Origin of the sequence: Ruminiclostridium cellobioparum subsp. termitidis CT1112 (genome assembly GCF_000350485.1) — a bacterium.
GTDB classification, from domain to species: domain Bacteria; phylum Bacillota; class Clostridia; order Acetivibrionales; family DSM-1351; genus Ruminiclostridium; species Ruminiclostridium termitidis.
Genome location: NZ_AORV01000045.1, coordinates 1 through 57671, shown reverse-complemented (window position 1 = coordinate 57671; position 57671 = coordinate 1). Strand labels below are relative to the sequence as shown.

Here is a 57671-nt window from a genome sequence, read left to right as displayed (position 1 = left end):
CCAAATCGATTCTTGAACTTTTGAGGGATATAAATAAAAGGTTGGGAATCACAATAGTGATAATAACTCATGAGATGAGTGTTATAGAGCAGATCTGTACGCATGTGGCCATAATCGACGAAAGCGGCATTGCTGAAACAGGAGCGGTTTCGGAAGTGTTTTCACATCCAAAGACTGCCGCTGCTCAAAGACTTGTATTTCCGGATGGAAAAAGGATTAGCCAGCTTATAGGAAGGCGCTGCTGCAGAATTGTATTTGAAGGCAGTTCCTCCTTTGACCCGGTTATATCAAGGATGATCCTTGAATGTAAGGCCCAGGTGAATATATTGTTTGCCGATATGAAGGATATTGACGGGAAGGCATTCGGACAGCTGGTATTACAGCTGCCCCGGGAGGACGAAGTATCCGACAGGATAATCCGTTACCTGCAATCTCAGGATTTATCAGTTGAGGAGGTAAACGGATATGTGGGATAGTTCAACAGTCACAATGATTTTAATGGGTCTTCTGGAAACCCTGTACATGACATTGTTTTCCACTTTGCTTGCTTACGTGCTCGGGCTCCCTCTGGGAGTATTGCTGGTGACCAGTGATAAAGACGGAATAATGCCGCTGCCGAAACTGAATAAGGTCCTGAATTTCATAGTAAATATTTTACGTTCGGTGCCTTTTCTCATTTTACTTATAGCCGTTATACCTTTTACCCGGTTCATCATCGGGACAACGATTGGTTCAACAGCTACCGTGGTTCCGCTTGTAATAGCGGCAGCGCCGTTTATAGCCAGATTGGTTGAGTCCTCCATCAAGGAGGTTGACAAGGGGGTTATAGAAGCGGCCGTTTCAATGGGCTGCAGTCCTTTTCAGATAATATACAAGGTAATGATACCCGAAGCGGTACCATCTCTGATAGTAGGGGCGGCAATAGCCACAACCACCATACTGGGTTACAGTGCCATGGCAGGTATAGTCGGGGGAGGCGGTCTGGGTGATATAGCCATCCGGTTCGGCTACTACAGATATCAGAAGGACATTATGATAGTCACTGTTGCACTGCTTGTAGTTGTTGTACAGGTGGCACAGGAAGTTGGGATGCTGATCGCCAGGAAGCGCGACAAGCGGAAGTGATAAACAAAGCAATAAACAAAATTGCATTGGCATAAAAAATAAAACATAAAAATTAGGGGGACAACAAAATGAAGAGAAGATTATTGGCTCTGGTTTTAACATTAAGTTTTATAGCAGCCGGAGTTTTATCAGGCTGCGGTTCACAAACCAAAAAGCTGGTCGTGGGAGCGTCAGTTGCTCCGCATGCAGAAATCCTTAAGCAGGTGGTGGATGTACTGAAAGAAAAGGGGATAGAGCTTGAAATCAAGGAATTTACAGACTATGTACAGCCAAATCTGGCTTTGCAGGACAAGAGTCTTGATGCAAACTACTTCCAGCACCTGCCATATCTTGAGGACTTCAACTCAAAGAACAAGACAGATTTGGTATCGGCAGGCAATATCCACTACGAACCCTTCGGTTTGTATCCGGGGAAAATCAAATCTCTTGATGCCATACCGGACGGAGCAACAATTGCCGTGCCCAATGACACAACAAATGAAGCAAGGGCGCTTCTGCTGCTGGAAACAGCAGGTTTAATCAAGGTAAAACCGGATGCGGGCCTGAATGCAACTGTAAAGGATATAACAGAAAACCCTAAGAACATCCAGATAAAGGAACTTGAAGCTGCTCAGATCTCAAGAGCATTGCCTGATGTAGATCTGGCGGTTATCAACGGAAACTATGCCATAGAAGCTGGCTTCAATGTGGCAACGGATGCTCTGGCAAAGGAAAATGCGGATTCCGTTGCGGCCCAGACTTTTGCCAATATAATAGCCGTACGCAAGGGCGATGAGAACAGGGAAGACATCAAGGCTTTGATAGAAGCTCTGCACAGTGACAAGGTACAGAAGTTTATTGAAGAAAAATACAAGGGTTCGGTTGTCGCAATATTTTAATTGACCCGATAATATCTGAAAAGAGCTTGCTAATTGTGTTTTTAAGTTAGCTTGCTCTTTTTTTGTTTGCTGAAACTTAAAGTCAATTCTGGTATTTATATTGCCAAAGACCATGAGGGTTGTTAATATAGAACTATTATAGGATTTTATTACATATTATTAACAGGTGAGCCTATCATGGGCATATTGAAATAAGAAAGGTAGAAAATTGCAGTTAAAAAAATTATTTTTGTGGTATCTTCTATGGTACTTATTTACATCCGGAGTATTTTTCATATGTTTCCTGTTGGGAATAAATTTGACCAACGTGTATTTTATTATTGGATTTTTATTGTTATTAATATGTGCAATATTAGATAGAACTTTAAATGGTGCTCAAAATACACGTGCCAATTTTTATCTGGACAAATTCACAAAAAGCTCCAATACTGAAATAACTAATATATTGGTTATTTTATCCGGGGCATTTATTTTACCGGCGGTACTGGCGTTTTTGCTTTGAAGTGAAATTGTTTAGATGAGAAGCCGTATTGCCTTTTCCATTAGTTTGGCTAACTCATCCGGAGTTTTTTCAGCACCTTCATTTAACCATAAAGTGAGTATTCTTCCAAAGCCTCCAATACTGAAAGTCAAAGCAATGCGGGCCAATTCAATATCATAGCCAACTGAGGGTCCTCTTAACTCCAGATGGAGCGGAAGGAGAAATGCATCCATTTCTTTTATAAAAAGCTCCATGATATGATGTTGATTGACTAAAAAAAGGAAGTCCAAATGTCCCTGCATGGTGGAAAAAAAAATATTCGCTATGTTGGGAAATGACAAGTCTCTGGCCGAACGTAAATTTTTCTCATACTCTTTACAGATACGCCTGAAATAATCGAGTAAAATTTCATCTTTTTTCTCATAATTCCGGTAAAAAGTACGGCGGGATAATTGCGCGGTATCTGTAATGTTTTGAATGGATATTTCTTCATATGGTTTTGCCCGCATCAATTGAAAAAGAGATTCTTCCATCCATTTTTGCGATTGCTGTGCTTTAGTATTCCCCTTATTTTTACAACCCATTTTCAGCTTCCTTTCATCGTCACAATTTTACCGATATGTAGCGATTGAGCCATATATCTTGACGCTGTTATACCATCTTATTATACTTAAAAATGAAATGGACGCAAGTGTGACGATTTTAAAAGAGGTTGCTTTATGAAAAATTTATCTATGGAAGTTATTTCTCTTGCATTACCCATCATTTTTATGCTCCATGATTTTGAAGAGATCATAATGGTGGATGTCTGGCAAAAAAAATACAGGAAGTTACTGGGGATTTCGACATCAAAGCCGTTTGCACATTGGGTATCAACGGATTCAGGAGCTGTTGCCGTTTTAATCGAATTTTTGATTCTGTTGGCAGTATCACTTATTTCTATTTTTTTTCAAAAATATCTGGTTTGGTATGGCGTATTCTTTGTCTTCATTATCCATTTTATTATTCATTATATTTTAAGTTTCCGTTTCCATCACTACACACCCGGCGTTACGACAGCCGCTGTTTTTATGCCGTTATGTCTGTTCATTCTATATGACTGTACAAGGCAATTGCCGTATGGAATTGGTACACTGGCTATTACTTGCTTTATAAGCTTGATTATATTTATTTTGTTTTTTAAATGGCTGACAAAAATGATTCAGACTTTTGGAAAGTGGCTGTCTTTATATGCTAGCAAAGAGAAATGAGTATTGTTTAAGTATGACCTATTATTTTATGAGTGGGGTGAAGCTATGCCGTATATAAAGCTGCATCAAATAAAACAATTTGATTTTCAAATAAACCGCATCTTGACGTATGGAGATTGTGCCTGTAATTTTGAGGAAGTTAAAAATGCAGCCTCCAATATTACAGATTTGGATACATGGCATAAGACGTGGTATGCGCTTGGAGAGCAGGCCGAAAGTGAAAATCGCATATTGCATGCCGCATATTACTATCGATTGGCCGAATTTTTTCTGGGTGACTGCGCCCAAAAACAGGAAATGTATCTGAGAAGCATTAAAAATTTTCATAAGGTTATCGGCACTGATAGAGCGGTGGATATGGAATATGTACCATATCAGGGCGCTGGAATGAAAACGTTCATATTCAAATCCCATAACGCGAAAGGCAATCTGATTGTATTTGGCGGATATGATTCCTTTATAGAGGAATTTTACCTGGCAGTCAAGGAGTGGGCAAATTACGGCTATAATGTTTATCTATTTGAAGGTCCGGGGCAAGGTGAAACCCTTAAAAAAGGACTTGCCTTTGAGCCGGAGTGGGAGAAGCCTGTGGGCGCGGTTATGGATTATTTTAAGCTGGGGGATATAGGTGTGATCGGCATTTCATGGGGAGGATATCTGGCTTTACGTGCCGCCGCTTTTGATAAGCGGATTACAAGGGCAGCGGCTTACGACGTTCTCTACGATGGCTTCGATTGTATGACAAACCCTATTGGAAAAAGGACAAAATCAATTCTTGATTTTTTGTTCAAAATAAGGGCAAAGCCTGTTATTAACCTTGTAATCCGCTCATTGATGAAAAAGGAATTGATCATCAATTGGGCGGTATCTCATGGGCAATATATCACCGGAACAGATAATCCCTATGATTTTTACTGCCACCTGATGCGTCATTCATTAAAAGGAATTATGGAAAACATTCAGTGTGATGTATTACTGCTTGCAGGAGAACGCGACCACTATGTACCGGCTTCTCATTATGAAATCCTAATGCAGGGACTAACAAAGGCAAAAACTTTGTCCGGCAGGGTTTTCACGGCAGCCGAAGGTGGTGCGGAGCATTGTCAGGTCGGCAATCACCGTCTGGCTTCGGACTATATTATGGATTGGTTGAATAGTTTTCAGGTTCAATAATGACATAAAAATATCCTCCCAGGCAGCAATTATTCCAGTTACTGCCGGGGAGGATCGGTATTACTTTTGGCTGTCCTTCATTGCCTTTTCCGCATAGGTATTATTAACAACTTTATCATAAGGTGTTTTTTGCTTCAATTGTCCTGCCTCATCCATAACGGTCTGCAGCAGTTCAAAGGAGGATTCCTTCATAACCGGGTCTTTGGACCAGGCATCTATATCCTTATATCTCTTTGCCACTGTCTCCAATATTGCGGTATCGGTATCGGGGAACGAGGGCTTTATTGTTTCGGCTATCTCTTTCGGTGAATGGGAATCAACCCACTGCTGTCCCCTGTATATGGCTTCGGTGAATTTTTGAACCGTATCCCTGTTTTTTTCTATGTAGCTCTTTTTGGCAAAGTATGCAGTATAGGGGATTTCACCGCTTTCCTGGCCCACTGAAGCCAGAATATAGCCCCTTCCTTCTTTTTCAAGCATGGAGGCTGTGGGCTCAAAAAGTGTTACATAATCGCCCTTGCCGCCTGTGAAGGCTCCTGCCATCAATGCAAACTGTATGCTGGTATCGACCTCCACATCTTTTCCCGGGACAAGCCCGTTTTTGTTGAGAACATATTCCACCGTCATTTCGGGTACGCCGCCCTTACGGCCGCCGATTACATTCTTACCCTTCAGATTGCTCCATTTAAAGCTGGCATCGGGATTTCTTCCTACCAGGAAGGAACCGTCCCTTTTTGTTAATTGTGCAAAGACCACAGCGTAATCTTCCTTGCCTTCGTTATAGACGTATATGCTTGCTTCGGGGCCTGCCAGGCCGATTTGGCACTGGCCCGACAAAATTGCGGTCATGACCTTGTCGGCTCCCTGACCGTTCTGTAATTCAACATCGAGACCGACATCATTGAAAAACCCTTTGGTGATTGCGATGTATTGAGGTGCATAAAATACCGAATGAGTCACTTCACTTAATACTATTTTTGTCTTCTGTTTGTCTGCTCCGCATGAGCACAGTACAAGTGCCGCGCATAGAAGCACTGCCGTAATGAGACAAAACCTTTTCAAACTGACCTCCAATCTGCATGCCTTTGCGGCATGCTTCCACCGGGTGATATTACTTTATATATGGCTCTTTATAAAAAGCTGCTGAAGGAGAACTACGGCTTTATACATTATTCCTGCCGCAATACAGAGTATTATTACACTGGCCATGACCAGATCCAACTGGAAAACCTGCCCGCCATAAACGATAAGGTAGCCCAGGCCCGATTTTGACACCAGAAATTCACCCACAATAACGCCCACCCACGAGAGGCCTACGTTGATCTTCAGGGAGCTGATTATGACGGGCAGATTTGCCGGTAAAACAACTTTTGTAAAAATTTGAAGCCTTCCGGCACCAAAAGTTTTAACAAGCTTTATCTGCTCTTCATCGGTTGCCAGGAAGCCGTTAAGCACCTCAAGGATGGATACTATTAATGATATTGCCAGGGCTATTACAATGATTGAGGTGGTTCCTGCACCAAACCACACAATAAATATGGGACCCAGCGCTATTTTAGGCAGACTGTTCAAAATGACCAGATAGGGTTCCAGCACCTTTGACAGAAACTCTGACCACCACAGGATAATGGCTATGGCGGTTCCCAGCAGAGTGCCTGAAATAAAGCCTACGATTGTTTCAAAACAGGTAACGCCTATATGCTGGAAAAGTTGTCCTTCATTGTACAATCTTATGATTGTATTAACAATCCTGGATGGCTGGCTTGTTATAAAGGGATCGATTATTTTCAGACGGGCGCAGATTTCCCACTGGGCTATAAAAACAATCAGGAGCATTATTTGTGTAAGGCTGATTAAAATTTTTTTTCTTTTGCGGGCTTTTAAGTATTGGATTCTTTCCTTCGAAGGATTAGTTTCAATATGTTTAGACATGTACATCCAGCTCCTTCCATATGGTATTGAAATAATGCCTGAATTCAGGAGCTTCCCTGCTGCAAAAAGGAGTCCTTTTTTCACAGGTCAGTTTTATATCGTGTATGCTCTTGATAGTTGCCGGTCTGCTGGACAGAACAATTACCCGGTCGGCCATACTGATGCTTTCGGCAATGTCGTGGGTAACAAGAATGGCGGTTTTGTTTTCCTTTTTGATGATTGAATAAATATCGTCTGCAACTGCAAGTCTTGTCTGATAATCCAGAGCCGAAAAAGCTTCGTCCAGGAGAAGAATTTCAGGTTTGAGAGCCAGAGTTCTTATGAGGGCCGCCCTCTGTCTCATACCTCCTGAGAGCTGTGAAGGATACTTGTTTCTGAATTCATACAGACCATAGGTTTTCAACAGGTTGTTAACGTACTCAATATTGACATTTGTTTTTATTTTTCGTATTTCAAGGCCCAGCATAACATTCTGAAAAATTGTCCTCCATTCAAAGAGATAATCCTTCTGCAGCATATAGCCGACTTTCTCGCAGGTACCTGATATTTCTTTTCCATTTATGGCGATACTGCCGGAGGATGGCTTCAAAAGCCCTGCAATGATGGATAACAAGGTGGATTTTCCGCATCCGCTTGGCCCCACAATACAAATGAACTCACCCTTTACTATCTGAAGATTGACATTGGTGATGGCAGGTATTTCGCCATTGGGTGACTGGTAGTTCATAGCGATATTATTAATTTCAACTATGTAAGACAACGTATAACATCTCCTGCCACGAATTGAACGCTAAATTATTTCTAATATATTATATAAATTGAGGGCGGATTTGGTTAAAGCTTTTGGATTTGTTTTTTGAGGATATTAGGATATAAAGAGAGGACTTGATTTTGCTTTACCTGTGTAATTTTTTATATCAAATGGTAACTTCCGTACTAACTTAATGAAATAAGGCTGCACCCAAAACAATTGCGGTAAATTGTATTGCCTCATCTAAAGCGGTTTTGCCGTCGCTCAAACTCGACATCCTGTCTCGATTTGAAGCTCAAAACAACGTCCTGTTGCTTTGCCGGCAAAACCACTTTACCTTCGGCGACAATTTACCGCAATTGTTTTTAACCGTGCATCTTATTTCATGAAGTTGTACTCGCGTACCATTTGATTCTGATTAAATTTATCTGTAAAGCAAAACAATATCAATATGTTTCCGCTTTTTTCTCCAGGGCTCTGTTGCGGTAGTATAAAACTATATCAGCTGAAACCATCAGGAGATTGATAATATACAATACCATTACTATATCTCTGCTGTACAATATTTTATGGACTATACCCGAAAGATACCCAAAAATAACTATGTAAAGGAACAGTACGCTCTTACCCTTTGTACTTTTGGAGGTATAGGATTTAAAAATTTGTGTGGGCCATGCGGCACCGAAACTCAGCAGCATAAGTGCTTCAAATATACTCATGTCATTTCCCTCCCGGCATAAAATCAACTGCAAAGTGCCGTAACTGTCATACATCATAATATGAAAAGCACAGCTTGCAGCCTTAATAATTATACACCTTCAGGAGACAAATACACCAATTTACGGACAAAATCTTTTAAAAAATTTTTCGGAGGTCATGCCATGAGGACGGTTTTTGCGCTTGAGGCCGAATAAGACATCTTCCTTGTCCTTATTAATGAGGTTGACACCCTCCAGGCAGGACAGGGAGGCTTTAAAGCCCAATTCCTTGATTATTTCCTTGGATTCGCTGCTTATTGCTCCATAAGGGTATGTAAAAGTATTTGGTGTAATACCGCAAGCGTCCTTCAATTTGTTCTGCAGCTTCATAATATCGTCAGTGAGCATATTCCTGTAACTTTCCAGGGATTCGCCCTTTTTTCTTTTGGCGCCGTTTCTTTTATTGATGGAGTGGAGACTGTAGGAATGATTTTGAATTTCAAAAAGACCGGAATCATGCATGGCTTTTATCTGATCCCAGGATACATGGGCATAGGAAGGGTCGTTTGTAGGATAAGGCGCCTTTGAAAAGGCTTCGGTATAGGAACCTATAACCGATATAACTGCCTTCATATTATATCTTTGCAGCACTGGTTGACCATATAAATAATTATTCAGATTTCCGTCGTCAAAGGTGATTATGACCGGCTTAAGGGGAATATCACCATTGTTGTATACATAATTAATAAGGTCTGTCATGGTAATGGAATTATAGTTGTGCTCACTCAGATATCTGATGTCGTCTTCAAATTCGGTCGGTGTGATTACATACTTGCCCAGGTGGGAATTCTTTAATATGCTGTGGTACATTACAATTGGTACGGCAATACCATCTTCTGTTATTTGGCCGCCTTCAACGTCGGTAAAGGCATCGGTTACCGAAGACAAAACCAGGATGGAACAAATGGCCAGAGTGAAAGATACAGCAATAATAAGTGAAATATATCCGGCCAGCCTGTTATTCGAAAAAAGCTTCATCAATAACACCTCATAGTATCATATTATTAAAAATCATAGCCGCTGTTCTGTTCCATGATGTCGTAAACCCTGTAATAATCACGGGTCTCTTCGTCCTTTACAACAGCAGATCGGTTTTTCTGAAGCAGATTTACAATCTCATAAACGTTGATCCATAATTCGTTTACACATTCCTTCTGGGATTCGTCAAAAATTATCTGCATGCCGAAATGGAGATGGGGAGTAGTTATATTATTCACATTTTCCCTTGTGCTGTAACCGGTCATACCCAGATAACCGATGACTTCTCCTGCTTTGACCACTTTTCCTTCATACAGGTCCGAATGGAAGGGCTTATCCTTTCTCAAATGAGCGTAATAATAATATCTCTTCTGGTCAAAGCTTCTGATACCGATCCTCCAGCCGCCGTACATGTTCCAGCCCATAGCTTCCACAATGCCCGATTCCACAGCCATAACGGGAGTTCCGATGGACCCCATGAGATCATTTCCCAGATGCTTTCTGGCATAGCCAAAGCTGCGGCCGGTTCCGAAATCGTCATAATGACTGAAACTATAACCCCTGGCAATGGGTGAAAAAACTTTAAGACCGTATTTTTTTTCCCATTTCAAATCGCCATTGTTGTCCTGGTCTTTGACCTGGATTTCATATTCGCCTACAAAATTTCCAAGGATTGCATCATAGGCTTCATAGTAGTAATTATAATATTTCATATTTTCGGTCAGCTGCTGAATTGTCTGTCCCTTATTAAGTTTTGCAACCAGCTCATCCATGTCTTTCGACTTGTATTTTTTGAAATCTCCTCCGTACCTGGTTCCCAAATATGCAAGCAGCTCCACCCAGTTGAGCTGTATCTCCTTGTTATGGGATTTCACATCAAGGGTCAGAGCCTTTTCCATGGCCTCATAACAGGCCTTGAATTCCACCCATTTAATGAATTTTTTCTCACCTGTGGAATCCACTGCTACCACAGAGAAAACCTTACTGCTGTCGTTATAGATTACCAGAGTGGAGGTAGCAAGGAGTGCTATTATCAGTACAAAGGCGATTAAAATTTTATATATATTTCTATTTGGGAACTTATCCAATTTAGGGCCACCTTTCCAATATAAATATAAATTAAATTTACTACTATAAACTTTATGCTGTTTCATCAAAACATATCCTTGTTGGAGCTAAAAAGTCGTCTGTAATATTTTTCAATAAATTAGTGATTTACTTTATTAAAGTTATGAAGTAAAATACCATATGAGAGTAATTTACCATGGTAAATTATCTGCAGCGTATAGAGAAAACAGACCATGCAGCAGCATGGCGCAAATTAAAAACTACTTATCGGAAATTTCCCCGGGACAAAACATGTTTTAGATGGTATAGACTATCATCAGTGGGGTCCGGTCAGATTGTGAAGGGATGGATTATTTTGAAAAAGAGATCATTAACTAAAGTTTTGGCATGTATAATAGCAGCAGTGTTTATATTTGCAGGCTGCGGAGTAAACAACGGAGCAGCGTCTGAATCTGTGTCAGCCTCATCATCAACTGCCCAATCGTCGGCAGCGGCTGCCGGAACATCAGAAGCAGGTACTGCAGCTGAAGCAACTCCAGCCTCCGATTCTTCATGGGACAAGGTCAGGGAAAAAGGCGAATTTGTTCTGGGATTGGATGAAAGCTTCCCGCCCATGGGCTACAGAGATGAGAAGAACAATATTGTGGGTTATGATGTTGACCTGGCTCAGGAGGTTGCAAACAGACTGGGTGTTAAATTAAAGCTCCAGCCCATCAACTGGGACACCAAGGAGCAGGAACTTAATACGGGTAATATAGACTGCATTTGGAATGGCTTTACTATAACAAAGGAGAGAGAGGGAAATGTACTTTTCTCCGAGCCGTATATGAATAATCAGCAGATCCTCGTTGTTTTGGAAGACTCAAAATACAAAACCCTTGCCGATCTGAAAGACAAATCTGTTGCCTTGCAGGCAGCTTCCAGTGCTGCTGATGCTTTAAACGGCAAAGCGGACTTTAAGTCAACACTCAGGGAAGTGGTTGAATTAAAGGATAATAACCTTTGTTTGATGGATTTGAAAACAGGCAATGTGGATGCCGTTGCAATGGACGAAGTTGTTGCAAGGTATTATATTAAAATGAAGAGTGAAAAATACAGGGTCCTGGATGAAGGCCTTTCCTATGAACAATACGGAATAGGCTTCAGAAAGGCTGATGTACAGCTAATGACAAAAGTAAACGATACATTGAAGGAAATTGCCAGGGATGGAAAGATGGCTGAAATATCAAACAAATGGTTTGGCAAGGATATTTCAATAATCAAATAAATACGGTGGTACGGATACTGTTAACATATCAATCCAGGGCTGATACCGACAGGTATCAGCCTTAATTGGCAATTTTTTTAAAACAAATATTAAGTAGATTATAATAAAATTATTCTATATAATTACTTACATGTATTGAGTTTTACGGGAGGAGATTTTCTGTGGATCTTTTATTGCTGTTGGGCAAGGGAATGGTGGTAACCATTCAATTATTTTTACTCACTCTGATTTTTGCACTTCCGCTGGGTCTTGTGGTATCCTTCGGGAGGCGGTCAAAAAGCTTTATTATAAATGGCTTGACAGGAATTTACATCTCAATAATGAGAGGGACCCCGTTAATACTTCAGCTGGTTGCGGTATATTTTGGCCCCTATTATATTTTTGGAGGAAAAATAGACCGGTTTACCGCCGCTATTATCGCTTTTTCCCTAAATTATGCAGCTTACTTTGCGGAAATATACAGGGGCGGGATAGAATCCATTCCCAGAGGCCAATACGAAGCGGGGGAAGTTTTAGGTTTCACAAAAGCCCAGGTGTTTTTCAAGATAATATTGCCTCAGGTTATAAAGAGAATACTCCCTGCCATAAGCAATGAAGTTATCACTCTTGTAAAGGATACGGCTTTGGTGACCACCATCGGAGTAGCTGAAATGTTCAGAGCGGCAAATAATGAGATGAGCAGAATAGCCTCAATTCAGCCTTTGTTTGTTGCCGGTGTGTTTTATTATATAATGAATCTTGTTGTCGCGCAGGTTTTCAAATTTACCGAGAAAAAATTAAGCTACTACAGATAAATTAACGCGTTGCTGGCCGGTTGATTTTAATTTGACAAGTAAAAAAAATTACTTGTTATACTGGTACTTCCGTACTAACTTTAAGCAATGGATAGCACACAAAGCGCTTGCTTGAAATAGTACGGTTCACAACAAGTATTTTCGTGCCGTCGCAGCGACTCGGCCATCCGGGCCTCGTGTGCTGCTCAAAGTGACATCGTGTCACTTTACCGGCTAAAATACTTGTTTTTCACCTACAAATTTCAGCAAGCACTTTTACCGTGCTCTCCATTGCTTGAAGTTGTACTCGCGTACCAGTATAATCAAGATGTTAATATCAAAACTAAAAGTAAATCTATCGGCACAACGGGTTAATTTAACAGTATTCGCTTAAACCGAAAGGATGGTTGAACAGACAATGAAAATGATTGAAGCTTCAAATATATATAAGAGTTTTGGCGGAAAAGCAGTGCTGTCGGGCATCTCCATGGAGGTAAACAAGGGAGAGGTAGTGGCAGTAATAGGACCTTCAGGTTCGGGCAAGAGCACGCTTCTCAGGTGTATCAATCTTTTGGAGAGGATAGACAGGGGACAGATAGCTGTTGAAGACGAGATAATGGTCAGGACCAACAGCCAGGGGAAAGCTGACTATGCCGACAAGCAGAAACTGCGGGCAATAAGGCTGAAAATAGGTCTGGTATTCCAGAATTTTAACCTTTTTCCCCATTTCAATGTCCTGAAGAATATAACACAAGCCCCTGTCAGTGTGGCGGGTGCCGGCAAAGAGGAAGCGAGGCAGACAGCCATGCAGCTTTTAGAGAAAATGGGCCTGGAGGACAAGGCAGACGCATATCCTTTCGAGCTGTCGGGAGGGCAGAGCCAGCGTGTTGCCATAGCAAGAGCTCTCGCTTTAAAGCCGGATGTCCTGTTTTTTGATGAACCCACCTCGGCACTTGACCCGGAACTTACACTGGAGGTTATGAAAGTTATCAGAAAGCTCGCAGAAGAGCATATGACCATGGTGGTGGTTACGCATGAGATGGGATTTGCCCGGGAAGTGGCCGACCGGGTTATATTTATGGATAATGGAGTTATTGTGGAGGAAGGAACACCTGAAGAACTGTTCACAAATCCAAAAAACGAGAGAACCAGAATGTTCATCAAAGGTTTTAACTGACTTTAATCAGTCATGGTAAATTTATAAATTCAGCTGTATAAATATTAAAAAAATAAACGGCATATCCTCCGGCGCGGTGACGCAAACCGGCCATATATAAGGGCTGCGGATGATATGCTTTTTTGCTGCATTAATAATGCATAAAATGTATAAAAAGTGTAATATATTTTGTGCTTTGTAATTATTGACATTATTTTTAGAATGTGATACTTTATTTCTTGGTTTACCATGAGTAAACAAAAAGTTTACTTTACCCAAACTGAAATAAGGTTTGTAATATTAAACCAAAAGTTTACAAATATAAAAGAGGTATCAAATGAATATTGGTGAGAAGATTAAACAGCTGCGTATCAAAAATGGGCTGACACAGGAAGAACTGGCCAACCGGTGTGAACTTTCAAAGGGGTTTATATCGCAGCTTGAGAGAAATTTGACGTCGCCTTCCATAGCAACACTTATGGATATACTCGAATCCCTGGGAACCAATTTAAAAGACTTCTTCAATGAATCGGTAAACGAAAAAGTTGTGTTTAAGAAAGACGATGTCTTCGTAAAGGAAGACAGGGATTCAGGTTATGAAATACGATGGCTTGTTTCCAATGCACAGAAAAATATGATGGAACCCATACTGATTACATTGTCTCCCAATGGAAATTCAGAAATTGACAATCCCCACGAAGGAGAAGAATTCGGTTTTGTGGTCAGCGGTGTAATAACGGTATGTTTGGGAACACAGAAATTCAAGGTTAAAAAGGGTGAGAGCTTTTATTTTAAGCCCAGTGCACCTCACAATATATTAAATGCAGGTAAGAGCAATGCGGTGGTATTATGGGTTTCATCTCCGCCGAATTTTTAAATACGAAGAACTTGGGGGAAGAGTATGAACGGGAGTCAGCCAATTATTTTATTAAAGGAAATCAGGAAGAACTTCGGACAAACAGAGGTTCTGAACAATATCAACCTGTATGTGCTAAAAAATGAATTTGTTACGCTGCTGGGGCCCAGCGGATGCGGAAAAACTACAACCCTGAGAATTATCGGAGGCTTCGAGACTCCCGACAGCGGGGATGTTTTTTTTGAAGGCAACCGTATAAATAATGTACCTCCCTATCAAAGAAAGGTCAATACGGTCTTTCAGAAGTATGCGCTGTTTCCGCATATGAATGTATACGACAACATAGCTTTTGGGCTTAAGATAAAGAAAATGGACAAGGCGGTTATCAGCAAAAAAGTGGATGAGATGCTTGAAATGGTCAATCTTCAGGGTTTCCAAAAGAGATCGGTGGAGTCTCTGTCGGGAGGACAGCAGCAGAGAGTGGCAATTGCCAGGGCACTTGTGAACCAGCCTGAGGTGCTCTTGCTGGATGAGCCTCTGGGAGCCCTTGACCTGAAGCTCAGAAAGGAAATGCAGCTGGAGCTGAAAAACATACACAAAAGGACGGGAATAACCTTTGTCTATGTTACCCATGATCAGGAAGAGGCTTTGACCATGTCGGACACAATAGTTGTCATGAACAGGGGTAAAATCCAGCAGATAGGTACTCCCCAGATGATATACAACGAGCCTAAGAATGCTTTTGTAGCTGACTTTATAGGGGAGAGCAATATCATAAAGGGTAAAATGCTCAAGGACTACTCTGTTGAGTTTGCAGGACATGTTTTCGAATGTCTGGACAAGGGGTTTGAACTTAATGAGGATATCGACGTGGTTGTCAGGCCCGAAGACATAAAGCTTGTCAATGTGGAAAATGCAATGATATCAGGAGAGGTAAAATCAGTTACCTTTAAAGGTGTTCATTTTGAAATGCTGGTGGAGGGACAGGGTGTCACCTGGACGCTGCACAATACCGAAATGGCCCAGGTGGGGACAGCCATAGGCATGTCCCTCAATCCAAATGATATTCATATAATGAAAAGGACGGGAAGTGTATGAACAGAAGGTGGGTTTCCTATCCATACCTGATATGGATGATTATTTTTATAGTTATTCCTTCATTCCTGATTCTTTTCTATGCTTTTACCGCCAGAGACGGGCAGGGAATAAGATTTACCCTGGACAACTTTTACAAGTTCTGTGAACCCATATATATATCGGTGCTGCTAAAATCTCTTGGATTGGCTTTATTCAGCACTTTTGTCTGTCTGGTAGTGGGTTATCCGGTTGCCATGATCCTGGCCAGCAAGCAGTTCAGCAAAAGTGCAACCCTGTCCATGCTGTTTATAATTCCAATGTGGATGAATTTTTTGCTCAGAACCTATTCCTGGCTTACACTGCTTGAAAAGAACGGAATAATAAATTCTGTATTGTCCTTCTTTAACCTGCCGAAGATAGATATTTTGTATACTGATGCTGCGGTAGTACTCGGTATGGTTTACAACTTTCTTCCATTTATGATACTGCCGATTTATACGGTACTTATGAAAATTGACGGCAAGCTGGTTGAAGCGGCACAGGATCTGGGCGGAAACAGTATGACGGTTTTCAGAAGAATAACTTTGCCCCTGAGCATACCCGGTGTTATGTCGGGAATAACAATGGTATTCATGCCGGCCGTCACGACCTTCGTTATTTCAAAATTACTGGGGGGCGGGCAGTATACGCTCATAGGCAATTTCATTGAAAGGCAGTTTATTCAGCTCAGTGACTGGAATTTCGGTTCGGCCATTTCAATGATAATGATGATTTTCATACTTATAAGTATTTGGATTATGTCCAAATTTGATGAGGACAAGGGAGGAGGAGCTGCACTTTGGTAAAAAAAATTATTATGAAGTCCTATCTTGGACTGATTTTACTGTTTATGTACCTCCCCATAGTGGTACTCATTGTTTTCTCATTCAATAAGTCAAAATCCCGGGGAAACTGGTCGGGCTTTACATTGAAATGGTACAGGGAGCTTTTTACCAACTCCCAGATCATGGATTCACTGTATAATACGCTGATGCTGGCTTTGATCTCATCAATAGTGGCAGTGATCATAGGAACTTTTGCCGCTATTGGCATTCATAATATGAAGAAGTTCAAGAAATCAGTTGTTATGAATCTGACATATCTGCCTGTTTTGAACCCTGACATTGTAACAGGTGTATCACTGATGATAATGTTTGTTTTTATAGGCTCGCTGATAGGCTTGAAGCTGGGTTTTCTGACAATGCTGCTGGCTCATATCACCTTCAACATACCCTATGTCATATTATCGGTGCTGCCGAAGCTGAAGCAGATGAACAAGCACATGTATGAAGCCGCTCTGGACCTTGGAGCCACATCTATGTATGCGCTCAGGAAAGTAATACTTCCCGAGATAATGCCGGGGATTATTTCAGGTTTCCTTATGGCTTTTACACTGTCCATTGACGATTTTGTCATCAGCTATTTCACTTCGGGCTCGGGGGTGGCAAACCTGTCCATAACCATATATTCAATGGCCAGAACAGGTGTAAAGCCTACGATAAATGCCCTGTCAACCTTGATGTTTGTGAGTGTGCTGCTGCTATTGATTTTGATTAATATCCGTTCTTCACGTGAAGAGAAAAAGAAAAGGCAGTATGATGCCTGAGATTAATTTAATTGTTGGAGGTTGCTAATAAGATGAAAAGATTTTTATCCAAATTATTGGTTCTGGCAGTCGTACTGTCGACGGCAGCACTTGCAGGCTGCGGAACAGCCGGTTCTACAGCAGGGGGTTCGGGTGATAAGGTAACTCTCAAGGTCTACAACTGGGGTGACTATATAGGTGAGGACGTAATAGAAAAATTTGAGAAGCAATATAACATAGATGTGGTATATGATACCTTCTCGGACAATGAGGTAATGCACACAAAGCTCAAATCAGGGGGCGCTGATTATGATGTTGCCATCCCGTCGGATTATATGATAAGACGCATGATCGACGAGGGTATGGTTAAAAAGCTGGATTTTAACAATATTCCCAATTACAAATATATTGATCCAAAATTCAGGGACCTTGCTTTCGACCCTACAAACGAATATTCCGTACCTTATATGTGGGGGACGGTAGGTATCATATACAATAAGACCATGGTAACCGACCAGGTGGACAGCTGGAATATTCTCTGGAACGATAAGTATAAGAAGCAGGTGTTTATGCTAGACAGCCAGAGAGACTCCATAGGGATTACTCTTAAAAAGCTGGGATTCTCTCTGAACACCAAAAAGACGGAGGAATTGGAAAAGGCAAAGCAGGAGCTTATAAAGCAAAAGCAGCTGGGTGTGGTTCAATCCTATGTTGGGGATGAAGTCAAAGATAAGATGATTATGGGTGAGGCTGCCTTTGCGGTGGTATGGTCAGGTGATGCGGTATTCATGAAGCGTGAAAACCCTGATCTGGAATATGTAATTCCGAAGGAAGGCAGCAACCTCTGGGTCGATTCAATGGTGGTACTGAACAGCACCAAACACCAGAAGGAGGCAGAGCAGTTTATAAACTTCATGTGCGAGACTGATATCGCTTTTGAAAATGCGGATTATATCGGATACTCCACACCTCACACAGAGGCCAGGAAGAAAATGTCTCCCGACCTTCTCAATGATATTGCGGCATATCCGACCGACGAGCAGACAAAGAACTGCGAGGTATTTGAAGATCTTGCCGGTTCCATAAAGGAATACGACAGGATATGGACAGAAATTTCAGCAGAGTAATAGCAGAGTATTGCATGTTAATGAGGATGTACCGGATCAATTTATCCGGTGCATCCTTTTTTTGAATACAGGGATTTATAATTTTTTAACAAAGGTCCGAGTATCTCACAAAATAACTTATTTATCCGGCATTAATACATATTAAGTAATTTTTGGAAATGCTAGAATTAAATTGACCTGGGAGCCAGTTTAAATTGACTTTCAAGTTTACAGTTAATAGGTTTATGTTAATTATACTGCAAATCTTATTAAAGGAGACCTGAATTATGTTAAGAAAGAAAATTTTTTCTCTTACCCTCTGTTTTGCTTTAACGCTGGGAATATGCCCTGTAACGGGTGGGCCGGGTACTGCTCTGGCAAGCACTTCGGGACATACCGCGCATCCCATCGGAACAGGTGCCTCTTTCGACAACAATCCTCTTAAAGGTTTTGTGCCCTTTGACGGGAGCACCACCACCTTCCCGCACAGCCTTGAATGGTTCTACATTCCGGTAAGGGATGTTCAGACAGGGATGAATACCTTTAATTGGTCGGCTCTGGAAACCAGGCTGAATGCTATTTCAGGCAGGGGACATCAGGCCGTATTCCGTTTTTATTATGATTATCCCGGAGTGTCCACAGGTGTGCCGCAGTTTCTTATAGACGGCGGACTGACCATGCGTCGCTACGATGAGCCCGCGGATTTGGGCGGCGCAGGCTACTGTCCCGATTATGAAAATCAGACCTTCAGAACTTCCATGCAAAATTTTATCAAAGCTTTTGGTACAAAATATGACGGCGACCCAAGAATCGGATATATAACGCTGGGGCTTTTGGGGTTCTGGGGAGAATGGCATAATTGGCCCTATGATGAAGATACCTCCGACGGCAAACCCAACTGGAACATTTCCAATACCGTGTATAATGAGGTTTTGACAACTTTTGACACGTATTTCAACAAAACTCAGCTATGTGTGAGGGAGCCGAAAGCAGGGGTGCCAAATGCCAGCGCAAATATAGGCTATCATGATGATTCTTTCGGTTATGCAACCTTATCTTCAGGAGCCGGAGGCCAAACCTGGAGTTTTGTACAGAAGTTAATAAATTTGAATCAGCAGAATAAATGGACTTCAAATTGTATAGGAGGAGAAGTATATCCTCCCGATCAGAGTACTATTTTTGCAAGTACCCCATGGAAGGGCTCAACAAATCAAACCTGGGCGGCCTGCTTAAGTGAAGCGCATCCCACCTGGCTCATGTGTGAGCAGATAAAAAATTATACCGGCACCACATTGGCCAATGCCAGGACGGCTTCCAAACAGTTGGGATACGACTTCCAGGTTGCTGCTGCGTATTATGACAATTTATCTTCGTCCTCCGCCTTGTACCTGGGAATAGATATTAAAAACATTGGTATTGCTCCATTCTATTACGACCATACAATGTGGCCGGTACAAATAGGGGTGAAGCAGGGAGGTACCCTGGTGAAAAGCTGGACTACCACATGGGACCTGAACACCATACCTGCAGGAGCTTCGGTAAAAACCTTTGAACACACTGTAAGTTCACCCGGGTTGGCGTCGGGTACCTATAATATGTGCATAAAGGTCATCAATCCGCTTTCAAACGGGAATAATCTGGGGTTTGCAAATGCCGGACAAAATACAGACGGATGGCTGGATCTGGGGAGTTTCACCGTTGGCGGAACAGTGCCGCCGCCAACCGGAAACATAACAATTGACGGGAATGCCTCGGATTGGAGCGGCATATCACCCCTGGCAACGGCAGCAGGTCAAACTGCAACCAGCCTTAAGGTGACTAATGATGCAAACTACATATATTTTTGCGTCCAGGGGAGTAACCTGTCGGCAAATGGCCAGATATTCATAAATGCCGATAATAACTCTTCTACGGGTTATGTGGAAGGAAGCTGGACCGATTCGGGCTGCGACTATATGATTGAAACCGGTACGCTGTACAGCCATCCTGCAAATAACAACAACTGGAGCTGGAATGATCTGGGCACATCAAATGTGACTGTTTCAAAGAATGCATCGGTATATGAGGCCAGGATTGCCAGGTCGGCAATTGGCAACCCCGGCGGAACAATACGTGCAGGCTTCAAGGATATGAACGGCAACTGGGAGCTGGTGTGCAGACTTCCTGCATCAGGAACGCTCCCGGGCTATACATTGAAATAGAGTTAGATGTTTGTATGTGAGTTATTAAGGGTGGACTGCAAAGCTTGTGCGCTGCAGTCCACCCTTTTTTTATTACTAATAAGTGTTTGAAGTATCCGGTATAAAAAAGGCGGTTTTTACCTGTTGTGATGGATAAAAGGTTTGTTTTTGCTTTATGATGATTTATTATAAATCAACTGGTACACGAGGACAACTTCATGAAATGGCATTCACGATTCAAAACAATTGTGATAAATTGTTTGGTGTGCGATGAGACAATATGATAATAGTTCGCGAGGCCGACCTCTGTATTTTAACTGTTGTGATGGATAAAAGGTTTGTTTTTGCTTTATGATAGATTTATTATAATCAACTGGTACACGAGGACAACTTCATGAAATGGCATTCACGATTCAAAACAATTGTGATAAATTGTCGATGAGTGTAAAGTAGTTTTGCCGGCAAAGTAGCAGGACGCTGCTTTGAGCTTCAAATCGAGACAGGATGTCGAGTTTGAGCGACGGAAAAACTACTTTACATGAGTCGGTACAATTTCCGCAATTGGTTTGTGGGATGCCATTTCATGAAGTTAGTCCGGGAGTACAGTTGATATAAAAAACACCTGGATAAAGCAAGCGACAATTTATCACCACAACCGTTCAAATAAATTTCTTCCTATACTTATTCGGCGATATCCCCATCACATTTTTAAAGAACTTCTGAAAGACAACAGGATCCCGGTAGCCTGATAAACCAGCAACCTCCACTATTGAAAAGGAGCCGTCCTTCAGAAGTTCACAGGCCTTATTGATTCTATACAGGGACAGATATTTATGGGGCGAGGTGTTCAGAAATTGTTTGAACAGGGAGGAGAGATAGCTTCTATTCAGTCCGATATGGTTTGCAAGCTGGGAAATGCTGATATCCTGCATATAATTGTTCTGGATGAATTCTATGGATTTTCTTATATAGTGATTTTTGCTGTAGACGTTTTTGTTGTTGATAATATCTTCCCGGGAATTTTCAATTAATTCCGAGAAGAGCATATAGAGAAGTGCCTGGAGGCGCAGGGTCGCTCCATATCTATACTCCTCAAAGGACTTTACCATATCAAGCAGGCAGTTCTTCAAAAGCTCTCCCCGGTTAAATGTAAAAACCGGATTTTGTTTTGACAGTCCGGCAAGTTCCAGATAAGACCGGGCATTTAAGCCGTGGAACCCCACCCAAGCGTATTTCCAGGGACTTGTGAAGCTGGCCTCGTAATGTGAAAGTTCATTTGGACAAAGCAGAAAACCTTGATTTTTAAAAAGCCTGTATTCCTTGCCCCCGACTTTGAGAATGCCTTCACCCTCCAATATGTAGTGCAGCAGGAAATGCTCCCTCACTGCCGGACCCCATGAATAACCCTCCCGGCATGATGAAATGCCGCAATAATACATAAATAAATCGGCTGAGTGTGAATTGTCATTGACACTTATTACCTTACTCCTGTCATCAGTATATAGTTCTCTTATCGGGGCCGGAATCTCCTTTAGGATTTCACCGTTATCCAAATATAAAGTAAAATCATTTCTTTTCATTAAATTACCCCCATTAATAAAATAATGAATTTTAAAGAAATATGACCTTTGATTTTTTCGTGTAAGGGCATTACTTATGCTGTAATTTAATCTGCTTTTTTGATATAATACGGCAGCCTGTCAAGGGGTGCTTCTATATCTTTTACTGCCGGCCCAATTACGGTACTTCCGTCGTCGCCCGCCCATATTCCGGCAGGGAAGGTAACGGATCTGCCTCTGGCGCCTTTCTCCAGAACAGGGGCAACCAGGATGTCATCCCCCAGCATGAATTGATCGTTTATTCTTTCATAATTGCAGCCGGGGAATACGTATTCCATATGCCTGATAACGGGTTGGCCCGAGTCTGCCGAATGTCTGGCTAATTCCAGAATGCCGGGAGCAAGCTTCTGCCTCAGTTCTATCATGTCGGAGCAATATTTGAAGTGTTCCTTGTCCAGAACCCTCCAGGGCGCAATGGAGAACTGTATGATGGGAAACAGCAGTGAACACTGGAGAAATCTTACAAAGAGCTCCTGGTCGATTTTAAAGTCCGGTGAATTGATATCTCCTTCCATACCGCCGCCTATCATGTCAGGGCAGTTAAAAGGATATCCAAGCAAGCCCTGTAAAAGGCCGTTAGGTATTAAGCTGTCCAGCCCGTTTCCAGCCCACGCCGGTTTTTTATCCTTTTGTCTCTGAATGAGATGGCGGCCGCCGCAGCCCCAACAGGCCCTGTATTCACTTAAACTGTAATCCAGACCGATTTTTGCATAGGCTTCACAGTCATAATTAGGATGAGGAAGGAATTTCCAGCTGTACGGTTTGTTCCAATCGGCCAAATCCGCTCCGCTGGGGTCACCGGCGTCAAATTTGAAGCCATCGACACCGTATTTATTTATCAGTAATTGCAGCTGAGCTTTAAACCATTGTACGGCAGCGCTGTTGGTATAATCCAGAACGGCGCTGTAGCCGTTCCACCATCTTCTTATGGCCGGTGTTCCATCATTTGCCTTTAGGAGCAGCCCTTTTGCCTGAAGCTCTCTGAAAATGCAGCTGTCGGGACTTACATAAGGGCATACCCATAACATGACTTTAAACCCCAGCTCATGCAGTGTATCAATCAGCTTTTTTGGATCGGGGAAATTGACATCTGAGAAATCCCAATTGCCGTAATCCTTCATCCAGTTATCATCAATGATCATAATTCCGGGAGGCATTCCGTTTTCTATTATGGAGTTTGCATAATTGAGTACTTTTTCCTGGGTTGGTTTATAAAACATCTCTATCCACGTATTGTACTGGGGAGAAAGGAAAGCAAGCTCATGGGGCAATTTGCCTGCTGGAGGAAAATATTTGTGCGAAACATGTTTATAAACGGTCCTGAGATTTTCAAAGCCCTCTTCAAAAATAATATCCTCATTTGAAGCTACAGTTAATTTTTTATCCTGAAACTTAAAGGCATAAGGGGAATTGCACCATATATACCGCCCCTTATTGGATATTAATAGGGGGACTCCCTGGTTTTCCTCCAGATTGTTCAGGTCCCTGCTGAAGAGGCTGCCGCCGAAGGGGGTTCTGATGCCGTCGCTGACAGCGCCGCCCCACCAGAATTCGCCCGGCAACAGGGGTATTTCATAATGTTTGGTGTTCATTGGGTGATCCTTTCTTTATATGTATTTTTTTATAACCAAGCGATAATAGCTTGAGAGGCGCATAAGGCGGGAAATTCAATCACCCCTTTGCGTTATAAGCTGGTCCAGCCAAACGGTCCGGTTCTCAAGACGGGATATTTCTGCTGCAAAAGCCATCAGATGACTCTGGAGTGAGGCCCTGGCAGAGGTAAGTCCAGCTGCTTCAGCCCCTGAGCTTACCAGACGGACAAAATCCTTCATCAAGCCGTAGTCCCCGCCTCCATGACCGTATGCGGCGGCATCTCCGGTTATTTCATAATTCAAAACCGGATAGGCTTCAGCTTGTTTTTCACCGAATATATGAACTTCAATCTCGTTTTTTTCCATATGCCCCCGGATCTGCCCCCTGGTCCCCATTGCCTTGATGGTCCGCCCGCTGTCGGCTGTAAAGGCACACATGGTAAAAGATGCGGTGGCTCCTTTTTCAAATTCCAGATTGACCACCTGGTGGTCTACAACATCATTGTCACAATGGTAGACACAACGGCCATAAGGCCCTTCCTTTAAAGCTTTGGTCCTCCCTTCAAGACTTAAATCATTGCTGATTGCCGAAGTGGGCCAGCCTATGTCACCGGTGAGATACTGTTTCGGTGCATAGTAGATACAGCTGCCGCTCACAGGACAGCCGTCCAGGCACCTTTTTGGAGAGCCTTCGGGGGCATTGCTGCTTTTGAAATGACTGAGGGAACCAAAAGAGGATACCTTTGTGCATTTTTGATCTATCAGCCAGGAGATTATATCCATATCATGACAGGATTTTTGCAGGATCATGGGACTGGATTCCCTGGCATTTCGCCAGTTGCCCCTGACAAAACTGTGAGCCTGATGCCAGTAGGCCACATTTTCAGTTTGCTGTATGGACATGATATCCCCGATTTTCCCACCGGCTATTATATCCTTTAATGCGGCATAGAAAGGGCTGTATCTCAGCACATGACAGACAGAGATAAATTTTTTGTTTCTGGCGGCGCACCGCTCCATTTCCATACATTCGGACATGTTATTTGACATGGGCTTTTCCAGAAGGATGTGGTAGCCTTTCTCCAGGGCCTCAAGAGTGGGTTTGTAATGCATTCTGTCCTGGGTGCATATAAATGCCGTATCGGCCATCCGGGGCCTGCCCAGAAGTTCCTGCCAGGATGCGAAACTGTTTTCTTCAGGGATATTATGTGCTTTGCAAAACATGCTTCTTCGTGTCTCATTGGGTTCAGCCACTGCAACAAACTTTATTTCTCCGGGATTTTGAAGGGCATAAGCTGCGTATACATCCATTCCGCGGAGTCCGGCACCAATTAAAACAGCGGTTATTGTTTTCATTAAAAATCCTCCTTTGTTAATCTTTATTTAATCTTGGATTTAAGATACTTACAGATGGGCTCTGAAGAATAGATCAAAAAATGTTTAAGTTAATTTATTGTTATATTATTTGGGAATAGTAATAAGAGTTTGAAGCAGAGAAATTGTTTTTCTACTGAATCATAATAAAATAGCCCGTTTTAAAAGTCAATTCCTTGTTAATTCATTATAAAAAAATTAAAAAAATATACAAATAAAATGTTAATTTTGTTAACATAAATGAATTTATTGAAATTTACTTGGGGTGATTGCCTATGCTAAGATTTTTGTGAAAGGGCAAACCAAATCGATGCAAAGGATGATGCAGATGGACGCAAGCAGTATGGAAATTAAAAATAAAAGTATAGGGGTATATCAGCCGGGCAAAATTAAAAAAAGCAAAAAAGACAGATTTATCAAAGAGTTCAGAGATAATAAAATGCTTTATCTGATGACTCTTCCGGGAATAATAGTGCTGTTGATATTCTGTTATGTGCCTATGTCTGGAATTTATATGGCATTCACTGATTACAACATTAAGCAGGGAATATTCGGAAGTAAATTCGTAGGCTTTCAAAACTTTTTATACTTTTTTACAGACGGTGGAATGGCCCTCAGAGTCACCTACAATACAATTATTTTAAATGTGTTTTATATTATAACCGGACTTGTTTTTCCCATATCCATTTCAATATTTCTAAATGAGATTAACAGTAAAATATTTAAAAAAGCTACTCAGATGTTCCTGTTTTTCCCTTACTTTCTCTCCTGGGTTGTAATCGGAGCCATCATATACAGTCTCTTTAGTTCCGATGTCGGCGTAGTGAACACAATATTAAAAAGCTTTGGAATGGAACCGGTGAGATGGTATGCTGAGCCTAAATATTGGAAGGCGATACTGGTCGGAGCCAATGTCTGGAAGTGGACGGGATACAGCACTATAGTCTATCTGGCAGCCATGGTGAATTTCGATTATGCACTGTATGAAGCTGCAATTGTCGACGGCGCTACAAAATTCCAGCAGATACGGAGCATCACCCTTCCATTGATAAAACCCACAGCTGTTGTACTGACATTACTTTCGGTAGGAAGAATTTTTTATGGGGATTTTGCAATGATCTATGGAATTGTGGGAGACAACGGCGTCCTTAGCAATGCTACTACAGTAATTGATACATATGTGTACTCGGCAATGAGAACCCTGGGCTTTTCACTTGCCTCCGCTATAGGTCTTTATCAGTCGGTAATGGGACTTATACTGGTCACCCTGACAAATCACCTGGCAAAGAAGATAAATGACGGAGAAGGTTTATTCTAAAGGAGATGGTAATTGTATGAAAAAGAGTTTGTCAGATAGGATTTTTGTTTTTTTAGCTTATACTTTTCTTGCCTTATTTGCTTTGTTTTGCCTATATCCGCTGCTCCTTACCCTTGGAGTGTCCCTGTCGGATGAAAATACGGTGGCAGTGAAGGGCTATAGCCTGATACCCGAAAAATTTTCGCTGGATACATATAAGTATTTGTTTATAAATAGCGGTCAAAGGATTATCCGGTCTTATGGGATAACTATTTTCGTTACCACGGCAGGCACCCTTTCAGCTCTTCTGATTACTGCGATGATGGCGTTTGCCCTGTCAATAAAGACTCTTAAATACAGAAATATAATTGCGGCATATAGTAATTTTACCATAATTTTTTCTGCCGGAATGATCCCCTGGTATATAGTATGTGTAAACTATCTGCACTTTTCAAATAATATACTTGGGCTGATTTGTCCCTACCTGCTAAGCGTATGGAACCTCTTTCTGCTGAGAAGTTATTTTCAGGCAATACCTGACAGCATCATTGAATCTGCCAAAATAGACGGAGCCAATTACTTTCAGATATTCGCCGGAATTGCAGTTCCGCTCACAAGCACAGGTTTGCTTACGGTGGGCATGATGTACGCACTGCAGTATTGGAATGACTGGTGGCTGTCTGTTATGTTTATTACAAAAAGAGATTTGTTTCCACTGCAGTATTATCTTTTTAATATAATGTCAAATGTGCAGGCGCTTACATCCGGCAGAGTCAGCAATATAGGTTCAAAAATCAGTCTCCCTACCGAAACGGTAAAAATGGCTGTTACAGTTGTAGCAATCGGCCCAATCATATTTATTTATCCGTTTATCCAGAGGTATTTTGTCAAGGGAATAATGGCAGGAGCGGTAAAAGGCTAGGATACGTTCAGTCCATGAATCTGAGAAAAGGAATGTCAAAAGCATTCTTTTAATAAAAAAATATTTTTAGGAGGTACAAAATGTTAAATTTGAAAAAGGCTTTATCAGTTATTGTTGTACTGGCACTCAGCACATCCATGCTGATAGGCTGCGGCAAAAGCTCCGGGCAGCCTGCGGCAGAAAGCACAAGCAATGCCGGAACAAACAGTACCGCAGCTATGTCAACTGAGACCGGCGGCGGTGTTCCGAAGGATTTTGTGGAACTGAAAGTACTTTATCCCGGTGACATGTCGGGACGTATGGAAGACTTCCTCAACAATGAGTATAAAGACAGGTTGAAAAATGATCTTAACATGAGCCTGGAAGTCATGTATTCACCCTGGGATCAGTATTGGAATAAAAAAGATATGATGCTGGCGGCAAATGAGCAGATCGATTGGTACTGGGACGGTTTTTCAAACTTAAGCCAGATAACTTCCAAAAATCAGAACATTCCTCTGGATGACCTTCTGAAATATGCACCCGACCTTCTGAAGGCAATACCAATGGAAAACATAAATGCGGCTAAAATTAACGGCAAAATAATGGGCATACCGGCAACAAATGCTCCAACATCGGCAATGCTGCAGCAGGTTGATATAAGACAGGATTTACTTGAGGCCGTTGGGATGAGTGAAATTAAAACTACGGCTGACCTGAAGCAGTTCGGTGAAAAAGTAAAGGCAAAATATCCGGATATGAATGCCGGTTCCCATCCTGTCATTTCGGCTCTGGCAAGAGAGTTTTCAGACCAGGGACTTATATTTATAACCGATTCCTTCATGTTGTGCGCCGGACAGGATGACAATAAAATATACAGCTTCTATGAAACCGATGCGTATAAAAAGCTTTGTGAGTACAATAGAGAGCTGTATCTGGAAAAACTCTATACCGATGATGTCACCATCAAATATAACGAAGGCGATGCCAGAATGAAGACCGGCAAGTACATTTGGGGAGAGGCATCCCTGGGCAAAAATCTGGAAATAATCCAGGATGTGAGAAAGAATGCTCCCGATGCAAAATTGGAAACATACCTTATAGCCCCTGAAAAACCGAAGTACAGAGCATCTCCCAGTGGTGAAGTGATATGTATCTCCCCTACAAGTGCCAACCCTGAAAGAACCGTTATGTATCTCAACTGGATATTCAAGAATCAGGACAATTATCTCACAACTATCTACGGTGTAAAGGATAAGGACTACAAAATAGAAAATAACAGAATAAAACTCCTGACCAACGACAGTTTCTTCTATGAGTGGATGTTCAGAAATGTAAATTACCAAATGTTTACCGACGATGTAAGCGATAAGTATATTGAAACTTATAAGAACTGGGATAAGGATTCCAAGCTTTCAAATACCTTCGGCTTCGTATTTGATTCCTCTTCGGTAAAAACAGAGGAAGCCAGGATTAAGGATGTGGTAGGAAAACAACTGGTTCCCATGTCCACAGGGTTTATTGATTCCAAAGATAATTACGAAAAGGCAATGAAAGCACTGAAGACCGCGGGCATAGACAAATACAGAGAAGAGTGCCAGAAGCAGTTTGACGCATTTCTTGCAGGAAAATAAAACTGAATATACCAATAAAAATAAATAACCCAATGAATAACATTAATAAATAATATCAATAAATAACTGCCATAAAGTACATGCCTGAAATTTTACAGCTCATCACAGGAGCTTCAATATAATTTCAGGCGTGTACTTTTAATCGGGTTCCATTTACCCAAGTAATACTGCTTCTAAAAAATTTACGGAGGTTCCGAGCAATGAAGACTTTTACCCAAAACGATAAAGTTGTAGAGATACTGGAAAATTTTTATGAAACCCTGAAAACTGCAAGGATAGTTGAGGATTACATACCTGAGAAATCTCTGGCGGAATTTTTTATGAGAGATAATACTGATTTCTTAAAATTTGAATTTGTCAGTGAGGCAAATTATTATTTGCAGCTTCCCGGAGAAGCCATTGATGACTTGGCAGAATTGGTTGACAAAATATTTGCCAGCGGGGAACTGATCAAATTTGTACAGTATTGCCATCTCAGGATTTATCACATGGAGGAATATGATGAAAAAAGGATCCTTGATCCTTACAGGCTTAAGGAAATACTTGGAGAACAGGCCAATTTGCTGCCGGTATTGATTTTAATATCAGGTATTCATGGTACAATTAATTATTATAAAGCCAAGGGTATTGAAAATGAGATTTTAATAGCTACACTCAAGACCTTGAAGGATTTCATGTGCGGCTTTAAAAGCAGGTATGGCTACTGGGGGATCGATGATTTTAAATGGCTGACTCACTTTTTTTATGGCAGAATTTTCAGAATCGGGAGACTTAATTTTTATCCCAAATACTTTGAGAGCAGGTTGATTGTATACCGGAATATCAATAACGGCAGGGTATGTGCCCTATCGGAACCGGGGGTCATATATATGAGCGACGGCAAAGTTATTGGAACCAACGGAATATTTAATACTGAAAATTCCTTTGCAGCAGGGCATGAAGAAGATGACGGCTGCATATGCGGCAATCCCGTTTTGCCCTCGGGACATGCCCTGAAGGAGACGGTCAAACTGCCAAAGAATGAATGGATGCAGGTTCTGTCCAAAGGCGATATTGTATTGGATATACATATTCCGGGAGGAACCGGGCTGGACAATGAGGAATGCAGAAGGGCTTTTGTTGACGCAGTTTCCTTCTATAAAACATATTTTTATCACCAGGAATGCAGGGGATTTGTGTGTGAGTCCTGGCTGCTGGACCCTCAAATGCAGCGGTTACTTCCAAAGACTTCAAATATATTCAGGTTCCAGCGGGAATTCTACCTGTATCCGGTGCTTTCGGATGAAAAACAGACTTTTCAGAATTTATTCGGTGCCGGGCATACCGACTTAAGCAAAGTGAAAATAGTTACAAGTCTTCAGGCAGCTGTGGCCGATTATATGAAAAAAGGCAATCATATGTGTATGGGCGGAATGTTTATGCTGGAGAGTGATTTGAAAAATTGGGGAAGTGAGTTTTATCAGAAGGATTTCAGCTGGATGCTTGACGGGGGACTGAAAAATTATCTTGATAAAGTATATATGCAGGGGTAATATTAGTTTACAAAAAACTCAAAGGAAGGCTGTGTATGATTAATAGAGAAGTTCTTTCAAGTTCATTAAGGTCAAAGAAACTGCTAATAAAACTTCTTTTAAGTTATTTGGGAACCGCAATAGTTGCGGTATTATTAATCACATTGCTCAATACTTATTGGGTAAAGAATGAGAGCATCAAGGATATCAATTCCATTACCGAGCTGGCACTTTCAAATATTGCCGTGCTGGGGACAAACATGTTTGAATCCACGCAAAACATGGCTTTTGTGCTATATAACGATCCCTATGTGAAGAATTTGCTGAGTTCCAGTGAGATTGACGGATTGGATATCATGGGTGTCACCTATGATATAGAAAGACTTAAGATATCCAATCCTTCTATTTTTTCAGTATACGTATGGAATAAAAACTCAATAGTTTTTAGAACCAGCAGGGGAATCGGCTATGAAGAAAGCCATGAAACCATATCTGAAATTGTAAGGGAAGGACCTGTATTATATCCCGTTCCGAGAAGGATAAGCAATAACAACGACAAACCGGTGGACGTATATACAATAATTTATCATGAGCCGGGACTCGGAGATGATTCCGCAATTGTACTGAATATTGATGCCAATGCACTTTATAATCAAGTCTATACCGAGTTTTCCAAACCTCAGCAGGATATTTTTATTGTTGATAAAACCGGAAAAGTTTTATTACATAATGATATTGAAAGATTATCGACAAATATAAAAAATGAAACCTATTTCAGAAACGCAGTCGCTGCCGGCCGCAGCTCGGGAAGCTTCAGTGTCTATGATGGCGGACATAACTGGGTATATAACTACGTTATTGCAAAAAACAAAAAGTATATCGTATTTAGTAAAAGTGAATATAGCATGCTGTTCAGCAAGGTCACCAAAATCAGAAATACAATCCTGCTGACCTGTTCTGTTGTTCTTGTGCTTATTTTTTTCCTGTCAATAATGCTGTCAAGATGGCTTTATACACCTATAAACAATGTATTCAGCAATATAAGCGTGCTTTTTAAAGGTTCAAATATAAGTCAACCCGATAAGCCTGAAAACAATGAATATAAATTTATTTCACAGGCGGTTGGAAGTCTGGTTCAAAGGTTGAATACCCTGGAGAAGGATAATGAGTCCAACTTTAATATCATGCGCACGGCATTTTTCAAGTCGGTGCTGACCGAACCCGGCAATATTAATAAGGATATATTCCCTGATAATATATTGAAATACAAGATCCTCAATTCAATCAATGGCAATTACTGTATTATTGTAATGAGGCTGGATAACTATAATGATTTTCTTTTGAATAATAATAAAGAGGCTATAGACTTTCAGCTGAGCTCAATAGGTAATATCTCCTCCGAGACCCTCAAAGAAATTTCAACCAGTACTTATTTTGTTATGGACAATGAGCATTTGGTTCTGGTCATATCAGACATAAACAGGGATAACACAGGGTATGAAGAAGAAATCACAGAGGCTGTGGAGCACGCTCAGGATTCCATACTCAAATTGCTTAATATAGGTATTACCATTGGAATAAGCGGAGTATCCAGTAATATTTTTGACATTAAGGATAAATACGATGAGGCCTTTGGTTTTACAAACTATAGATTTATATATGGCAAAAATACTATTTTTACCGGAAAAACTGTTAAAATCAAAGAGATGGAAAAAGATAAGGTGAATCATTATGCAAATGCCATATTGAATTCTATTAAGAATGGCTCAAAAGATGCCTATTGTGACTTTATCTTCAAATATTACAGCCTGATCAGGAACTGCAGCTATGACAAAATTGTCAAATTGTTTTTTCAGCTTGCCAATTCCATACTGCATTTGCCGGAGGAGCTCCAAACCTCTCATAAGGGCAGTATGGAGTTTGATATTCAGGACATATATGCAAAGATCAGGAGTTTTGAAAGTTATGAGGATTTAATAAACTGGTTTGAAGAATTATTTGATAAAACGGAAACCATCCTATGCAATATAAGGAATAAGAAAAATCCTGATCTGGTTGAACAGGTTTTAAAATATATAAACGAGAATTACAGAGACAGCAATATATCTGCAAATATCATAGCCGATAAATTATCCATCACCCCCCAGTATTTCAGCAAAATTTTTAATGAGTATGCCGGTGTCAGCTTCCCGGATTATATCAATAATGTCCGCCTGGAAAAGGCCAAGGAACTCATATTGTCAAATGAAAAACTGAATATTGGCAGTATATATGAAATGGTAGGCTATAATAACAGATCTTATTTTACCTCATCCTTTACAAAAAAATATGGTATTTCTCCCGGCAGGTTCAGGAGCGAAATAGCTAGCAAAAAAATAAGCGAATCCTAGTGCGCAAGCCTTATCTATAATATGCCGTTTTGCCAAATTAACTCCTCGGTTAGAATAATTTGCTTCATGTTGGTAATAATATAGGCTAAATTATAAATGAAAGCAAAAATAATTAATTACTTAATTATTTTTGCTTTCTCATTAGGAGGAGTTATATGGGTAAGTTAGCAGGCACCGAGACATCCATAAATCTCGCAAGAGCATTTGCCGGAGAATCACAGGCCAGAAACAGGTATACTTTCTATGCCGAATATGCCAAAAAGGAAGGACATGCCGTAATCGAACAGGAGTTTAAGACAATAGCCGAAAACGAGCGGGCTCATGCAAAAGTGTTTTATGATCTGTTGGTGGACGGTATGGGCGGACCCAGCAATGTCAATATTGATGCCGGATATCCCTTTGAGACGGGGGATACGTTGGCAAACCTCAATGCGGCAGCTCACGGTGAACACGAGGAACATTCAAAGATATATCCGGCATTTGCAGATGTGGCTAAAAAGGAAGGCTTTCCACAGGCTGAGGCTGCTTTCAGGATGATAGCCAACATTGAAAAAGAGCATGAAAAAAAGTTCAAGCAGATAGCCGAGGAGTTGAACAGCAAAACCCTGTATCAAAAGAAAGAACCGGTTCAGTGGGTTTGCGCCAACTGCGGACATATTCATCAGGGAACCGATGCACCGGGTATATGTCCGGTTTGTAAATATGCGCAGGGGTGGTTTGAGGTAAAAACCAATTAACTATTAAATATAATCATTTATATAAATGGTTATATTCGCTATTTGGAATTAATAGAAATTATAGATAGGAATAAAATTAGTTAAAAACTTAACAAACTTAAGATAACCGTCGGAATTTTGAGATCAATACAGTTATTTTTGCTGCATTGATCTGTAGAAAGAAAGATTGTTAAATAATAAACGAAAACATCGTTGTTTTTTTAACAATCTTTATCTATAATAATTGTAGGATAACAAATATAGTTTATAAACCAAAATTAATTATAAACAGGAGGTAAGAAATTATGTGGGAAAACAAGATTGACATTAATCAGGTTGTGGAAATCAGAGCAAAGACAACTGCCTTTTTCGGAGTGGGAGCCATTAACAAGATGGAGGATGTTGCTAAAAATTTGTCCTCCAGAGGCGTTAAAAAGGTTATGGTAATGACCGGAAAGAGCTCACATATCAAAACAGGTGCGTGGGAGGTAACAAAGAAAGCTCTTGAAGCAAACGGAATAGAATATTTACTTTACAGCAAGGTTACTCCAAATCCCACTGTTGATCAGGTTGATGAAGCGGCTGCAGAGGCAAAAAGCTTTGGAACCCAGGCCGTTATAGCTATCGGCGGAGGAAGCCCCATCGATGCTGCAAAGAGTGTGGCAATACTTATATCATACCCGGAAAAGAATGCTACAGAGCTTTACGAGCTTAAATTTGCTCCGGACACGGCTGTGCCATTGGTTGCAATAAACCTTACCCACGGTACCGGAACCGAAGTTGACAGGTTTGCAGTTGTAAGTATACCTGCCAAGGAATACAAGCCCGCAATTGCATACGACTGCATTTATCCCGTATATGCCATTGATGATCCGGCTCTGATGACCAAGCTGCCAGCCGATCAAACCCTGTATGTTTCCATAGATGCAATAAATCATGTCGTCGAAGCTTCAACAAGTATTGTTACAAACCCATTGGCCATATTGCTGGCAAAGGAAACCATCCGTCTGGTTGCCAAGTATTTGCCGGTAGCCGTAAAGGAGCCTGAAAACCTTACGGCAAGATATTATCTGTTGTATGCATCATTAATTGCAGGAACATCCTTTGACAATGGATTACTCCACTTCACACACGCACTTGAGCACCCGCTAAGTGCTGTAAAGCCTGAATTGGCACATGGCCTTGGCTTGTCAATGCTGCTGCCGGCAGTAGTTAAGGAAATATATCCTGCTTCAGGAGAAATTCTGGCAGAAATATTCGAACCCATACTTCCAGGCCTCAAGGGAACAGCAGATGAAGCCGACAAGGCTTTTGCGGGCATCAGAAAGTGGCTTAACGAGACCGGTGTTACTGCAAGTCTGAAGGATGAAGGCTTTGATGAGAGCGTGGTTGAGAAACTGGTCAACCTGGCATTCGAAACTCCAAGCCTTGACGGACTGCTGGCAATAGCTCCTGTCAAAGCAACAAGGGAAGCGGTAAGGAACATATATACAAATTCACTTTAATGGATATAAGAAAGCTTACCCTCTATTGACAATGTACAATACGTTTTTGAGAGGGTAATTTGCCCTGCGGCTGCGTTGAAGCTGCTTACAAGGCAAAATAGCCGGTGTGAGGCGTGTTGTACTTTGTCAATAGAGGGTAATATACCATGATACTAAAGCAGCTGCTTACAGGCCGGTAAGCAGCTGCTTTATGTATTAATTGTTACTCTCAGCTTAAAAGGATTTTTCATGCTATGTTACATCAGCAAATTATAAAGTACGCAAGTACAAATTAAAATCAATGGGAAGCTTGGTTAAAAGGATTTGTTAAAATTGTAGGCGAATCACAAGTATTTTATCCGTCAAAGTGACAGGAGGTCACTTTGAGCATCAACTCGAAACAGGATGTTGAGTGTTGTGCGACGGCAATAAAATACGCGTGGTAAGCCCGACTATTTCAGCAAATCCTTTGGGAGCAATCCATTGATTTAATTTAGTACGGGAGTACTTTTAATCACTATTTGTAACATAAAAATCAATAAATCTGAAAGCTGAGCGTTAAATTAATACATAAAGAAGCATATCCCTATATAATGCGTCAACACACCTAAAAACACGAATATATGCCATACCATATGATGGTATTTAAAGCCCTTCTTTGCATATATGGCGGCACCTACTGTATAGAAGATGCCTCCGCCGAGAATCAGCCAGAAAAGCACCGGATTTGCCTTCTGAAAGAAAAGCGGCATGAAAATTACCAAACTCCAGCCCATAATAAGGTATATCATCAGGGATATTTTGGGTATGGATTTTTTTGAAATGGATTTATACAAAATACCGAACACAACCATTAACCACTGGATTGAAAGCAGGACTATCGCCTGCCAGCCTCCTATTACCGATGCGGCAATGGGAGTATATGTACCTGCGATTGCTATGTAGATGCAGATATGGTCCATTATCTGCATAACCCGTTTATGCGTTGTATCATGTTCCATGACGTGATAAAAGGTTGACATCAGAAACATAAGAAAAATGCATATGCTGAATATTGTCACGCTGGCCACGTCCACAAGGGAACCTTTGGTATATGCGGTGATAATAACAAAAGGAAAAGCAGATAATACCAATAGTGCCGGAATACCATGGGTTACCGCATTGGCAACCTCTTCTCCAAAAGTGAGTTTAACTGTTTTTTTAGGCATATTACAATCTCCTAAGAATTATCATTATTTTATAGTAATTTATAGTAATAAATTTAGCACTGTTGAACCTGAATTTCAATTATTTCTCTCCTGTATTTTTAAAAGCGAATAAAAAAATAACATAGTGGAAAATTAATACATATGCAATTTGGTTTGAAATTAACCTGTTGCGTCAATTAAAGATTGACTCTCAACTTTGCAGCTAAAATATTATGTTGATTATATTGGTACGGGAATACAACTTCATAAGCGTTGGTGTATATTTGGCAAAGTCGGTCAACTAATTGACACAATGCGTTAAATTCATTTGGAATAAATTGATAGATTCATTTGATTGCATTTCTGGAATAGAATATAATAATTATAACCAGGTAATAATTATAGTGTTAATTTATGTTCCAAGGAGATTATATGAACAAAAAAGGAATTGTACTATCTGAGGTAGACGGCAGAAAAACCGTGACCGGACTGGGTTATTATGAAACTGAGACAGTAAGAGATTTCAAGCAGCTGGTTAAGAACAGTATTCAAAAGTTCGGAGATAAGGCTGCTTTTAAATTTAAGGCAGACGGAAAAATTAAAGTTAAATCCTACAGGGAATTTGGAGATGAGATAGATGCTCTTGGCACAGCCTTGCACGGTCTGGGGCTTAAGGATAAAAGAATTGCGGTGATAGGTGAAAACAGGTATGAATGGGCTGTAAGCTTTTTTTCGATAGCAAACGGTACAGGTGTGGCTGTGCCACTGGACAAGCATCTGCCCGAGGTGGAAATTGAGAACCTCATCAGCAGGGGCCGGGTTGATGCCATCATTTACAGCAAACATTTTTATTCTGAAATGCTGCAGCTGGCCAAACGAGATACCGGCATCCAGCACTTTATATGCATGGATGAGCTGGAAGGCGGATATCCCTCAAACTTCCATAACCTTTCAAAGCTTATGGGTGAAGGCAGAGAGCTGCTGAGAACTGGAGACAGGAGCTTTATCGATGCAGTAATCGACCCTGAAAAACTTTCACTTTTGCTCTTTACTTCGGGAACTACAAGTATGGCGAAGGGGGTAATGCTGAATCAGCGGAATGTCTGTTCAGATGTCAGTGCCGTCACATCGATAATCAAGGTATTCCCAAATGATGTGCACCTGTCAATTCTTCCGCTGCACCACACCTTTGAGCTATCGGCAGGTATGCTCTTTATGGTGAAAAACGGTGTCACTGTCGCTTATGCCGAAGGTATCAAGCATATAGCAAGGAATTTAAAGGAATTCGATGTCACTCTGCTTGTGGTGGTTCCTGCCATACTGGAGGCAATGTATAAAAAGCTTCAGGAGGGTTTGAAAAAGGCCGGTAAAGCCGGTACGGTTAAGACCCTGGGCAGGGTTTCAAATGCTCTGTCGGCAGTGGGGATAGATATCAGAAGGAAGCTGTTCAAAAAAATCCTTGAGCAGATAGGTCCCGGTTTGAGGCTTGCCATATCGGGGGCCGCCCCTATTGACAGGGAAATAATACATGGCTTCGGAACCCTGGGATTAAAGGTTATCCAGGGATACGGGCTGACCGAAACCTCGCCGGTGGTTGCTGCCAACAATGACTTTTACAATAAGGCCGGAACTATAGGGCAGCCAATGAAGGGGATTGAGATCGCAATAGACAATCCCGATGAAAACGGCATGGGAGAAATCATCACAAGAGGCCCCAATGTAATGATGGGGTACTACGAGGATGAGGCTGCCACAATGGAATCTATTGATGATAAAGGCTGGTTCCACACCGGAGACCTTGGTTTCATTGATGATGAGGGGTTTACAACTATAACGGGAAGGGCAAAATCAATGATTGTATTCACCAACGGAAAGAAAGCCTTTCCGGAAGAGTACGAAATGCTGCTGAATAATATTGAAGGTGTCAAGGAATCCTTTGCATGGGGAAATACCGCTCCTGACGGAGATATTCAGGTCTGTGCCAAAATTGTCATTGACGAGGCGGCTCTGGCCGAAAAGTGGGGCAGGAAACCCGGTGCCGAAGAAATAGCAGAAATGGTTCAAAGGGAGATCAAGACTCTGAATCAGGATATTCCCCAATATAAAATAATACGGTACTTTGTATTAAGCTATGAGGAGCTTATAAAGACCACAACCCTGAAAATAAAAAGGCCCGTTGAATACAAAAAGGTATCGGAACAGCTGCTGAAGGCCGGCACCAATATGAGAAAAGCAAATGGTAAAGTCATAGAACAGATTTAGCATTGCTTATCATTCAACCCACCTGTCATTCAACAGGTGGGATTTTTTATTATACGGGAAAGTATAAATTTTTCGCCTTTGTTCTGTCCGGACAAAAGAAAGAAGCAGATAGCATTTTAAGCTTTGGTGTAGTATAATCACGTGAGGTAAATATTTTAATTATAAAACATATATAAATCAAATTTTATTTGGGGGCATAATGAAAAAAGCAGTATTTGGAGATAAAACTTTTTATTATAAACTGATTACTCTGGCAATACCTGTTATAATGCAAAACCTGATCACCTCCTCACTTGCCATGGTGGACAGCGTTATGGTGGGAAAGCTGGGAAACGAGCCTGTGGCGGCAGTTGGCATAGCAAACCAGTACGGCCTGCTCGTATTTCTAATATACGCGGCTATTCACAGCGGAGCGGGTATTTTCATAGCACAGTTCTGGGGCAAAAAGGATCATGAAAACATAGGCAGGGTGGTTAATGTGGGCGCAGCTCTGGCAGCGGGTGTTTCATTGATATTTTCATTTGCAGGCGTCCTTTTTCCTGCCCGGATAGTGGGTATTTTTAATACAAACCCGCTGGTTATCGAGTTGGGCTCGGATTTTTTAAGAATTTTCAGCTTCAGTTTTGTTTTTGCCTCTGTCAGTTTTGGCATAAGTGTAAATCTGCGAAGCATAGGCAAGTCAGCCATGCCCATGGTGATCAGCGGAATAGCACTGGGAATAAACACACTGCTCAATGTTGTCTTAATATTCGGTATGTGGGGCTTTCCAGCCATGGGGGTAAAGGGTTCGGCAACCGCAACACTGATATCGAGAGTGATTGAGATGGGGATTTTTTGGTTGTAAGCTGGAGATATTATGATATGCTGCGTATAAGAATAAAGGTGTTGAGGACGGTCACTTCCGAACTGTTTAAACGTGTAATAGCAACCATGATCCCTGTAATACTGAATGAAATATGCTGGGGACTCGGTTTTGCGGTATATTCTGTGGCGTATGGAAGGATCAGTACCGAGGCCTTTGCCGCAGTTCAGATAACAAACAATATAACAAATCTGTTTTTAGTGGCAGGCTTTGGAATGGCAAGTGCCTCGGCTATAATGGTGGGACATGTTATAGGCGCGGGAGAAGAGCACAAGGCAAAAGAGTATGCCTGGAAATTTGTCAGGCTCTGCCTGCTGGGAGGAGTCGTGCTGGGCGCCGCACTGTATTTTATCGCACCTGCGGTGGCAAACCTGTTTGAGGTTACGGCAGATGTATTGAGAACGGCAATAATAATACTCAATATCAATGCCTTCATTATCCCCATACGTCTGACGAATATAGTATCAATTGTGGGAATATTAAGAGGCGGAGGGGACGCAGGCTTTGCATTTAAGGCAGAAGGCCTGACCATGTGGCTCATAGGGGTTCCCCTGGCTTTTATCGGGGCGTTTGTCCTGAAACTGGACGTCCAGTGGGTGGTACTGCTGGTAATGGCGGAGGAGCTGGCCAAGATGGCTGCCTCCGTAATAAGGCTGAAATCAGACAAATGGATAAAAAATGTAGTAATAGAGGTATAATTATATTAATTCAATAATAGTGCAATAAATAATAGTGAATAAATAATAGTGCAATAGGAGATTAAATATGATAGTTAAAAAGGCAGAACATGTGATAACGGCTGTAAAGCCGAACCAATACCCGTCTACCGGTTATCCCGAAATAGCTTTTGTAGGCAGATCAAATGTAGGGAAATCATCAATCATAAATACCCTGGTGAACAGGAAAAGTCTTGCGCGTGTTGGCGGAACACCGGGAAAAACCAGACAGATTAACTTTTATAATGTAAACGATACTTTTTATCTGGTGGATTTGCCCGGGTATGGTTTTGCCAATGTTTCAAAGGAAATGAAAGCCTCATGGGAGAACATAATAGAAACATATTTGTACTCAAGGAAGGAGAACAATCTTAAACTGATAGTACTTCTTGTGGATATCAGGCATTCCCCAAGCAAGGATGATATTACCATGAATCAGTGGATCAGAGGCTTTGGACTGAATACCTTGATAATTGCCACAAAGGCCGACAAAATATCCAAATCGCAAATTAATTTGAGAATCAATGATATAAAGAAAGTATTGCAGTTGAGCAATACCGACAAAGTATTACCATTCTCCTCGGAAAAGCGTATTGGAATTGAAGCCGTATGGAGTGAAATAGATGAAAAGCTGAGGAAAGTACTGGAGGACAGCCTGAAGCTGAACGATGGGGCTGCTGAAGCTGAGATGGACGAATAGTTTTTTTGGAGCTGTGAATATGGAAAAATACAATTATAAAAATGAAGAAATAAAACTTAGAAAAAAGCTTAGAAATATGAGAATTATTTCGACTTCACTGCTGGGATTTATGACAGTTACTTTTCTAGTGATGAAACGGTATGAGGACAGAGGTCTTTTGTTCTCTTCCATCACTGCTTTTGCGGAGGCGTCAATGGTTGGAGCTCTGGCCGACTGGTTTGCGGTGGTTGCTCTTTTCAGGCATCCTCTTGGTTTAAGGATAATACCGCACACCGCCATCATTCAGAATAATAAACAGAGAATTGCAAAGGCGTTATCCAATTTTGTAATTTCAAATTTTTTTACTCCCGAGCTTATCAGGTCCAAACTTGATAATGTTGGATTATCTTCAAAGGTTTCGGAATATATTACTTCCAACAGGGAAAAATTATCCCGGGGGATAGCGGCCAGGCTTCCCGGTGTTATCAACCCGGTTGTGGATGACTCAAAACTTAAGCTGTATCTGACCGCTATGATCAACAAAAAGGTAGAGGAAATCAGGCTATACCCTGCTCTGGCTGCAATTATAGGCCCGGTTACCGAAGGAGGCTATCACAAGCCGCTGGTCAAGGCACTGCTCAATGCTACATATAAATATATCGAGGACAATAAGGAAAAAACACTGCTTGTGCTGGGCGGAATTAACAAGACACTTGCCATGCCTATCATAGGAGATATCATATACAAGAAGATACTTGACTATCTGGTGGAACAAATTGATGCGCTCGACAACGACGAGGATGCCGCCATAAACAAGCTCATTAATTCCGCACTTCCAAAGCTGCTGGAGGATATGCGCAATGATGAAGAACTGATAGAAAAAGGGGAACAGCTGAAAAACCGGCTGATCGAATCACCGGTTTTCAGCAGTCTGCTTGAGAGAATGGTTGAGGTTTTGTCCGAGTTTAAAAATTCGTTTTTGCAGGATGAGGAGAGGTTGGTTAAAAAAGTCGGCACTGTACTGGATATGGCCGTTAACGGTATAGAGTCAAATCCCGGCCTGAGAGGAAACATCAATACTGCTGTCATAGAGCTGGCAGGAGGAATGGTAGAGCTTTATGGCGATAAGGTGGGGTCACTCATATATGATACCATGGACAGCTGGGAAACCAGGGACATGGTTGATAAACTTGAGGTTCAGGTGGGTGCCGACCTCCAGTATATAAGAATAAACGGAACGGTTATAGGTGGCCTGGCAGGTCTGGCCATCCATCTGCTGACACAGTTTTTGTACTGATGGTATATCTATCCGATACATGTGCGGAGTTTTAAAAATAAATTTCCTTGTGATATAACAAAGGAGGGACAGGAGGAGTGATGGACAGATTTAAAACAACCAAAAAGGTTGCAGTGCTGGGCATTGCGGCAAATATATTCCTGCTTTCGATCAAGCTGGCTGCCGGTTTTCTGAGCAGGAGCCAGGCTATGATAGCAGATGGCTTCAACAGTGCGGGAGATGTTTTTGCGTCGGTTATGACTCTGGTCGGGAACAGTATTGCAAGCAGGCCGGAAGACAGTGACCATCCCTATGGGCATGGCAAGGCCGAATATATTTTCTCCATGATAATAAGCCTGTCCCTGATGTTCATATCCATTACCATATTCAGAAGTGCCCTGTCTTCAATAATCAATAAAGCCGCTTTTGAAACCTCGTGGTTTCTTATTACTGTGGCCATTGTTACCATAGCAGTAAAACTCTCGCTTTTTCTTTATACAAACCGTGTGGGAAAGGTGCTGGACAATTTATTGGTACTGGCAAACTCCGAAGACCACAGAAATGATGTGTTTGTAACAACGGGAACACTGCTTGGCATCTTAATGGGGTATTTCGGCTTTAACTGGGTGGATGGTGCTGTGGGTATAGGCATCTCTCTCTGGATATTTTATACCGGCATAAAAATATTCATCAGTTCCTTTAAGGTTTTAATGGATACCGACATTGACCCTGCTTTTAAAGCAAATACCTATGCGCTTGTGAAAGGCATCAGCGGTGTGGATCACATCGACAGTATAAATGCAAAGCCTGTGGGCGCAGGTTATATATTGCTTATAAAGGTGTCTGTAGACGGTGAAATGTCTGTAAACGAAAGTCACAAAATAGCCTCTGAGATCAAATTCAGGGTCAAGGATATCAAAGGTGTCAAGGACGCGGTAGTTCATATCAATCCCTGCTGATATCACTTTTTTTGTTGAACCATACTACATCACAGGTTCTTATATCGTAGCTGATATTATGTTAAATATGGAAAATAAAATTTTATTGTTTAGCTTCCTTGAGCAGGGGGTACATATATAAACGTTGCCGGAACGGCATTAGGAAGCTTAAGCTTAATTAAAATTTTAAATAATATTTACTTAATGGAGGATTTGTGACTATGAAGAAATTTGTCTGTTCAGTTTGTGGTTATGTTCATACAGGAGATGCGGCACCGGACAACTGTCCGCAGTGTAAGGCCCCAAAGGAAAAGTTCGTTGAGCAAACAGAAACTTCCGCAGCATGGGCTGATGAGCATAGAATAGGTGTTGCTGCCGGAGTGGATGCTGAAATTCTGGAAGGCTTGAGAGCCAACTTTATGGGTGAATGTACTGAAGTGGGTATGTATCTTGCCATGGCAAGACAGGCCGAGCGCGAAGGTTATCCCGAAATCGGCGCATTCTACAAGCTGGCTGCCTGGGAAGAGGCTGAACATGCTGCGAAATTTGCGGAATTGCTGGGTGAAGTAGTTCACGCCGATACAAAGAAGAACCTTCAGCTCAGAGCCGAAGCCGAAGCCGGGGCATGCAAAGGCAAAAAGGATCTTGCTGTAAGAGCAAAACAGTTGAATCTGGATGCCATACATGACACAGTTCACGAAATGTGCAAGGACGAAGCAAGGCACGGAGCGGGGTTCAAGGGACTTTTAGAGAGATATTTCAAGTAAAAAGTTAATATAAAATGATTCAATAAAATACAATTCTCAAAGTCGGAGAAACGTTGAATGATAAGGTTTATAGCCAAAGTTCACGAAACTGATATTGGGGGTTGTATTTTTTGTAGTTTTTGATATATTGGCATATATCAAATTTTGGTGGGAAAAGCATGGGAACTCAGGGGCTGTTTTGCTCTTTTCATTAATGGAAAGCAGAAAGAACGGCTAAGATTTATTTTAATGAAAGTTACGCGTTTTGAAACTTGTTCCGATTTAATCTTTGAAAACAAGGTATTATAGTTTATACTATAGATGAAGGTTAAAACATGGAGGATTACAAAATTGTCATATGCAGTACAATCAAAAGAAGGCATAGAGCTAAATCGTTTGTATCAAGAAGATTTGTCAGTACATGATTGGTATCGATTCGTTTTATCATTTCCACCACATTTAGTGCGAAAGTATTTGAATAAATTTAATATTTCTGATAATCAAACAGTATTAGATCCATTTTGCGGAACGGGCACAACACTTGTTGAATGTAAAAAGCTCGGTATACCTTCAATTGGAATCGAAGCAAATCCTATTGTTCAGCTAGCAGCAGCTGCAAAAACAGATTGGTCAATAAATGAAAAAGTATTAATTGACAATTCTTTAAAAACAGCAGCCTATGCTCAAGAAAAATTGAAATCGTTGGGGGACAGAATAAAAGTATTAGAGCCGGAAAAGAATAATTTACTTATTAAAAATTCTATTAGTGCAGCCCCTTTACATAAAACATTAGTTTTAATTGAAGAATTGCAAGAACATCGGTGTGATGAAGTATTCAACCACCAAACCATTGCTTTAGCCAAACAAATCGTTTATTCTTATAGTAATTTGCATTTTGGACCGGAAGTTGGAGTAAGCAGGAATAAAAAGATTGATGTGCCGGTAATAGAAAATTGGATCAACGGGGTTTATTCTATTGCAAAAGATATAGAAGAATACAAGAAGTTAACTCATGTTGAAGCTAGAGTCCATTTAGCTGACTCAAGAAATATAGTATCATGTATTTCGGATAATAGTATTGATGCTGTAATAACTTCGCCACCATATCCTAATGAAAAGGACTATACTCGGACAACTCGTTTAGAATCCGTACTCCTTGGATTTATTAATAATAAACACGATTTAAGACAATGTAAGGAAAATTTACTAAGATCAAACACAAGAAATGTTTACATTACTGATAATGATGAAACATGGATTAAGAATAATTTAAAAGTTATTGAGTTATCGAAGGCTATTGAAAATAAGAGAATTGAACTAGGAAAAACATCTGGATTTGAGAAGTATTATCATCGGGTAGTAGAACTATACTTTGGAGGAATTGCTAAACACCTTGCTCAATTAAGAATAAAATTACGTCCAGGCGCAAAGCTAGCATATGTTGTAGGAGATCAAGCTTCATATTTTAGGGTTTTAATAAAAACTGGTGAAATAATTGCGGATATCGCTTCCGATCTGGGATATAACATAGAAAGTATAGATTTATTTAGAACAAGATTTTCCTCATCTACTGGTGATTATATAAATGAAAATGTTGTGGTTATGAATTGGCAAGGTTAATTTGCAGGAGGCATTAATTATGCAAAATAGGTACAGCAAATTAGTTGAGACTATTTTCTTAAAAAATTACATAAAAGGATCTGAAAGAGTAGACTTTAAAAGAGTTGACTTTGAAACAACATCACAAGAATTAGGGATAACATTGCCTAAAAATTTGGGAGATATAATATATTCATTTAAATACCGAACAGCCTTACCGGATAGCATAACAAAGTTAGCACCTGGAGGCAAGGAATGGGTTATTAAGAATGTTGGAAGATCAGAATACTCTTTTGTAGCTACAACGGTGTCTAGAATAATTCCAGATCCAATGCTCATAACCATTAAAATTCCTGATGCTACTCCAGGAATAGTTCAGAAATTTGCTCTTTCTGACGAACAGGCATTATTAACCAAATTAAGGTATAATAGGTTATTAGATATTTTTACAGGTGTTACTTGTTATTCCTTGCAAAACCATTTAAGAACGACAGTTCCAGGTGTTGGACAGGTTGAGACAGATGAGATATATGTGGGAATTGACTCAAAAGGTCGTCAATATGTATTTCCACTTCAGGCAAAAGGTGGAACAGATGAACTAGGAGCTGTTCAAATAGAACAGGATATTCTTCTGTGTAGATGTAAATACCCGGATCTAATTTGCCGAGCTATTGCAGCGCAATTCATGAGTAATGATACAATCGCCATATTTGAGTTCCAAATAGAGAATGATGAAGTAAAAAAGGTCTGCGAAAAACATTATATGCTAGCTAAATCAAGCGATATTTCAATTGAGGAGATTATAGAATATAATAACAGATGAGTATCGTTGTGTATTTACTTTTAGAAAAAAATCCTTGTGTGTGGGAAAATATTTTTAGTGGTAAATCAGTGGGAAATTTGTACTATTTACGAAATCTGAGTTGGTGAAACCGTGAAATAAAGCTGTTAATCCGTTGGAAGTTTCATGACAAAGCACGGCACGGCGCGGGGTTCAAGGGACTTTTAGAGAGATATTTCAAGTAAAAAGTTAATAAAAAATGATTCAATAAAATACAATTCTCAATTTCAGGTAAGCGTTGAATATTAAGGCTTGAAGCCGATGTTCACCAGACTGATATTGGGGGTTGTATTTTTTTGGAGTATAGGAATTTATAAGTCTTGGAACAGTGATGAGGTACTTATAATACTGCGTTTGAATGTGTACACAAGAAAATTTGCGTAGTATGGGCAGAGTACCTAAGCGGGCGTGAAGCGGATTTGCGAAGCAAATTTCTTTTTATATTATATCGACATTTAAAAGTTAAGGAAAACTTAAATATGCCGTTAGAAAGACATATTTAAATACTTATTGTCAATTTTGGATTGGTTTATATTTTTACGGTGTAAAATAAAATTACTACTCAATTAATCTGCTTTTTAAAGTGATATCCTATTATAATTTTCAAATTTGTTAAAAGAAAAATAAATAACTTCTATAATGAATTGTTTCAAATATTTTATAAGGTGTAAATCAATTTAACACTAATCAAAAGGATGAGGTGATTGGATATGAAATATGCAAGACTGGGAAAGACGGAATTTAATGTATCAATTTTAACCTTTGGATGCATGGAACTGGGAGGAGGCCCCTGGGAGGTCAACAGTGACGAGGACAACATAAAAGTGCTTCAAAAGGCTTTTGAGAAAGGCATAACAACCTTTGATACTGCAGAAATGTATGGTAGCGGGCATTCTGAGGAGGTTCTTGGTAAAGCCCTGGAAGGAAAAAGAAAGGAATGTATTTTTGCGACAAAGGTCAATAAGGAACATTTATGGCCTGCAGATATCAGAAGGTCGGTGGAGGCCAGTTTAAAAAGGCTGAGGACGGATTATGTGGACATATACTATGTTCATTGGCCCAGTTATGAAATACCCATAGAGGAAACTATGTCGGAATTCAATAAGCTTAAGGACGAGGGCATAATCAGGGCTATAGGGGTCTCGAATTTTTCGTTGAAACAGCTGCAGGAGGCTATGAAGTTTGCACGTATAGATTTAATACAACCGGAATACAATCTGCTGCAAAGAGATATTGAAAACGGCATAATGCAGTATTGCTGCGAGAACTCCATCAGCGTCTGCGGCTATAATTCAATTGCAAAGGGTATTTTAACAGGTAAATTTCATCTGGGCGGAGCTGTAATCACGGATGACGATTTCAGAAGAAAAAAAAGACTTTTCCTGCCCGAGCATCTTGAAAAGGAATGGGATATTATTCATTTATTAAAAGAAATAGCTGATTCGAAAGGCTGCAGCCTTTCACAAGTGGCTATAAGCTGGCTGTTTTACCAGAAAGGCTTTACTTCGGCAATTGTGGGAACCCAAAGCGAAAAGCACCTGGAGGATAACATAAAGGCTGTTGAAATAGAACTTTCAAAGAGTGAAATTGAGAGGCTGGGAAAAGTAAGCTTGAGAATCATTAATGGCCTGTAGGCGGATTATATTTGGCGGAGAATTAAGTTTTTCTTAAATTGAACCGGATATTTCCGGTGTTATCGTATAGTTTATTAATTTTGTGAGATTTAAACAAATTTCATATAGAATACTATTAACGAATAGTGCATAAAGCACAAAAATGTTAATCAATTGTATTTAATATGGTTTCATCAATAGATGATAAGAGTATCCGGAGCTTTTAAAAAATCGTGTTGATGTGTCCTATTAAAATAACACAAAGGAGGAATATAAAAGTGTCAAAAAATTTTAAAGGATTTGTCTTCAGGTTTCTCCCAATAAGTATGGCGATAGCTCTTATGTTGTCTGCATGCGGAGGTTCCGGTGAAACAGCCGGGGAATCAAACCCTTCTTCAGCGTCCCAGCCGCAAACGGCAGCTTCAGCGGATGGGAAAGACCCGAATGATATTGTTGAGATTAATATACTTGCACCACTGTTTACTGATCCACCGGATATGAATAATGAATTCTGGACTGAATACCAGAGACTGACTCGAAGCAAGCTGAATGTCGAATGGGTAAATTCCGGTGATTTCCATACTGCTTTTAATCTGAGAGTGGCATCGGGAGATGTACCTGAGGTTTCAGGAGTTCCTGACATCAGAAGCCTGCAGCTCCTTAACGCAATTGATAACGGCGTATTTTGGGATATTACCGAACCTCTGGGCGATTTTAGCAAATACCCCAATTTAAAAAACAATGTAGCAGCCAACTGTTATTCCTATTTATCCGTTAAAGGCAAAATATATGCACTTCCACGTTCACGTACAAGAATTGACCTTGGTGTGAACATCAGAAAGGATTGGCTGGATAAACTGGGAATTCCGCTTCCTACAAATACTACAGAATTTGCAGATGCTCTTGAAAAAATAGTGAAATCCGATGCTGACGGAAATGGTAAGGTAGACACTGTAGGCCTTATTGCAACCGGTGCACTCCCAGGCTCACTGCAGGTGGCTTTTGGCGCACTGACACCTCAGTACAATGATGACGGCGGACAATACTATCCTTGTTTAACCGATGGCTGGATTGATTATGTGGAATATTGCAGAGATCTGTACAGCAGAGGCGTAATTGACAAGGAATATATGAATGCCAAGTATGAAGATGGTATGAACATGTATACCTCAAACAGGGCGGCTGCATATGTTATGAGCATCTGGAACATATGGGAACAGGAGCAGGGATCTGCGAAGGTTCAGAAGGATCCTGTACCGGAGATTGTTTCACTTAAACTCACAGGTCCGAAGGGGGATACAGGTATTCAGCTTAACACAGGTGTTTCGGGCGGATATTACATAAGCAAGAAGGTGTCCGAAGAAAAGATGCTCAGGATCCTTCAGTACATGGAGGATGCAACATCCCAGGAAGTAACCGATTTGGCATACTATGGAATAAAAGGCGTACATCATGATGTTGTTGATGGTACTCCGGTTCTTAATAAATTAGGTATCGCCCAGATAAATACTTCAAGTAAATGCGTTGGCCCGCTTGCATATATGAAATATGGCAAGGTTGACAGTGCCGCCGGTTCAAAAGAATATAACGAAGCCAGACGTAAGTCGGTTGAGGGTTACGAAGAGGTTGGTAAGGTAGACTTATGGGGTAATGGCACGTTGGTTTCTGAAACCTGGCAAAAGGTATGGCCGAAGTATGAAAATACATTCAAGGCAAACGAAACAAAAACTGTTGCTGGAAGAATGTCAATGGATGAATTCAGGGCATATGTCGAATCATTGAGAAATGACCCCGCACTCAAGCCGGCATTCAAAGAATTTGCAGCAGCTTATGAGGATTTTAACAGCACGTTGAAAAAATAGCACTTAAAATGTATTCAGGTTTTTGCGAAACAGGAGGTTTCATGGCCTTCTGTTTCGCAAAATATTATCAGGAAGTTGTTATAGCCCGTGTAGGTTAATTGTTATTTAAAGGAGATGTGTAGCTTGAACGAAATAACGGGAGTAAAAAATAAAAACCAAAATGCAGTTTCATCCCAAAAGGCTAAGAAGACATGGGCAGCAGTAAAGCAGCATAAGTTTCTATACTTACTTGCGGCACCCGCTTTAATATATTTTGCAATTTTTAAGTTCGGCCCCATGTGGGGGCTTCTGATGGCATTCAAGGACTATAGCCCGTATAAAGGCATATTCGGCAGCCCCTGGATAGGGGTTAAGCTGTTTCAGGATTTGTTCAAGGATCCATTCTTTTTCTATATGCTCCGCAATACGGTAGCAATAGCAATGCTAAAATTATTCTTTTATTTCCCAGTTCCCATATTTCTGGCCATCATGCTCAATGAAGTCAGACATAATACTTACAGAAAGTTAGTACAAACAGTGGTATATTTTCCACACTTCCTTTCGTGGGTTATAACAGCCAGTCTGACCGTCTTTGCATTGTCTGCCAATATGGGTTTTGTAAATAAGATTTTAGCATCAATGGGTAAAGAGCAGATACTTTTTCTGGTAGACCCCAATTATTTCTGGCCAATAGTTCTTATTCAGTCTATCTGGAAGGAAGCCGGCTGGGGAACAATCATTTTTATGGCTGCACTTGTGAGCATAGATCTGCAGCTTTATGAAGCAGCTCTGATTGATGGAGCTACACGTCTGCAGCGTATTTGGCATGTGACTCTTCCCGGGTTGCTCCCTACAATCGTTGTACTTTTAATTCTCAGGCTTGGTCAGATATTTGATGTTGGATTTGAGCAAATCCTCTTAATGCAAAATTCTCTGGTACGGGATGTATCTGAAATTTTTGACACATATTCGTACAGCCAGGGTATATTGCAGGGGCAGTACAGCCTGGGTGCGGCGGTTGGATTTTTTAAGAGCTGTATCGGCTTGATCTTCCTGACCACTTCAAATTATCTTGTAAAGAAGTCAGGAAATGAGGGTATCTTTTAATAATTGTTTTAGGGGGAGATTAGTATGATCAATAAATTCTCATGGGGAGATGCAATAAATTATATCATACTCGGAATTATCAGCATAATCTGCTTGGTACCGATTTTCTATGTTTTCAGTGTTTCCTTTACAGACCCAAGCGTATTTATACCTTTGGAATTTAAATTGATCCCGGAGAAGTTTTCGCTGGATTCTTATTTTTATATTGCAAATACAAGCTCATTTAAGTCAGCGCTGTCAAATTCAGTAATTGTAACAATTGCGGGTACCATTATAAATATTTTTGTAACCTTTACCGGAGCCTATGGGCTTTCAAAAACCAGCCTCCCGGGAGGAAAAATATTTTTGGCGCTCATTACCTTTACCCTTGTATTCAGTGCCGGAATGGTTCCAAATTACATACTTGTAAAAGGGATGCATTTAATAAATACCTACTGGGCAATTATTCTTCCGGTTATGACAAATGCATGGAGTTTTCTTGTGGTGCGCAGCTTTATGGTTGCAATACCTAACGAGATAGAGGAAGCCGCAAAAATAGATGGCTGCAACGATATATCACTATTCGTGCGTATTATTATACCTTTGTCCCTGCCTGCGGTTGCCACATTCGTATTGTTTTTTGCCGTTGATCACTGGAACTCTTTTTTCAATACCATGTTGTATATAACCAATACAAAAATGTGGACACTTCCACTATTAATAAAAAGTATGATTATGGATTCCGGTGCTACATCAGGATCTGCGGCGGCAGGAATAGCAGCGGATCAGCAAAATGTACCTGTTGAGACGGTAAAGATGGCTGCTATTGTTTTGTCAATGCTTCCTATCGTAGTGTTGTATCCATTTCTTCAAAAATATTTTGTCAAGGGTGTCATGATTGGTGCCGTAAAGGGATAAAAGCTACACTGGATCACAAGGAAAAATGTGCTTATAACCTAATAAAGCCGGTTGTTTTAGCCGTCCGGGAATGATAGAATCGACTGATTATATATACTAAAAAATTCCGGATATATATGAGGGATACTATATGAAGCTTGGGGATATGATTCAGGAAATAAGACAGGATAAAGGTCTTTATCAGAAGGATTTGGCAAAAATACTTAATGTTTCGGTAGCTACCATTTCACATTATGAATCGGGTATAAATATGCCGGATATTGAAACGATTTGCCTGTTGGGGGATTACTTCGGAGTTTCGGTAGACTATATTTTGGGACGAACAGCATTAAAAATGGATTGGAATACATTTAAAAGGTCGGTAAAGCTTCCTGATGGAACAACCACAACCGTAGACAAGGTAATGACAGCATTTCTAAAGCTGTCGGATGAAAGTCAAACTGAAATAATAAAATTGATGGAACTGTATAAGTTGAAAGATGACAAAAGACATATAAAACTTAAAAAGCAGTCGAAAAAAATTTCTGCATTATAACATGAACTTTCACAACGAGATGGGATCGGAGGTTTTGACATGGTATATACCATAGAAAATATAAAACATGTACTTAATTTATCAGCAGATATACTAATAAATTCGAAAGAAAGACTGACACAGCTTGATAGTAATGCTGGAGACGGAGACCTCGGGATTTCAATGGAGAAAGGGGCTTTAGCGCTGAAGGCTGAGGTCTCTGCATATACGGGAGAGGATATCGGAGAGCTGTTCATAAGATGTGGGATGGCATTTAACAGGGTAGCCCCTTCAACAATGGGGACATTGTTAAGCGGTTCAATTATGGCACTGGGAAGAAAGCATAGAGGAAGCAAGGAAATAGATGATAATGCTGCAATTCAAGCTCCGAGAATAATGGCCGAAGCTATAATGAATTTAGGCAAAGGCCGGCCGGGAGATAAAACCATACTTGATGCATTGATACCTTTGGCTGAAGCCATTGAAAGTTCTTTTGAGTCAACTCCCGATATCAGGCTCGCCATGAAAACAGCGGCATATGCAGCTGAAAAGGCCGCAAATGAGACAAGGGGGATGCTTGCAAGAGTGGGCAGGACCAAATGGATAGCAGAACGCACAAAGGATCATCCTGATGGTGGAGCAGTTCTTTGTTCCATAATTGCACAGGCTTTGGCAAGTGTCAATTAACAAATATGAGACTTTGTGAAATTGATATGCATATATAATTATCGATTAGAGGGTGATCTTATTATGGATAAAGACTCCGGCGGGAATTCCGGAATAGTATTTGACATAGATCATTATGCGGTGCATGACGGGCCCGGAATAAGAACATGTATTTTTTTGAAAGGTTGCTTTTTATCCTGTTTATGGTGTCATTCTCCTGAATCCCAGTCCATAAAACCTCAGTTGCTTTATTCAAGCTCAAGATGTACACATTGTGGGGCATGTACCACTGTATGTCCCGAGGATTTGCACAGTATGGACTCAAATGGGCACAAATTCAAAAGAGAAGGGTGTATAACCTGCGGCAGATGTGCCGAGGTATGCCCGACAGGTGCGTTATTTATCTGCGGGACGCGTATGACTCTTGACGAAGTTGTAAATGAAGCTCTTGAAGATATGGCTTTTTATAAAAACAGCGGCGGAGGGGTGACACTGACCGGAGGGGAAGTGCTTTGCCAGCCTGCTTTTACACTACGGATACTGCAAGCGCTCAAAAAAGAAGAGGTACATACCATTGTGGAAACATCGGGCTACGGGAATAAGCGGGATCTTATTGATTTAGTTCCCTATACGGATATATTCTATTTTGATTATAAGCTTGGGAAAAAAGAATTATTTAAAAAATATACCGGCGGTGATTGGGACGTTGTACTGGAAAATCTTAAGGCCCTCAGGGAAAAGACCCGAAGTATAGTGCTGCGTATACCACTGATACCCGGTATTACAGATAGTGTTGAAAATATTAACTCAGCGTATGAGATTGCAAATAAACTTAAAATAGGAGTAGTTCATTTATTGCCGTATAATTCATCGGCAGATGCTAAATATGACTGGTGCGGCATGAACTATTCACTTGGCAAACTTAGTGCCAGACCCGGACTGTATGAAGAATTGCTGAATATGGCACCTAAAGATATTAAGGTTAGTGTGGTAAGGTAAAAATTGACAGGATAAAGCCCGGAAAAAATTTGTGTAGAAGGGATTTGATTTTATGAAATTATCAGATTTCAACCTGATGGAGTATTCTGAAAGTATAGTGAAAAGCACTCCTTCAGCACGTGTAGTTGAGTTAATATCTGATGTGCGTGAGAATATGCACCTGAGCAAAAAACAATTTGCTGAAGAAGGCTGTGTATTAAACGAAGAGACTTCAGATCTGCCGCTTATAGTGCGTAAAGCCATGTCTGAAAGGCTAAAGCTGTCTACTGCACCTGTGGGTATCTGGGAAAAACAGCTTTTTGCCGGCTGCTATTCATTTAAGGATGAATGCCTGACAAACTCAAATGTTTTACCGGTATTTGCACGTGAGGAGGAAATTCAGGAAGGTAAAAAATACGGGTTTGGGATATATTCAATGTTTGGGCATATATCACCGGACTATCCGCGTTTATTGAAACTCGGTACCTCCGGCATAAGAGAAATGGCTGTGGAAAAGCTTGCGGGTGATTTGACGCAGAAGAGCAGGGACTTCCTGACGGCAGCCATCATATCGCTTGAGGGTCTTGAAAGCTTTGCAAAACGCAACTCGGACCGGCTGTTTGAAAAAGCTGAAACTACTAAAGACAATAAACGTAGAAAAGAACTGTTAAATGCTGCAAATGCATTAAAAAACAGTCCGCTTTATCCGGCACGGACATATTTTGAGGCATGCCAGGCAACCTGGCTTTTACATCTTGCCTTTCAGCTGACAGACAACCATCTGGCGCTGGGCAGGCCGGACCAGTTCCTGTATCCCTTTCTTAAAGAAGATCTTGAGGCCGGGAGGACCACAATTGACGAAGCACAGGAGCTTACAGACTGCTTCATGCTGAAATTTAACGAACGTGCATTGAATAATCAGACAAATGCACAGATGAAGGATATGGAACGTGAGCAGGAGGAGCATGAAAAGAAATGGCTCAACCGGAAAATCACTGATATAGGCCAACAGCGTTATAACATACGGGATACAATTGATGCTACAAACCACTGGAACCAGAACGTAGTAATTGGAGGACTTATACCGGCGGATGGCAGTGATGCAACCAATCTGTTATCCGTAATGATTCTTGAATCCTATCACCGTATAAGAATGACAAATCCGGTGCTTACAGTGAGAGTTCACAGGAATTCTCCCCAATGGTTTTTAAGACAGGTGGCCGAGACTCTGAAAACTGGGGGAGGCTTGCCTGCCATTTATAATGATGAGACTATAATCAAGGCGTTTACAAAATTCGGAATAGACGAAAAGGAAGCTCGGGATTATGCTAACAACGGCTGCTGGGAGGCATTGCTTCCGGGTAAAACCGACTTCTATTTTATAAAGCTGAACGCATTAAAATGTCTGGAATGGACTTTGAACCGGGGCGTGTGCCATATTGACGGCAAGCGGGAGGTTCCTGACCAGGGAGATCCCGCAAGCTTTGAATCCTTTGAAGTGATTTTTGAAAAAACAATGGAAAATATACGGCTGGTAGCCGAAGAATCCGCAAAACATATGCTGCATACCCATCCGCACCGTTCTTCCATTGCGCCTGTACCGCTGCTGTCCGCTCTGCTGGACGGACCGGTGGAAAAAGGTCTTGATATGACTGATATGGGAGCACGTCTGGTTGTAGGTGGTGTTGTAGCAGAGGGATTGAGCCATTTGATCGACTCCCTTTGCGCAATACAAAAAGTAGCATTCGAAGAAAAGAAATATTCCATAGGAGAATTGGCAGCTGCAATTGATAATGACTTTGAGGGGTATCAGTTGCTTCACACCCTTGTGTCCAATTCTCCAAAATACGGAACCAACAATCAGATAGCCGATGCTATGGGCCGTAAAGTAATAGACAGGTTTGCAGAGATCATGCAGCAAATTGACGGGAAGTATGAGGAAATAAAATTTATGCCCGGCGTAGGAACCTTCTCCTGGTACATAGCAATTGGTGAAGGTACGGGGGCAAGTGCCGACGGCAGACTTTCAGGTAGGCCTGTGGCAAGCAACTTTTCTCCGTCTGCCGGTGCAATGACCAAAGGTATTACGGCAGCCATAAATTCTTTTTGCCGGATGGGCCTTGAGGGCTTACCACTGGGATCTCCTCTTGACCTGGGAATGGCTGAGCGTTATGTTGCAGGAGAGGAAGGTGTGAACCGACTTATAGGGTTGATAAAAACCTTTGTTGAATTGGGCGGCAATATGCTGACAATTAGCGTTGCCGACACCGAAACACTGCTCAAGGCTCAAAAAAATCCGGAGGATTATAAAGACCTCAGGGTTCGTATGGGAGGATGGTCAGCATATTTTACAATGCTTTCAAAAGAGCAGCAGGAGCATCATATCAAAAAGAGCGAGGGCGGCATTTTTTAGAGTAGCAAATTTCTTGATAACAAGTCCATAAAGGGAGGGCTAATACATGAGTGAAATAAAGATCTTAAAATACTACGCAGGCGGACAATGGATAGAATCTAAAAGTGAAAAGTATATGGATGTATTTGATCCGAGTACAGGGATGGTAATTGCCAAAACTCCCTGCTGTACTGCAGATGAAGTTAATGACGCCATAGCGGCTGCGGCCAAGGCATATCCTGGCTGGTCTACTATTCCGCCAATAAAGCGGGCGGCAGTATTTTTCAAACTGCGCCGGCTTATTGAGGAAAACTTTGATAAGCTTACGGAAACTGTGGCAAGAGAAAACGGCAAGGCCTGGGAAGAGGCGCAGGGAGATGTGCTTAAGGCGAAGGAAGCAACAGAGCTGGCATGCGGTATACCGAACCTGCTTGTTGGAGAAGCTCTGAGAGATGCGTCCAAAGGTTTTGATACAGTGCTTTATAGAGAACCGTTAGGGGTTTTTGCCGGAATAGCTCCTTTTAATTTTCCTGCGATGATACCTATGGGATGGATGGCACCCATATGCATTGCATGCGGAAATACAATAGTAATCAAAGCAGCCAGTTTTACACCCATGACAGCCATGCTGTTTGCAGATTTATACAAACAGGCCGGATTGCCGGATGGAGTACTTAATATTGTAACCTGCAGCAGGAATGAGGCGGAATTGCTGTTAACACATCCCGAAATTAAAGGAGTATCCTTTGTAGGGTCTACATCGGTGGGCTTAAATGTGTACAGGAAGGCAGCAGCAAGCGGTAAGCGCGTACAGGCACTTTGCGAGGCTAAAAATCATGCTCTTGTTTTGGAGGATGCTCCAATAGAAAGAACTGCACGCGGAATTATAAATGCCGCCTTCGGGTGTGCGGGTGAGCGCTGTATGGCACTGCCTGTGGTGGTTGCACAGGAAAGCATTGCGGATGAACTGGCAGGGTGGCTTGTAAAATTGGCCAAAGAAATAAAGGTTGGTCCGGCATACGACAAAGCCTCCGGAATGGGTCCCGTAATAAATGCGGGGCATAAGAAGTTTGTTAGCGGATGGATAGATAAAGGTGTTGCCGAAGGGGCAAAGCTGGTGCTCGATGGGCGTAATTATACTGTATCCGGATATGAGGAGGGCTTCTACATAGGACCTACAATATTCGACCATGTAACTCCTGAAATGACCATCGGGGATAATGAAGTATTCGGACCGGTATTATGCATCAAAAGGGTAAAGGATTTTGAAGAAGGAATCAGGCTCATGAATAATAACAAGTTCGCAAACGGCTCTGTAATATTCACTCAAAACGGATACTACAGCCGGGAATTTGCAAGAAGGACTGACGGAGGCATGGTAGGTATAAATGTGGGTATACCTGTTCCGGTAGGACTGTTCCCGTTTTCAGGGCATAAGGATTCGTTCTTTGGAGACCTGCATGTTTTGGGAAAAGACGGGGTAAAATTTTTTACCGAGACAAAGTGTGTGACAACCCGCTGGTTTGACCAGGACGAATTAAAGGCTGAAAAAGTTAATACCTGGGATGGAATGATATAATTCATTACAGTTTTGTGGCCGCTAAGC

The 57671-nt window shown here is 41.1% G+C and carries 50 protein-coding genes (1 of these 50 running past the window's edge); 39 read left to right on the top strand and 11 right to left on the bottom strand.

Going from position 1 to position 57671, the window contains the following annotated elements; all coding sequences use genetic code 11:
• The 3 genes from CTER_RS16840 to CTER_RS16830 all read left to right on the top strand — a co-directional run.
• Positions 1 to 476, top strand: partial view of a methionine ABC transporter ATP-binding protein gene (locus tag CTER_RS16840; protein WP_004627378.1) — the end only. Its footprint begins 544 nt before the window's first position; the window shows 476 of its 1020 coding nt (coding positions 545–1020); the start codon falls outside the window, past its left edge; the stop codon is at positions 474 to 476.
• Positions 466 to 1125 carry a methionine ABC transporter permease gene (locus CTER_RS16835; protein WP_004627367.1) on the top strand — a complete coding sequence of 220 codons (660 nt, stop codon included), beginning with the start codon at positions 466 to 468 and terminating at the stop codon, positions 1123 to 1125. Before CTER_RS16840 ends, CTER_RS16835 begins: the two co-directional genes overlap by 11 nt.
• A gap of 68 nt (positions 1126 to 1193) precedes the next feature.
• Complete coding sequence (locus CTER_RS16830) at positions 1194 to 2003, top strand: MetQ/NlpA family ABC transporter substrate-binding protein (RefSeq protein ID WP_004627479.1); 810 nt, start codon at positions 1194 to 1196, stop codon at positions 2001 to 2003.
• 513 nt (positions 2004 to 2516) lie between these two features.
• On the opposite strand, the gene CTER_RS16820 is transcribed toward CTER_RS16830, so the two are convergent.
• Positions 2517 to 3068 carry a TetR/AcrR family transcriptional regulator gene (locus CTER_RS16820; RefSeq protein WP_004627438.1) on the bottom strand — a complete coding sequence of 184 codons (552 nt, stop codon included), beginning with the start codon at positions 3066 to 3068 and terminating at the stop codon, positions 2517 to 2519.
• A gap of 135 nt (positions 3069 to 3203) precedes the next feature.
• Between CTER_RS16820 and CTER_RS16815 the strand changes: the two genes are divergently transcribed.
• Both CTER_RS16815 and CTER_RS16810 read left to right on the top strand, forming a co-directional pair.
• The gene (locus CTER_RS16815; RefSeq protein ID WP_004627361.1) at positions 3204 to 3734 is read left to right on the top strand and encodes an HXXEE domain-containing protein; all 531 of its coding nucleotides are present in this window, start codon (positions 3204 to 3206) and stop codon (positions 3732 to 3734) included.
• Between the two features lie 45 nt (positions 3735 to 3779).
• On the top strand, positions 3780 to 4907 hold the full coding sequence (locus CTER_RS16810; RefSeq protein WP_004627363.1) for an alpha/beta hydrolase family protein: 1128 nt from the start codon (positions 3780 to 3782) through the stop codon (positions 4905 to 4907).
• A gap of 60 nt (positions 4908 to 4967) precedes the next feature.
• Here the strand turns inward: CTER_RS16810 and CTER_RS16805 are convergent, their stop codons facing one another.
• From CTER_RS16805 to CTER_RS16780, 6 genes are all read right to left on the bottom strand, one after another.
• Entirely contained in the window at positions 4968 to 5969 is a 1002-nt protein-coding gene (locus CTER_RS16805) for an ABC transporter substrate-binding protein (RefSeq protein WP_004627369.1), read from the bottom strand.
• Between the two features lie 54 nt (positions 5970 to 6023).
• The gene (locus CTER_RS16800; protein ID WP_004627490.1) at positions 6024 to 6839 is read right to left on the bottom strand and encodes an ABC transporter permease; all 816 of its coding nucleotides are present in this window, start codon (positions 6837 to 6839) and stop codon (positions 6024 to 6026) included.
• Positions 6832 to 7599, bottom strand: coding sequence for an ABC transporter ATP-binding protein (locus CTER_RS16795; RefSeq protein ID WP_004627386.1), 768 nt, complete (start codon positions 7597 to 7599; stop codon positions 6832 to 6834). Before CTER_RS16795 ends, CTER_RS16800 begins: the two co-directional genes overlap by 8 nt.
• A 437-nt stretch (positions 7600 to 8036) precedes the next feature.
• Positions 8037 to 8309 (bottom strand): hypothetical protein, encoded by a 273-nt coding sequence (locus CTER_RS16790; RefSeq protein ID WP_004627406.1) that lies wholly within the window; start codon positions 8307 to 8309, stop codon positions 8037 to 8039.
• 120 nt (positions 8310 to 8429) lie between these two features.
• Complete coding sequence (locus CTER_RS16785; RefSeq protein WP_004627461.1) at positions 8430 to 9326, bottom strand: polysaccharide deacetylase family protein; 897 nt, start codon at positions 9324 to 9326, stop codon at positions 8430 to 8432.
• Positions 9327 to 9352: 26 nt separating this feature from the next.
• The gene (locus tag CTER_RS16780) at positions 9353 to 10414 is read right to left on the bottom strand and encodes a M23 family metallopeptidase (protein WP_004627414.1); all 1062 of its coding nucleotides are present in this window, start codon (positions 10412 to 10414) and stop codon (positions 9353 to 9355) included.
• Between the two features lie 335 nt (positions 10415 to 10749).
• Here CTER_RS16780 and CTER_RS16775 point away from each other — a divergent pair, with 335 nt between their 5' ends.
• The 9 genes from CTER_RS16775 to CTER_RS16735 all read left to right on the top strand — a co-directional run bounded on the left by CTER_RS16775 (position 10750) and on the right by CTER_RS16735 (position 20454).
• On the top strand, positions 10750 to 11661 hold the full coding sequence (locus tag CTER_RS16775; RefSeq protein WP_040761447.1) for an amino acid ABC transporter substrate-binding protein: 912 nt from the start codon (positions 10750 to 10752) through the stop codon (positions 11659 to 11661).
• Between the two features lie 161 nt (positions 11662 to 11822).
• On the top strand, positions 11823 to 12455 hold the full coding sequence (locus tag CTER_RS16770; RefSeq protein ID WP_004627459.1) for an amino acid ABC transporter permease: 633 nt from the start codon (positions 11823 to 11825) through the stop codon (positions 12453 to 12455).
• Between the two features lie 397 nt (positions 12456 to 12852).
• Complete coding sequence (locus CTER_RS16765; RefSeq protein WP_004627394.1) at positions 12853 to 13611, top strand: amino acid ABC transporter ATP-binding protein; 759 nt, start codon at positions 12853 to 12855, stop codon at positions 13609 to 13611.
• Between the two features lie 316 nt (positions 13612 to 13927).
• Positions 13928 to 14467 (top strand): helix-turn-helix domain-containing protein, encoded by a 540-nt coding sequence (locus CTER_RS16760; RefSeq protein WP_004627484.1) that lies wholly within the window; start codon positions 13928 to 13930, stop codon positions 14465 to 14467.
• A 24-nt stretch (positions 14468 to 14491) separates the two neighbouring features.
• Positions 14492 to 15544, top strand: coding sequence for a spermidine/putrescine ABC transporter ATP-binding protein (potA, locus tag CTER_RS16755; RefSeq protein WP_004627472.1), 1053 nt, complete (start codon positions 14492 to 14494; stop codon positions 15542 to 15544).
• Positions 15541 to 16368 (top strand): ABC transporter permease, encoded by an 828-nt coding sequence (locus CTER_RS16750; protein WP_004627474.1) that lies wholly within the window; start codon positions 15541 to 15543, stop codon positions 16366 to 16368. Before potA ends, CTER_RS16750 begins: the two co-directional genes overlap by 4 nt.
• A complete protein-coding gene (locus CTER_RS16745; protein ID WP_004627446.1) occupies positions 16362 to 17168 on the top strand; it encodes an ABC transporter permease in 807 nt (268 codons plus the stop codon). The genes CTER_RS16750 and CTER_RS16745 overlap by 7 nt, the downstream gene beginning before the upstream one ends.
• 32 nt (positions 17169 to 17200) lie before the next feature.
• Positions 17201 to 18274, top strand: coding sequence for an ABC transporter substrate-binding protein (locus CTER_RS16740; protein WP_004627482.1), 1074 nt, complete (start codon positions 17201 to 17203; stop codon positions 18272 to 18274).
• 266 nt (positions 18275 to 18540) lie between these two features.
• The gene (locus CTER_RS16735; protein WP_004627495.1) at positions 18541 to 20454 is read left to right on the top strand and encodes a DUF4832 domain-containing protein; all 1914 of its coding nucleotides are present in this window, start codon (positions 18541 to 18543) and stop codon (positions 20452 to 20454) included.
• A 638-nt stretch (positions 20455 to 21092) separates the two neighbouring features.
• Here the strand turns inward: CTER_RS16735 and CTER_RS16730 are convergent.
• The 3 genes from CTER_RS16730 to CTER_RS16720 all read right to left on the bottom strand — a co-directional run bounded on the left by CTER_RS16730 (position 21093) and on the right by CTER_RS16720 (position 25000).
• Positions 21093 to 22013: an AraC family transcriptional regulator gene (locus CTER_RS16730; protein ID WP_004627429.1), complete on the bottom strand. Its 921-nt coding sequence runs from the start codon at positions 22011 to 22013 to the stop codon at positions 21093 to 21095.
• An 86-nt stretch (positions 22014 to 22099) separates the two neighbouring features.
• On the bottom strand, positions 22100 to 23644 hold the full coding sequence (locus CTER_RS16725; protein WP_004627463.1) for a glycoside hydrolase family 31 protein: 1545 nt from the start codon (positions 23642 to 23644) through the stop codon (positions 22100 to 22102).
• Positions 23645 to 23719: 75 nt separating this feature from the next.
• Positions 23720 to 25000: a Gfo/Idh/MocA family protein gene (locus CTER_RS16720; protein WP_004627419.1), complete on the bottom strand. Its 1281-nt coding sequence runs from the start codon at positions 24998 to 25000 to the stop codon at positions 23720 to 23722.
• A gap of 346 nt (positions 25001 to 25346) precedes the next feature.
• On the opposite strand from CTER_RS16720, the gene CTER_RS16715 reads away from it, so the two are divergent.
• The 7 genes from CTER_RS16715 (at position 25347) to CTER_RS16685 (ending at position 34972) form a co-directional block, all read left to right on the top strand.
• Positions 25347 to 26336 carry an ABC transporter permease gene (locus CTER_RS16715; RefSeq protein WP_004627415.1) on the top strand — a complete coding sequence of 330 codons (990 nt, stop codon included), beginning with the start codon at positions 25347 to 25349 and terminating at the stop codon, positions 26334 to 26336.
• Positions 26337 to 26352: 16 nt separating this feature from the next.
• A complete protein-coding gene (locus CTER_RS16710) occupies positions 26353 to 27237 on the top strand; it encodes a carbohydrate ABC transporter permease (protein WP_004627376.1) in 885 nt (294 codons plus the stop codon).
• An 80-nt stretch (positions 27238 to 27317) separates the two neighbouring features.
• Positions 27318 to 28850: an ABC transporter substrate-binding protein gene (locus CTER_RS16705; RefSeq protein WP_004627454.1), complete on the top strand. Its 1533-nt coding sequence runs from the start codon at positions 27318 to 27320 to the stop codon at positions 28848 to 28850.
• A gap of 200 nt (positions 28851 to 29050) precedes the next feature.
• A complete protein-coding gene (locus CTER_RS27070; RefSeq protein WP_004627379.1) occupies positions 29051 to 30382 on the top strand; it encodes an acyltransferase domain-containing protein in 1332 nt (443 codons plus the stop codon).
• Between the two features lie 35 nt (positions 30383 to 30417).
• Positions 30418 to 32751, top strand: a complete 2334-nt coding sequence (locus CTER_RS16695; protein WP_004627383.1) for an AraC family transcriptional regulator — start codon at positions 30418 to 30420, stop codon at positions 32749 to 32751.
• A gap of 155 nt (positions 32752 to 32906) precedes the next feature.
• Complete coding sequence (rbr, locus tag CTER_RS16690) at positions 32907 to 33488, top strand: rubrerythrin (RefSeq protein WP_004627444.1); 582 nt, start codon at positions 32907 to 32909, stop codon at positions 33486 to 33488.
• A gap of 284 nt (positions 33489 to 33772) precedes the next feature.
• Positions 33773 to 34972, top strand: coding sequence for an iron-containing alcohol dehydrogenase (locus CTER_RS16685; protein WP_004627371.1), 1200 nt, complete (start codon positions 33773 to 33775; stop codon positions 34970 to 34972).
• Between the two features lie 542 nt (positions 34973 to 35514).
• On the opposite strand, the gene trhA is transcribed toward CTER_RS16685, so the two are convergent.
• Positions 35515 to 36159: a PAQR family membrane homeostasis protein TrhA gene (gene trhA, locus CTER_RS16680; protein ID WP_004627466.1), complete on the bottom strand. Its 645-nt coding sequence runs from the start codon at positions 36157 to 36159 to the stop codon at positions 35515 to 35517.
• Between the two features lie 411 nt (positions 36160 to 36570).
• Here trhA and CTER_RS16675 point away from each other — a divergent pair, with 411 nt between their 5' ends.
• From CTER_RS16675 to CTER_RS16595, 18 genes are all read left to right on the top strand, one after another.
• A complete protein-coding gene (locus CTER_RS16675) occupies positions 36571 to 38400 on the top strand; it encodes an AMP-dependent synthetase/ligase (RefSeq protein WP_004627395.1) in 1830 nt (609 codons plus the stop codon).
• A 199-nt stretch (positions 38401 to 38599) separates the two neighbouring features.
• Positions 38600 to 39244, top strand: a complete 645-nt coding sequence (locus CTER_RS28900) for an MATE family efflux transporter (RefSeq protein WP_004627436.1) — start codon at positions 38600 to 38602, stop codon at positions 39242 to 39244.
• A 17-nt stretch (positions 39245 to 39261) separates the two neighbouring features.
• The gene (locus CTER_RS28895; protein ID WP_004627387.1) at positions 39262 to 39960 is read left to right on the top strand and encodes an MATE family efflux transporter; all 699 of its coding nucleotides are present in this window, start codon (positions 39262 to 39264) and stop codon (positions 39958 to 39960) included.
• 67 nt (positions 39961 to 40027) lie between these two features.
• Complete coding sequence (yihA, locus tag CTER_RS16665; protein ID WP_004627442.1) at positions 40028 to 40678, top strand: ribosome biogenesis GTP-binding protein YihA/YsxC; 651 nt, start codon at positions 40028 to 40030, stop codon at positions 40676 to 40678.
• 19 nt (positions 40679 to 40697) lie between these two features.
• Positions 40698 to 41954 carry a DUF445 domain-containing protein gene (locus CTER_RS16660; RefSeq protein ID WP_004627417.1) on the top strand — a complete coding sequence of 419 codons (1257 nt, stop codon included), beginning with the start codon at positions 40698 to 40700 and terminating at the stop codon, positions 41952 to 41954.
• Between the two features lie 80 nt (positions 41955 to 42034).
• Positions 42035 to 42892, top strand: coding sequence for a cation diffusion facilitator family transporter (locus tag CTER_RS16655; protein WP_004627409.1), 858 nt, complete (start codon positions 42035 to 42037; stop codon positions 42890 to 42892).
• A gap of 200 nt (positions 42893 to 43092) precedes the next feature.
• Positions 43093 to 43638 (top strand): NADH peroxidase, encoded by a 546-nt coding sequence (locus CTER_RS16650; protein WP_004627411.1) that lies wholly within the window; start codon positions 43093 to 43095, stop codon positions 43636 to 43638.
• 300 nt (positions 43639 to 43938) lie between these two features.
• On the top strand, positions 43939 to 45237 hold the full coding sequence (locus tag CTER_RS16645; RefSeq protein ID WP_117387244.1) for a DNA methyltransferase: 1299 nt from the start codon (positions 43939 to 43941) through the stop codon (positions 45235 to 45237).
• 19 nt (positions 45238 to 45256) lie between these two features.
• Positions 45257 to 46039 carry a hypothetical protein gene (locus tag CTER_RS16640; RefSeq protein ID WP_004627403.1) on the top strand — a complete coding sequence of 261 codons (783 nt, stop codon included), beginning with the start codon at positions 45257 to 45259 and terminating at the stop codon, positions 46037 to 46039.
• Between the two features lie 728 nt (positions 46040 to 46767).
• Positions 46768 to 47691, top strand: coding sequence for an aldo/keto reductase (locus CTER_RS16635; protein ID WP_004627476.1), 924 nt, complete (start codon positions 46768 to 46770; stop codon positions 47689 to 47691).
• 257 nt (positions 47692 to 47948) lie between these two features.
• Positions 47949 to 49532 carry an extracellular solute-binding protein gene (locus CTER_RS16630; protein WP_004627489.1) on the top strand — a complete coding sequence of 528 codons (1584 nt, stop codon included), beginning with the start codon at positions 47949 to 47951 and terminating at the stop codon, positions 49530 to 49532.
• A gap of 123 nt (positions 49533 to 49655) precedes the next feature.
• Positions 49656 to 50618, top strand: coding sequence for an ABC transporter permease (locus tag CTER_RS16625; RefSeq protein WP_004627427.1), 963 nt, complete (start codon positions 49656 to 49658; stop codon positions 50616 to 50618).
• Between the two features lie 24 nt (positions 50619 to 50642).
• Entirely contained in the window at positions 50643 to 51515 is an 873-nt protein-coding gene (locus CTER_RS16620) for a carbohydrate ABC transporter permease (protein ID WP_004627487.1), read from the top strand.
• Positions 51516 to 51645: 130 nt separating this feature from the next.
• Complete coding sequence (locus tag CTER_RS27065) at positions 51646 to 52050, top strand: helix-turn-helix domain-containing protein (RefSeq protein ID WP_004627426.1); 405 nt, start codon at positions 51646 to 51648, stop codon at positions 52048 to 52050.
• A 39-nt stretch (positions 52051 to 52089) separates the two neighbouring features.
• The gene (locus tag CTER_RS16610; RefSeq protein WP_004627407.1) at positions 52090 to 52716 is read left to right on the top strand and encodes a DAK2 domain-containing protein; all 627 of its coding nucleotides are present in this window, start codon (positions 52090 to 52092) and stop codon (positions 52714 to 52716) included.
• Between the two features lie 63 nt (positions 52717 to 52779).
• Positions 52780 to 53694 carry a glycyl-radical enzyme activating protein gene (locus CTER_RS16605; RefSeq protein WP_004627465.1) on the top strand — a complete coding sequence of 305 codons (915 nt, stop codon included), beginning with the start codon at positions 52780 to 52782 and terminating at the stop codon, positions 53692 to 53694.
• A gap of 52 nt (positions 53695 to 53746) precedes the next feature.
• Complete coding sequence (locus CTER_RS16600; RefSeq protein WP_004627400.1) at positions 53747 to 56086, top strand: pyruvate formate lyase family protein; 2340 nt, start codon at positions 53747 to 53749, stop codon at positions 56084 to 56086.
• Positions 56087 to 56132: 46 nt separating this feature from the next.
• The gene (locus CTER_RS16595; RefSeq protein WP_004627372.1) at positions 56133 to 57644 is read left to right on the top strand and encodes a CoA-acylating methylmalonate-semialdehyde dehydrogenase; all 1512 of its coding nucleotides are present in this window, start codon (positions 56133 to 56135) and stop codon (positions 57642 to 57644) included.
• Positions 57645 to 57671 lie beyond the last annotated feature (27 nt).

Coding starts and splice junctions, on each gene's coding strand:
- CTER_RS16835 (WP_004627367.1), top strand. CDS start 466: ATGTGGGATAGTTCAACAGTCACAATGATTTTAATGGGTCTTCTGGAA.
- CTER_RS16830 (WP_004627479.1), top strand. CDS start 1,194: ATGAAGAGAAGATTATTGGCTCTGGTTTTAACATTAAGTTTTATAGCA.
- CTER_RS16820 (WP_004627438.1), bottom strand. CDS start 3,068: ATGGGTTGTAAAAATAAGGGGAATACTAAAGCACAGCAATCGCAAAAA.
- CTER_RS16815 (WP_004627361.1), top strand. CDS start 3,204: ATGAAAAATTTATCTATGGAAGTTATTTCTCTTGCATTACCCATCATT.
- CTER_RS16810 (WP_004627363.1), top strand. CDS start 3,780: ATGCCGTATATAAAGCTGCATCAAATAAAACAATTTGATTTTCAAATA.
- CTER_RS16800 (WP_004627490.1), bottom strand. CDS start 6,839: ATGTCTAAACATATTGAAACTAATCCTTCGAAGGAAAGAATCCAATAC.
- CTER_RS16790 (WP_004627406.1), bottom strand. CDS start 8,309: ATGAGTATATTTGAAGCACTTATGCTGCTGAGTTTCGGTGCCGCATGG.
- CTER_RS16785 (WP_004627461.1), bottom strand. CDS start 9,326: ATGAAGCTTTTTTCGAATAACAGGCTGGCCGGATATATTTCACTTATT.
- CTER_RS16765 (WP_004627394.1), top strand. CDS start 12,853: ATGAAAATGATTGAAGCTTCAAATATATATAAGAGTTTTGGCGGAAAA.
- CTER_RS16760 (WP_004627484.1), top strand. CDS start 13,928: ATGAATATTGGTGAGAAGATTAAACAGCTGCGTATCAAAAATGGGCTG.
- potA (WP_004627472.1), top strand. CDS start 14,492: ATGAACGGGAGTCAGCCAATTATTTTATTAAAGGAAATCAGGAAGAAC.
- CTER_RS16750 (WP_004627474.1), top strand. CDS start 15,541: ATGAACAGAAGGTGGGTTTCCTATCCATACCTGATATGGATGATTATT.
- CTER_RS16740 (WP_004627482.1), top strand. CDS start 17,201: ATGAAAAGATTTTTATCCAAATTATTGGTTCTGGCAGTCGTACTGTCG.
- CTER_RS16735 (WP_004627495.1), top strand. CDS start 18,541: ATGTTAAGAAAGAAAATTTTTTCTCTTACCCTCTGTTTTGCTTTAACG.
- CTER_RS16730 (WP_004627429.1), bottom strand. CDS start 22,013: ATGAAAAGAAATGATTTTACTTTATATTTGGATAACGGTGAAATCCTA.
- CTER_RS16725 (WP_004627463.1), bottom strand. CDS start 23,644: ATGAACACCAAACATTATGAAATACCCCTGTTGCCGGGCGAATTCTGG.
- CTER_RS16720 (WP_004627419.1), bottom strand. CDS start 25,000: ATGAAAACAATAACCGCTGTTTTAATTGGTGCCGGACTCCGCGGAATG.
- CTER_RS16715 (WP_004627415.1), top strand. CDS start 25,347: ATGGACGCAAGCAGTATGGAAATTAAAAATAAAAGTATAGGGGTATAT.
- CTER_RS16710 (WP_004627376.1), top strand. CDS start 26,353: ATGAAAAAGAGTTTGTCAGATAGGATTTTTGTTTTTTTAGCTTATACT.
- CTER_RS16705 (WP_004627454.1), top strand. CDS start 27,318: ATGTTAAATTTGAAAAAGGCTTTATCAGTTATTGTTGTACTGGCACTC.
- CTER_RS27070 (WP_004627379.1), top strand. CDS start 29,051: ATGAAGACTTTTACCCAAAACGATAAAGTTGTAGAGATACTGGAAAAT.
- CTER_RS16695 (WP_004627383.1), top strand. CDS start 30,418: ATGATTAATAGAGAAGTTCTTTCAAGTTCATTAAGGTCAAAGAAACTG.
- rbr (WP_004627444.1), top strand. CDS start 32,907: ATGGGTAAGTTAGCAGGCACCGAGACATCCATAAATCTCGCAAGAGCA.
- CTER_RS16685 (WP_004627371.1), top strand. CDS start 33,773: ATGTGGGAAAACAAGATTGACATTAATCAGGTTGTGGAAATCAGAGCA.
- trhA (WP_004627466.1), bottom strand. CDS start 36,159: ATGCCTAAAAAAACAGTTAAACTCACTTTTGGAGAAGAGGTTGCCAAT.
- CTER_RS16675 (WP_004627395.1), top strand. CDS start 36,571: ATGAACAAAAAAGGAATTGTACTATCTGAGGTAGACGGCAGAAAAACC.
- CTER_RS28900 (WP_004627436.1), top strand. CDS start 38,600: ATGAAAAAAGCAGTATTTGGAGATAAAACTTTTTATTATAAACTGATT.
- CTER_RS28895 (WP_004627387.1), top strand. CDS start 39,262: ATGCTGCGTATAAGAATAAAGGTGTTGAGGACGGTCACTTCCGAACTG.
- yihA (WP_004627442.1), top strand. CDS start 40,028: ATGATAGTTAAAAAGGCAGAACATGTGATAACGGCTGTAAAGCCGAAC.
- CTER_RS16660 (WP_004627417.1), top strand. CDS start 40,698: ATGGAAAAATACAATTATAAAAATGAAGAAATAAAACTTAGAAAAAAG.
- CTER_RS16655 (WP_004627409.1), top strand. CDS start 42,035: ATGGACAGATTTAAAACAACCAAAAAGGTTGCAGTGCTGGGCATTGCG.
- CTER_RS16650 (WP_004627411.1), top strand. CDS start 43,093: ATGAAGAAATTTGTCTGTTCAGTTTGTGGTTATGTTCATACAGGAGAT.
- CTER_RS16645 (WP_117387244.1), top strand. CDS start 43,939: ATGAAGGTTAAAACATGGAGGATTACAAAATTGTCATATGCAGTACAA.
- CTER_RS16640 (WP_004627403.1), top strand. CDS start 45,257: ATGCAAAATAGGTACAGCAAATTAGTTGAGACTATTTTCTTAAAAAAT.
- CTER_RS16635 (WP_004627476.1), top strand. CDS start 46,768: ATGAAATATGCAAGACTGGGAAAGACGGAATTTAATGTATCAATTTTA.
- CTER_RS16620 (WP_004627487.1), top strand. CDS start 50,643: ATGATCAATAAATTCTCATGGGGAGATGCAATAAATTATATCATACTC.
- CTER_RS27065 (WP_004627426.1), top strand. CDS start 51,646: ATGAAGCTTGGGGATATGATTCAGGAAATAAGACAGGATAAAGGTCTT.
- CTER_RS16610 (WP_004627407.1), top strand. CDS start 52,090: ATGGTATATACCATAGAAAATATAAAACATGTACTTAATTTATCAGCA.
- CTER_RS16605 (WP_004627465.1), top strand. CDS start 52,780: ATGGATAAAGACTCCGGCGGGAATTCCGGAATAGTATTTGACATAGAT.
- CTER_RS16600 (WP_004627400.1), top strand. CDS start 53,747: ATGAAATTATCAGATTTCAACCTGATGGAGTATTCTGAAAGTATAGTG.
- CTER_RS16595 (WP_004627372.1), top strand. CDS start 56,133: ATGAGTGAAATAAAGATCTTAAAATACTACGCAGGCGGACAATGGATA.